The following is a 55,087-nucleotide window of genomic DNA, read 5'->3' as shown; positions in this document are numbered from 1 at the left end:
GCGCAGGAAGCCTTCCTTGTCCGCATCCAGAATGGCCACCAGCCCGCATTCGGGAATGTCGAGACCCTCGCGCAGCAGGTTGATGCCGATCAGCACGTCGAAGGCGCCAAGGCGCAGGTCGCGCAGAATTTCAATTCTTTCAATGGTATCGATGTCGGAATGCATGTAGCGCACCCGGATGCCCTGTTCGTGCATGTATTCCGTCAGATCCTCGGCCATGCGCTTGGTCAGCGTGGTGCAGAGCGTCCGGTAACCGTCGGCCGCGACCTTGCGCACCTCGTCCAGAAGATCGTCCACCTGCATCTCCACCGGGCGGATTTCCACCTGCGGGTCCAGAAGGCCGGTGGGGCGGATCACCTGTTCGGTGAAGACGCCGCCGGTCTGTTCCATCTCCCAGGCCGCGGGCGTGGCGGATACGAAGACCGACTGCGGCCGCATCGCGTTCCATTCCTCGAACTTGAGGGGGCGGTTGTCCATGCAGGACGGCAGGCGGAAACCGTGTTCGGCCAGGGTGAACTTGCGCCGGTAGTCGCCCTTGTACATGCCGCCGATCTGCGGAACCGAGACGTGGCTCTCGTCCGCGAAGACGATGGCATTGTCGGGGATGAATTCGAACAGGGTGGGCGGCGGTTCGCCGGGCGCGCGGCCCGTCAGGTAGCGCGAATAGTTCTCGATCCCGTTGCAGACGCCGGTGGCCTCCAGCATCTCGATGTCGAAATTGGTGCGCTGCTCCAGCCGCTGCGCCTCCAGCAGCTTGCCTTCGCCGACAAGCTGGTCGAGCCGCTGGCGCAGCTCTTTCTTGATCTGGATGACCGCCTGCTGCATCGTCGGCTTCGGCGTCACGTAATGGCTGTTGGCATAGACCCGGATGCGGTCGAAACTGCCGGTCTTCTCGCCGGTCAGCGGATCGAATTCGGTAATCGCCTCAAGCTCTTCCCCGAAAAAGCTCAGCTTCCACGCGCGGTCCTCGAGGTGGGCGGGAAAGATCTCGAGGCTGTCGCCGCGCACCCGGAAACTGCCGCGCTGGAAGGCCTGGTCGTTGCGGCGGTACTGCTGCGCCACGAGGTCCGCCATGACCTTGCGCTGGTCGTATTCCTGTCCAACATGCAGATCCTGCGTCATCGCGCCGTAGGTTTCCACCGACCCGATGCCGTAGATGCACGAGACCGAGGCGACGATGATCACGTCGTCGCGCTCCAGAAGCGCCCGGGTGGCCGAGTGGCGCATCCGGTCGATCTGTTCGTTGATCTGCGATTCCTTCTCGATATAGGTGTCCGACCGCGCCACGTAGGCCTCGGGCTGGTAGTAGTCGTAATAGCTGACGAAATACTCGACCGCGTTGTCGGGAAAGAACCCCTTGAATTCGCCGTAAAGCTGCGCCGCCAGCGTCTTGTTGGGGGCGAGGATGATCGCCGGGCGCTGGGTTTCCTCGATGATCTTGGCCATTGTGAAGGTCTTGCCGGTGCCTGTGGCCCCAAGCAGCACCTGGTCGCGTTCGCCGTCCAGGACGCCCTGCGCCAGCTCCTTGATCGCGGTGGGTTGGTCGCCTGCCGGTTCGAATTCGGTCGCCATGCGAAAGCGGATGCCGCCTTCGAGCTTTTCGCGGGTCTTCACGTCCGGCGCGGGCGCGTGCATCAGGACGGGCGTCGTTTCGGACTTGTCGGAATGGGCATAGGGCATGGGGCGCCTCCTTGTCCTCTTATTTGTCATGCGCGGGCCAAGATGCAAGGCGGCGCGGGCCGGTCTTGGCGATCAGCTGTCCGGGCACTGCCGCGCGTGGGCGTCGAGCACGCGCAGCGTCACCTCGCGCACCTCGTCCACACCGCCCTCGGGGTCGGCGTCGTCGACCAGGGTTTGCAGGAAATCGGCGATCGGCACCACGTCGGAGCAGCGGGTGTCGAGCCAGATCTCGTTCTGGAGGCGGACGGCCGCATACTTTTCCATCAAACCAAGGCGGACACCGTCGTCGGGATGCGTTTCCGCATGGGCCAGCGCGGCACGCAGCGCGTCGCGGGCAGCGTCCGGGTCCTGCGCCGGGCCACGGGCGAAAAGGATGCGCCCGCGCAGCAGGTCCATGTCGCCCTGCCAGATCGGCCCCATGGCGGTCTCGTCCACCGTGTTCGCCACCGCCAGCGCCGTATCGGTCTGTTGCAGGCCCAGCAGCGCCTCGGCCAGCGTGGTCTTTTCCGACCGGGTCAGCTCTTCGGGGTAGTCCTGCCAGAAGGCCACGAGGTTCTTCGTCAGCCGTTCGACCCGGCCGCGCTGCGCCTCGGTCTTGGCAAAGGCCACGCGGTCGTTGTCCTGCGCCTGCTGGATGAAGACGCCTTCGTTGAAGCTCTGCAATTCCGCCAGTTCGGCGCTGGCGATGGACAGGCGGGCCTGGCGTTCCAGCGCCTTCTGGCTGATCAGCTGTTCGTCCAGCACCGTATAGGCGCCCCAGCCCGCGGCCGGAATGCCGACGACGACCATCAGGTTCCTGAGCATCTCCCAACTCACGATCCGCTTCCACAGCGGCGGCTTGGGGGGCTTTTCGATCCGGTCCTTCAATTCGATCAGCCGGCTTTCGAGGACAAGAACCCGGTCTCTGAGGCTTTGGTCATCTGACATGGCGACACCTGCATCCGCGCAATATCCGAAAGGATGCCCGCAGCGGGCGTGTCCGCGCAAGATGATCCCGAGCTCGGTGGACGGTGGACGACCCGGCGCACGTGCGGCGCAACCGGCAGATCGGGAGCGGATGTCGAAAATCGCGGCAAATCGCACGTTGCGGGCAGGCTGCGAATTCACGATACTGCGCCGCAGAGGAAACAGGAGTCTGCTGCATGCGCGCGCGTATCTACCAACCGAGCCGAACCGCCATGTCCTCCGGGCAGGCCAAGACCCATCACTGGGTTCTGGACTTCGCCCCGGACAGCGCCCGCGAAATCGACCCGCTGATGGGCTGGACATCGTCGTCCGACACCCAAAGCCAGGTGCGGCTGCGCTTCGACACCCGCGACGCCGCGGTGGAATACGCCAAGGATCATGGCATCGACGCCCAGGTGATCGAACCGAAAAAGCGCAAGGCGAACGTGCGTCCCCGCGGCTACGCCGAGAATTTCGCCGTCGACCGCCGGGGCGCCTGGACCCATTGACCGAGGCGCCGCTGGTCCGCGCCGCCGCGCAGGATGCTGGCGTCGCGGACCTGCTGGCCGCGCATCACGCGCTGATGCGCGCACAGACCCCGCCGGACAGCTGCCACGTCAAGACCGCCGAGGAACTGACCGCCTCGGGGGCGCAGATTTTCGTGCTGCGAGACGCCGAAGGCGCAGTGCAGGCCATCGGCGCTTTCGAGACCATCGGCCCGGGGGCGGTCGAGCTGAAGAGCATGCACACGGCCGAAGCCGCACGCGGGCAGGGGCTCGGGCGGCGCCTGCTGGAGGGGCTGCTTCACGAAGCGCGGCGCGCGGGGGCTGATAGCGCCTGGCTCGAAACCGGCGCGGAGCCGGGCTTTGCCGCGGCGCGGCGGCTCTACGAAAGCGCGGGCTTCGTGCCGTGCCCGCCCTTCGCCCACTACCGCCCCGACCCGTTGAGCGTGTTCATGACGCGACGGCTGTGACCGGGGTCCGCAGGTGTCTTGCCTCGCCGGGCGAAACCGGGCAGAACCCGCAACAGCGGTCCCTTAGCTCAACTGGATAGAGCAGCTGACTTCTAATCAGCAGGTTGAGGGTTCGAGTCCTTCAGGGATCGCCAGCTTTCGGCACATCATCGTGCGGCCTCGGGTGCGCCGCGTAACTGGCGGTGCAGGGCGGCGTCCAGAGACAGGGCGCCGGCGCCGCGGATCATCAGAACCGACAGGGTGAACACCCAGAAGGCCCGCTGGTCCAGGATCACGCCGTCGGGGGCCGCGTCGAACCAGGCGCCCAGCGTTTCTGCATGGGCGATGCCGCCGTGGCCGTAGAGATCGGTGAGGCTCTGCACCGCGATGAAGCCGATCATGCCGAGCGCGCTCAGCCGGGTGAAGAGACCCAGCACGATCAGCAGCGGCAGCAGGAATTCCGCCCAGGTGCCGGCCACCGCGACGGCCCAGTGAAACACCGTCAGTTGCGAGGCATCGTAGCCCACCGCCTCGAAGGCCTTGGGGAAGATCTGCGCATAGGCGCCGGTCGAAGGCGACAGAAAGCCGAAGACGCCGTCGCCGAGCTTGGTCGCCGCGGATCTCCAGAAATAGACCAGCAGCGTGGCGGCGAAGACGCCTCGCGCCAGCAGCGGGACGAGGGCGCCGGCATGGGCCTCAACGGCGGCAAAAGCACGGTCGTGCAGGTCGAGAATGCGGTCCATGACAAGGCCTTTCAGGGTTGGATATCGGTGATCGCGCCCTGCGCCAGAAGCAGCGACAGGGCTGCGGAAAGGTCGAACCCGTTGCCTGCGGCGTCGATGGACCGGGCCAGCGGCGCGCCGGTCAGCAGCGCCGCGACGAAGGCGCCGCCACCCGGGGGCAGCAGGTGCGGTTCGGGATCGAAGGCGGGGCGGAGGATCACCACGTCCTGCGCGCCGGGGATGGGTTTCGGACTGCCGGGGCGTCTGTTGCGGGCCCAGATGGCGAAGATCGGCCAGGGCGAGCAAATCACCGACACTGCCGGGGCGAGTGACAGGCGCGCGGTGTGCAGCCGGTCTTCGCCGAGGCGGCTCAGACGCGCGGGATCGACCGGCGCGGCATCGGCGGCGTTGTAGGCGCGGCGCAGGGCCAGTTCGATCCGCGCCACGTCGCCGAGATAGGGCAGGCGGGCCAGAGGAGGGAAACTGTCGAGGAAGGCGGGAAAATCGGCGCCGAACTGCATCATCAGCGGCGAGCGGGGCGGCGCGGCGCGCAGGTGGACGCCCGCGACCATGTGGAAATTTTCCGGACCCAGCAGCTTTGCGACCACCGGAAAGCCGGTTTCCAGCGCCTCGCGCAGCGAGACCGCGACGTTGTTGCGGTAGACCGCGAAGCGGCGGCCCGCCGGCCGGCCCGCGCCGTCGGTCAGCCCGGAGGGCACATCCCGGTCCGCGTCCAGAAGCGCGGCTCGAAAGGCGGACTGGACGGTCATGCGGGCAGCGTGGCGCGGCACAGCGCCTCCTCGGCCCTGCGGGCCTCTTCGGCCAGGACCGGCCAGGCGGGCACGTCGGTGTCCCATTCGACCAGAAGCGGCCGCGGACCGGACCGCGCGAGGGTGTACTCCAGAAGCGCCCAGACCGGATCCGCCACTTCGCGTCCGTGGCTGTCGATCAAGAGCGGCGCGCCGTGGTCGTCGTGGTCGTCGTCATGGCCGCCCAGGTGGATTTCCCCGACCCGTTCCAGCGGGAAGGCGTCGATATAGTCCCGCGGCGCGTAGCCAAGGTTCGTGGCCGAGACGAAGACGTTGTTGACGTCGAGCAGCAGGCCGCAGCCGGTACGGCGCGCGACCTCGGCCAGGAATTCGGTCTCGCTCAGCGTCGACTCCGCGAAGGCGAGGTAGCTCGAGGGGTTTTCCAGCAGCATCGGCCGGCCGAGCGCCTCCTGCACCGCGTCGATGTGATCGGCGACGCGGGTCAGCGTGGCTTGCGTGTAGGGCAGCGGCAACAGGTCGTTCAGGAAGTGGCTGTCGTGGGTGGACCAGGCCAGGTGTTCGGAAAAGCTCGCCGGCTGCAGCCAGTCGCAAAGCTTTCTGAGCCGGGCGAGGTGATCGGGATCGAGGCGGCCTTCGCCGCCGATCGACAGGCCCACGCCATGCACGGAAATCGGAAAGCGCTCTGCAAGATGGCGCAGCTGCGCTAGGGGGCGTCCGCCGTCGCCCATGTAGTTCTCGGCGTGGATCTCGAGCCAGCGCACGGGCCCGGCGTCACGGGTGATCTCGGCGAAATGCTGCGCCTTGAAGCCGACGCCGGGGGCGGCGGGCAGACGGTCGGGGGCGGTCAGGTCGAACATCGGTCACCTCTTGCGGATAAGGGTGGCGGGGCGCGGCGCGAGCCGCACCCCGCCGCGCATTTCAGCCCTGCGGCAGGTCGCGGTCGAGCGCTTCAAGCGATCCCATGCGGTCCGATCCGTCGGCCATTTCCGGCAGTTCGATCTCGGTGCAGGTGCCTGCCTCGACCAGCGTCCAGGCGTTGCCCTGGTAGTCGACCTTGGAGGTGCCGGCGCAGGTGGTGCCGGGGCCCGCGGCGCAGTCGTTTTCGCCGGCAAGGCTGACGCCGAAGCACTTTTCCTGCTCCTGTGCCTGCACGCCGGTGGCGGCAAAGGACGCGGCGACGGCGCCGATGATGGCTGCGGTTTTCATGGTGTTGGACATCGGATGAGTTTCCTCTTGGGTGAATTGGATGGTCTGTCGACCCTGTCTGCCCGGGAGCATCCCGGTGACAGCGACAGATTGACCCAGGCCGGAAATCCGCACCATTCACGCCCGCGTGCATCACGCGTGCGTCAGCCCCCGTCAGGGGCGTGTGAAACACCTCTGCCAACCAGAGTTTTGATTTCACGGGAAAACCGCGCGCCTCGTGACGGGGGGCTGAAAGGTTTCGAAGGGGTCCAGCGCTGGAATGTTACAGCGGCGCGCTGGTCGCTGCGGTGCGGCACCTGGGCCACTCTCGCGAGACGTGAGCGCTGTTACACGACCCGGCTCAGACGAAATCGCGCGGTTGGCCCGGTTTCGGGCCGGGATCGTCCGGCCCCAGCATCTGCGCGCGCACGCGCGGGGCGTCCGCGCAGACCACGTCGATCACCGCGTCCAGCGTCACCAGCGCGAAATGCTGCAGCGGAAAGGGCGCGGCGTCGGCGGCGAATGTGCTGGCGGTGATGTAATCGAGATAGGCCGACCGGTCGTAGCGCCGTAGCATGGTCGAGACATCCTCGTCCGCTTCGGGCACCACGTAACTTTCGTCCCGCCAGCCATAGGCCACGCAGTTCTCGAATGTGATCTCGTAGCGCAGGCAGCCCGCGCCGGTTTCGATCGCATGCATCGGGCCGAGGATGCGGTCGACCTCCGGGTCGCCGGTGCCGGCCATTTCCTCGCGCTCCGACACCTCGGCGCCGTCGACCCAGAGCGTGACCGCATCGAAGGACGGTCCCGCCTCCAGGTCGTGGAACCGAAGGTAGCGCTCGGCAGCGAGGAGCCCGGTGGCGTCCGGCCCGATCATGCGCCGCGCAAGTCGGGCGGGGTCGCCTCCGCCGCGAGGTCGCGCACCAGCTCCTCCAGCGCCACGACGCTGGTCTGCTTTTCGCCAAGGCGGCGCAGGGTAGCGGTGCGTTCCTCGACCTCGCGTGCGCCCACGGCCAGGATCACCGGCACCTTGCCGACCGAATGTTCGCGGACCTTGTAGTTGATCTTCTCGTTGCGGACATCGGCTTCGGCGCGCACGCCCGCGGCGGTCAGCGCCGCCACGACCTCGTGTACGTAGTCATCCGCCTCCGAGATGATCGAGGCCACGACGACCTGCCGCGGCGCCAGCCAGAACGGCAGCTTGCCTTCCCAGTTCTCGATCAGGATGCCGATGAACCGCTCGAAGCTGCCCAGCGTCGCGCGGTGCAGCATGAAAGGCCGGTGCTTGGCCCCGTCGGCGGCGATGTAATTTGCGTCGAGCCGCTCGGGAAGGTTGGGGTCGACCTGGAAGGTGCCGCATTGCCAGACCCGGCCGATCGCATCGGTCAGGTAGAAGTCGAGCTTGGGGCCGTAGAAGGCGCCGTCGCCCGGCTCCAGCCTGTAGTCGCGGCCCACGGCCTTGATCGCGTTCTCGAGCGCGCCCTCGACGTAATCCCAGCTTTCCTCGGTGCCGACGCGCTTTTCGGGGCGGGTGGCAAAGGCGATCTCGAAGCTATCGAAGCCCAGTTCGCGGTAGATGTCGGCGGTGAACTCGATGAAGCGGGCGCATTCCTGCTGGATCTGCTCTTCGGTGCAGAAGATATGCGCGTCGTCCTGGGTGAAGCCGCGCACCCGCATGATGCCGTGCAGCGCGCCCGAGGGTTCGAACCGGTTGCAGGATCCGAATTCGGCCAGCCGCAGGGGCAGGTCGCGGTAGGACTTGAGGCCCTGGTTGTAGACCTGCACGTGGCAGGGACAGTTCATCGGCTTCAATGCGTTGATCCGCGTCTCGGCCTTGTTCTTGACGCTGGCGTCGTCCTCCTCGCCGTCGCGGGACTCGTCGACTTCGACGATGAACATGTGGTGCTGGTACTTGTCCCAGTGGCCGGATTTCTCCCACAGCTTGCGGTCCACGACCTGCGGCGTGTTGATCTCCTTGTACCCGCCGGCGCGCTGCTTGCGGCGCATGTAGTCCTGCAGTGTGGTGTAGATCGTCCAGCCGTTCGGGTGCCAGAAGACCTGGCCGGGCGCTTCCTCCTGCATGTGAAAGAGATCCATTTCGCGGCCCAGTTTGCGGTGGTCGCGCTTGGCGGCCTCTTCCAGCATGTGCAGATGGGCCTTGAGCTCTTCCTTGTTCGGAAAGGCCACGCCGTAGATACGCTGCAACATCGCGCGGCTGCTGTCGCCGCGCCAGTAGGCGCCGGCCACCGACATCAGCTTGAAGGCATCCGCCGGGACCTGACCGGTGTGTTGCAGGTGCGGGCCGCGGCACAGGTCCTGCCAGTCGCCGTGCCAGTACATGCGCAGCGGCTCGTCGCCCGGAATCGCCTCGATCAGCTCGACCTTGTAGGGCTCGCCGCGGTCCTCGTAATACTTGATCGCAACATCGCGCTCCCAGACCTCGGTGCGGACCGGGTCGCGCTTGTTGATGATCTCTTTCATCTTCTTTTCGATGGCGCCCAGGTCCTCGGGGGTGAAGGGTTCGGCGCGGTCGAAGTCGTAATACCAGCCGTTCTCGATCACCGGGCCGATGGTGACCTTCACGTCGGGCCAGATCTCCTGCACGGCGCGGGCCATGATATGCGCGAGGTCGTGGCGCACCAGTTCCAGCGCCGGGGCGCGGTCGGCCATGGTGTTGATGGCGATGCCGGCGTCGGCCTCGATCGGCCATTGCAGGTCCCAGTGCCGGCCATCGACGGTGGCGGAAATCGCCTTTTTCGACAGCGACCTGGAGATCGACTCGGCGACCTCGGCAGGGGTCACGCCAGCGTCGTACTCACGCGCGTTGCCATCGGGAAAAGTCAGGGAGATCTGGGCCATGTCGGCCTCCTCGTCGGTTTGGCGCCCACGGAACGCCCGGTTGCGGGTTATGATGCGCGCCCTATGTCGCAACAGCGGAACCGGCTGTCAAGCAAGGGCGTTGGCGGGGGATTCGCAGGGACAACACGAAGGGCGGCGGCCGCATGACAGATCTGAACACCGAACTTTACGGCACGCTGACCGACGACGACGGCGAGGCGACCCGGACCGAGGCGCGCAACGGCGCGCGGCACATGGTGTCGCTGTCGATGACCAAGGTGGCGGACGGTCTCATTGACCCGAAACTGGTGCTGAGCTGGCTGATGAACGGCCTTGGCGCCCCCGCCGTGCTGGTGGGCGCGCTGGTGCCGGTGCGCGAAGCCGGGGCGCTGCTGCCGCAGCTGTTCCTGGCGGGCTGGGTCGAGAGCATGCGGCATCGCAAATGGGCCTGGATCACCGGCTGCCTCGGGCAGGGCCTCGCGGCGGCCGCCATCTGTCTCTTCGCGCTGACGCTGGAAGGCTGGGCCGCGGGGCTCGCCATCGTCGCGGCGCTGGCGGTTCTCGCGGTGTCGCGGGCCTGCGCCTCGGTCAGCTACAAGGACATTCTCGGCAAGACCATCCCCAAGACCCGGCGCGGGTCGGTCAAGGGCGTGGCGGGGTCGGTGGCGTCCATCGCGGTGCTGGTCTTCGCGCTCTTGCTGATGTCGGGGCTGGTGCAGAACACGCCGGCGCTGATCGTCGCCATCGGCCTCGCGGCGGCGCTGTGGTTCTGCGCCGCGGCGGTGTTCTCGACGCTGCGGGAAAAGCCGTCGGAGCCCGAGGCGCGGGAAGGTCTGGATTTCACGCCGTTGCGCGAGGATGCGCAGTTCCGCTGGTTCATCGCGGTGCGCGGTCTGCTCACCGCCACAGCGCTGGCCCCGCCCTACCTGGTGCTGCTCGAGGGCGGCGAGGGCGCGCTGTCGCGGCTCGGCGCGCTGGTGCTGGCCTCGGCGGCGGCGGCCTTTGTCAGCTCCTATGTCTGGGGGCGGCTGTCGGACGTGTCGTCGCGCCGGGTGCTGATGCTGTCTGGCCTTTCCGGCGCAGTGGCGATGCTGGCGGCGGTTGCGGCGGCGCTTCTGGGGTGGGCCTCGGTCTACGGCGTGATCCCGGCGATTCTCTTCGTGTTGATGATCGCCTACCAGGGCGTGCGCAGCGGGCGGTCGACCTACCTTGTCGACATGGCGCCCGAGGATGCGCGGTCGACCTACGCGGCGCTGGCCAACACCGCCATCGGCGTGCTGCTGCTGGTGACCGGTCTGATCGGCGGGGCGCTGAGCTTTGTCGGGCCGGTGGCGGCGCTTCTGGGCTTCGCGGTTCTGAGTGCGGCGGGCGGGATCATGGCGCTCCGGTTGCGCGAGGTGGAGCGGGGGTGACCGCCTCCGCGGAGGCGGTACGAGAGGCGCTGCCTCTCGTGCTCTCCGGAGGTTTATCGGCAAGATGAAGGGGCGGTGGCTGTCACCGCCCCGCGTCGTTCCAGGCGGTCAGGACCGCGGCGGCGATGGCCGGGATGCAAAGCCGGCCGGCGGTGACGATCAGCGGGTGCAGCGGCATCCGGCCATGTCCGAAATCATGCCGGCCGCATGGGCCAGGCGCAGCCGGAAGGCGGCGGCGCTGGCCCAGACCGTGATCGCGTTGGTCCCGCCCGCGAGATGCGCGAAGATCACCACCACCGCGAAGGGCATCGCCTGTTCCAAGAGGTTCAGATGCTCCCGGTGCACCCAGGCCGGACAGTCGGTCAGGGGCGCGGACCGGGCGAAGGCGTCGGCGGCGGGGTGCCTGTTGACGCCGACGATGCAGGGAACCCGCAGCGACGCCGCGAGGATCGCGGTGCGGGTCAGCCAGGTGCGTTCTTGGCTCCTGCCGTCGTCTCCTCTGCAAAGCGGTGGCTCTGGCCGGTCTCCAGCCAGGTCTTGAGCCCGGCCGCCCACCGCGCCCAGCCGTCGGCGACGCCGTTGGTCGCCACCGGGTGATGCAGGCCATAGTGCTCTACGGTCAGGCGGCAGTGGTCGCCTTCGCAGGCGATCAGGAAGACCGATCGCGATGGCGGCGTATCGTCCCATTGCGGCGCGAAGGTCGCTTCGATCCGGTGCATCGGCTCGGCCCGGATCGTGCGGTTGCGGAACATCGGGCTGCCGTCCGCCGCATCCATCACCAGTGTGTCGCCGTCCCAGCGGATGTCGCGGGCGATGAAGTGGTAGGCGTTCATCTGATCGACATCGGTCAGTGCTTCCCAGAGCGCCGCTTGCGTGCAGCGGATGAAGGTCTGCAGGATGAAGTCTGGTTTCGTGCTCATCCGGCCATCTCCGGCGCAAAGCGGTGGGTTTTGCCGGTTTCCAGCCAGGTCTTGACGCCCGCCAGGAACCGCGCCCAGCCGTCGGCCACGCCGGTCTGCGTGGCGGGCAGGTCGTCATGTTCCACGGTGAGCTTCATGCCGCTGGCGGTCGCTTCCACGAGGTAGACACAGCGCGAGGGGGTCCGGTCGCCGCCCCAGCCGGGTTCGAAGGCCATTTCGATCCGCGACTTGGGGGTGATCGAGATCACCCGGTTCGACAGCATCGGCGCGCCGTGCGGATAGAGATAGGCGACGCTGTCGCCGGGGGCCTGCATGTCGCCCCGAACGGTATCACAGGCGAAATGGTATAGCGCGATCAGCTCGCCGCGGGTCAATGCCTCCCACAGGGCGTCGTGGGTGCAGTCGATGAACGTGGTCATCGTGAAATCGGGTCTGGTCATGGTCTGTCCTTCAAGGGTTGCCTTGAGGTGGCTCAGCGCCCGGGCCTGAGGCCGCAGGAAGGGGTGGACCCAGCGGTCGACCAGCTCCTGCAGTGGCAGGGCGTTGAGGTAGTGGTATTTGAACCGTCCCGCCTTGCGCGTGACGATCAACCGGGCGTCCTCGAGCATCTTGAGATGCTTCATCACCCCGAACCGTGTCATGTCCAGCTGCTCGCACAGGTCGGTGAGTGTCTGCCCGTCCGTCTGCCGGAGGCTGTCCAGCAGGGCACGGCGGGCCGGGTCGTTGAGAGCTTTGAAGATCGCGTCCATAAGGCCTTATATGTGATTCCATAGTCACGTGACAATATGGTAACTTATTTTTGTATGGAGACGCGGTGTGGGGGCGCTGCCCCCGTCGCCTTTGGCGCCTCCCCCGAGGTATTTGGAAACCGGAGAAAACGGCGGGCAACGGGGCTGGCCACCGACGCGCTGGATTGGCAGAGTGCGGGACAAGGAGGTGCGCATGGCGGAAGTTGAGTACTTGGAAGGCCCGGGCGGGCGGCGGCTGGCCTATGCCTTCACGCCCGGGCGCGGGCCGGTAATTGTGTTCCTGTCGGGCTACAAGTCCGACATGCAGGGCACCAAGGCGGTGCATCTCGAAGCCTGGGCCGAGGCGCAGGGGAGGGCCTTCCTGCGGCTCGACTATTCCGGGCACGGGGCGTCCGGAGGCGTGTTCGAGGAAGGCGCCATCGGCGACTGGGCGGCGGATGCGGAGACGGTGGTGCGCGCCGTCTGCACGGGGCCCGTGGTGCTGGTGGGGTCGTCCATGGGCGGCTGGATCGGCTGCCTGCTGGCGCGGCGCATGGGGGCGCAGGTCGCGGGCTTCGTCGGCATCGCCGCGGCGCCGGATTTCACCGAGGACGGCTTCTGGGCCGGGTTCGACGCCGCGCAGCGGTCGCGGATCATGGACGACGGCGCGGTCGAGCTGCCTTCGGATTACGGCGATCCCTACGTCGTCACCCGGCGGCTGATCGAGGACGGGCGGCAGAACCTGGTGCTGCGCGCGCCTCTGCCGATGCCGTTCCCCGTGCGGCTGATGCAGGGGACCGAGGACACGGCGGTGACTCGCGCCACCGCGCTGGCGCTTCTCGATCATATCGACGGGCCGGACGTGCGGCTGCAATTCGTGAAAGGCGCAGATCACCGGTTCTCCGACCCCGCCTGCCTGACGCTGATCGAGGCGGCGGTGCGCGAGGTCGCCCCGTGAAGATCGCGCTCTCGGCGCTGGTGCTGCTGGCGGCGGGTCTTGGGGCGCTGTGGCTTTTCGGCCCGCGCGAGCCGGTGGCGGTCGGCGTGGTGTTCGACGAAAGCCGCCTCGACGGGGGCATCGATGCCTATCTCGCCGCTCAGGAGGCGCCGGTGCCGGGCATCACCCCGGGCACGGAAAAGCGCGTGCTCTGGGCCGGGGCGCCCGAGACCCGCACCGACTGGGCCGTGGTCTACCTGCACGGGTTTTCGGCCACCTCCGAGGAAATCCGCCCGCTGCCGGACCGGGTGGCAGAGGCGTTGGGCGCGAACCTGATGTTCACGCGGTTGGCCGGGCATGGTCGCGACGGGGCGGCGCTGGCCGAGCCGCAGGTCGGCGACTGGATGGCCGACGTGGCCGAGGCGCTGGCGGTGGGCCGGGCCATCGGCGACCGCGTTCTGATCATCGCCACCTCGACCGGCGCGACGCTGGCCACCATCGCGGCGCGGGACCCGCAGATGGCACAGGGGGTGGCGGGCATGGTGTTCCTGTCGCCCAACTACCGCGTCCGCAACACGGCGGCGGTGATCCTCACCTGGCCCGCCGTGGAATGGTGGGGGCCGCTGGTCGCCGGAGAGACGCGCAGTTTCGCGCCCGAAAACGACCGGCACGCACGCTACTGGACCACCTCCTATCCGACCCGGGCGGTGTTCCCGATGGGGGCCGCAGTGGCTTATGCCCGCGAGATGGATCATGCCGCGCAGACGGTTCCGGCGCTGTTCCTGTTCTCGGACGAGGACGCGGTGGTGGACGCGTCGGCGACGCGCGCGGTGGCGGGCGCCTGGGGAGCCGAGGCCACCGTGCAGAGCGTCACCGTGGGGCCGGGCGACGACCCGTCGCACCACGTCATTGCCGGGGACATCCTGTCGCCCGGCCTGACCGATCCGCTGACGCAGCGGATTCTCGACTGGATGGAGACCCTGCCATGACCGACGCCCCCCTCGACCAACGCGTGAGCCTGATCACCCTCGGCGTGCGCGACCTGGCGCGCGCCACGGCCTTTTACGAAGCGCTGGGCTGGCGGCAGGTGGACACGCCCGACGGGATCGTGGTCTTCGACCTGCTGGGCCAGAGCCTCGGGCTGTATCCCCTGGAGGACCTTGCCCGCGACATGGGGCTGGAAGTGGCGGACCTGGGCACCGGGGCCGCGACCCTTGCCTGCAACCTGCGCGACAAGGCCGAGGTGGCCGACGTGCTGGCCAAGGCCGAAGCTGCGGGCGCGCGGGTTCTGAAACCCGCGCATGACGTGTTCTGGGGCGGGCATATCGCCTATTTCGCCGATCCCGACGGCCATGTCTGGGAACTGGCCTGGAACCCGTTTTCGCCGCTGTCGCCCGAAGGCGCGTTCCGCTGGGACGGGTACGGCGCGCCGGAGGCATGAGACGCCCGCAGAGCATGTGGAGCCTCGAGACGCTGGGCCGCGTGCGCCTGTCGACGCATTTTTACATGCGCGATTTCCTCTATTCCGAGATCGGCAATTTTCATGCGATCCGGAACATTCCCGACGACCCCGATCTCGCCATCGACCGCGGGCGGCGGTTCTGCGCCGTGCTGCTCGACCCGTTGCAGGAAACCTTCGGGCGCATCGCCATTCGGTCGGGTTATCGCTCCGCCACGCTCAACGCCTATGGCAACACACATGGGCTGAATTGCGCGCGCAACGATTATCCGCTGGAATGTCACATCTGGGACCTGCCCGACCGTCCCGTCGCCGGGGCGACGGTGGTGATCCCGTGGTTCGCGGACCGCTATGCGGCGGGCCGCGACTGGCGCGACCTGGCCTGGTGGCTGCACGATCACCTCGACTATTCCGAGGTCTGGTTCTTTCCCAAGCTCTGCGCCTTCAACCTCAGCTGGCGGCCCGCGCCGCGGCGGCGCATCGATAGCTACATCGCGCCGAAAGGCACCTTGCTGAAGGCGGGGGCAAAGCCCGCCGAGCCGCCGCAGGAGCGCGCCGCGCGCTATGCGGACTTTCCGCCGTTCCGCGGGATTCCGCATCCCTGACACCATTCGTTAACCATGTATCGCTAACGCTTTGTCCATGAACCTTACCCGGGGCGACAAAGGTGCGGGCATGAAGACTTTCGATCCCAGCTACCGGGATTTCGGCGAATTCCTCGAAGGCGTGACCGATGCGGTCTGGCAGCAGCGCGGCCTGGCGGCGGGGGTGGGGCGGTTCTACCACCCCGAAACGATCCAGCGGCGCGGCGACGGCATCAGCTTCGGCGCGGGCGAGGTGGCGGCGGTGGCGTTGGCCGACCTGGCCGCCATGCCGGACCGGATGCTGATGACCGAAGACATGGTGTGGTGCGGCGACGCGGCGCGCGGCTATCTCGGCGCGCAGCGGGTGCTGTCGCGCGCCGTGCACACCGGGCCGGGTATCTGGGGGCCGCCGACGGGCAAGCGCGTGCTCTGGCGCGAGATGGTCGAAAGCTATGCCAAGGACAGCCGGATCAGCGACGAATGGCGGATCTGTGACACCGGCGGGGTGATCCGGCAACTGGGTGGAGAGGCGCGCGACTGGGCCCGCGCGCGCCTGCCGCTCTGCGATCCGGCCAGTCAGCCGCTCCGGCCCGAAGTCGACGCGCCGGGGCCCTACACCGGGCGCGGCAACGACAACCGCTGGGGCGCGGCCTTTGCCGGCATCCTCGAGCGCATCGTCGCCGCCGACATCGCGGTTATCGCCGACCAGTACGACCGCGCCTGCCAGGTCGACTATGCCGGGGGCCGCGGCGGTCATGGCCACGGCGCGGCCGAGGCGTTCTGGATGGGGCTGCGGTCCGCCTTTCCCTCGGCCACCTTCACCCTGCATCACAGCATCGGGATCGAGGCGCCGCTGATGCCGCCGCGCGCGGCGCTACGCTGGTCGCTGGACGGGCGGCACGACGGCTGGGGCCTGTTCGGCGCGCCCTCGGGGGCCGAGGTGCATGTGATGGGCATGAGCCACGCCGAACTGGGGCCGGGCGGGGTGCGGCGCGAATGGACGCTGATTGACGAGGCGGCGGTCTGGATGCAGGTTCTGCGGGCCACAGGCTGATCCGCAGGAGGGCACCATGCCGCCACTGTCCGACACCACGAGGGACGTCTACGAGCGCGCTGCGGCGGGCTGGGACGCGCGGCGCAACCGCAGCTTCTTCGAAAGGTCCTGGATCGACCGGGCTGTGGCGGAGGTGGCGCCGGGCGGCGCGGTGCTCGACCTGGGCTGCGGCGCAGGGGAGCCGATCGCGGCCCACCTGATCGCGCGCGGCTTTGCCGTGACCGGCGCCGATTTCGCACCCGCGATGCTGGCGATCTGCCGGGCGCGGTTTCCGCAGGCGGCCTGGGTCGAGGCGGACATGCGCGCGCTGTCGCTGGGCACGGCCTTCGAGGCGATCATCGGCTGGGATTCCTTCTTTCACCTGACGCCGTCCGAACAGCGTGCGGCGCTGCCCCGCATCGCCGCGCGTCTGGCGCCCGGCGGGCGGCTGTTGCTGAGCGTCGGACCGAAGGCGGGCGAGGTGACCGGCACCGTGGAGGGCGCGCCGGTCTACCACGCGTCTCTGGACGCCGAGGACTATCGCGCGATCCTCGCCGCCGCCGGCGCGCCGGTCGAAACCTTCGTGCCCGAGGATCCGACCTGCGATTACCACTCCGTCCTGCTGGCGCGAAAACCACGCGGGCGGCCTGTTTCCGCGCAGTGAGGCCTCCGGGCTTTCCAAGGCCCATGCTTCTGATAGGCTGAGGAAAACGGCGTAAAAGCGCCTCGCGTGAAGGGCAGTACACGCAATGATGTCTGACAGGTCCGTCCCGAAACCCACACCGCCCGGCGGCGCCCGGACGCGGATCGCGGAGCCGCTGGTGCTGCTGCCGGGCCTGATGTGCGACGCACGCCTGTTCGCGCCGCAGATCGAGGCACTGTCGCGCGAAACCTCGGTCTTGGTGGCGCCCACGGCGCTGGGCGAACGGCTGGAGGAAACGGCCTCGACTTTGCTGGATCAACTGCCGTCCAAATGCGCGCTGGCGGGACACGGGCTGGGCGCGATGGTGGCGATGGAGATCCTGCGCCGCGCGCCCGAGCGGGTGACGCGGATCGCGCTGATCTCGACCCATGCGCTGGCGGATACCCCGCAGGAAGCCGCGGCGCGCGAACCGCAGATCGTCGGCGCCCGCGCCGGACGGCTGGCCGAGGTGTTGCAGGCGCTGGTGCCCGCAAGCGCGCTGGCGCCGGGGCCGCAGCGGGCACGGCTCGCGGCGCTGCTGGCGCAGATGGGACAGGACCTCGGGCCCGAGGCGCTGGTCCGCCAGGCCCGTGCGCTGCAGCGGCGGCGCGACCAGCAGGGCACGCTGCGCCGCTGCCGGGTGCCGGCGCTGGTGCTTTGCGGGGCGCAGGACACGCTGATGCCGCTCAAGCGCCATGCCTTCATGGCCGAACTGATACCCCACGCGCTGCTGCGGGTCATCGAGGACGCCGGCCATCTGCCGACGCTCGAGGCCCCCGAAGAGACGACCGGCGCCTTGCGCGATTGGCTGCGCCAGCCCTACGTCCTGCGCTGATCCGGCGGTGCGCGCCCGCAGGGCGCGCACGGGATGTCTCGTCCTTGGCCTGGCGGCCTGCGTCCTCGGGGGTGCGTTGCGGGCGTAACGCGCCGGAGCCGGTATCAAGAGAACGGCTGCGACAGGAGCCTCCGGCGGGAGTTTATAAGCAAGATTAAGCCGGATCGGAGCATTGACCGCGGCAACGGTGCGGCTTATGCGCTGGGGCGCGCGGAGGGCCGGATGGCCGCGGCGGGGATTGCGATCCTCGTCGAGGAAAGTCCGGACTCCCTGAAGCAACGGTGCCGGGTAACGCCCGGGCAGGGCAACCTGACGGACAGCGCCACAGAGAACAGACCGCCCCGGCCTTGGCCGGGGTAAGGGTGAAACGGTGGGGTAAGAGCCCACCACGGGCCTGGCAACAGGACCGGTGATGGCAAGCCCCACCGGGAGCAATGCCAAATAGGGACCCCGCGCGGGGCTGATCCCTTCGGGGATATCGCCGCAGGGCCGCTTCAGCCCGAGGGGTCCGGGTTGGCAGCTTGAGCGGCGCAGCGATGCGTCGCCCAGAGGAATGGTCATCGCCCCTATCGGGGTACAGAATCCGGCTTACAGGCCCTCCGCGCGCATGGCTTGCCGAATATCTTGACCCGGCCCGGTTGACTCGCGGCGCGGGATGCGTAAAAGCCGGGGTTCAGTGATTTCACGGGCCGATCCGCGCCCGGTGCAGGAGACGACCCATGGCGAAGCCAACCACCATCAAGATCCGCCTGAATTCGACCGCAGGCACCGGCCACTTCTACGTGACCAAGAAGAACGCTCGCACGATGACGGAAAAAATGTCGGTCAAGAAATACGACCCCGTCGTGCGCAAGCATGTCGAGTACAAGGAAGGCAAGATCAAGTAAGATCGCCTTCCGCTCGAGGGACAGTGAACGCCGTGCGGACCGCAAGGTCTGCGCGGCGTTTTTCTTTGCACGGGTCCTTCGGTATCCTGAGGGCAGGCCAGCCTCCGGCAGTAAGCTTTGGGGTCCGGCACGGTCACTCGTCACTTGATCCGCTTGCCTGGCCTGCCTGTTGCCTGACCCGCCGAATGCAAAAGGGCCGGTCGCAATGACCGGCCCCCGTCTGTGTCGTGTCGCTGCTGCGTTTATTCGCGATTGCCGAACAGTTGCAGCAGGAACATGAACATGTTGATGAAGTCGAGGTACAGACGCAGCGCGCCCATGATCGCCGACTTGCCCAGCCATTCGCTGTCGCCGTGGCGGGCGTGTTCGATGTACTCGTTCTTGATCGACTGGGTGTCATAGGCGGTGAGACCCGCGAAGATCAGCACACCCAGGATCGAGATCGCGAACATGATCGCGGGCGAGCCAAGGAAGATGTTGACGATCGACGCCACGACAAGGCCGATCACGCCCATCAGCAGGAAGGTGCCCCAGCCGCTCAGGTCCTTTTTCGTGGTGTAGCCCCAGAGGGACAGGCCGGCGAAGGCGATCGAGGTCACGAGGAACACCTGCGCGATCGAAAAGCCGGTGAAGGCCACGAAGATCCACGACAGCGACAGGCCCATGACGGCGGCGAAGACGTAAAAGAATGTCTGCGCGCCGGCCACGGACAGGCGGTTGATAGCGGCGCCGAAGGCAAAGACCATGATCAGCGGCGCGAACATCACGATCCAGCCCAGGATGTTGGGTTGCAGGGTCGCAGGATCGCGGAAGACCGCCAGCAGTTCCGGGCTGGTGCCCACGGCCCATGCCACGGCAAAGGTCAGCAGCATACCAATGGACATGGTGCTGTAGACCTTGTTCATATGTGTGCGCAGACCCTCATCGATCTGGGCGGTGCGGGCGCCTGCAGCGGTCGTCCGCATCGTGTTGTACTCAGCCATTGAAGCCTCCGAATTGAACATGTTGGCCGGTTATACGGCCTATGGGGCAGATATTGGCAGAGGGACACCGCTTTTCAAGCTTTTCCGGAGCGTTTCGGTCGGAAACGACATGTTTCCCGGACGCGCGGCAGCGAAGCCCGGAGACTCGGCGCGCGGCCCGGTCAGTCGCGCCAGGTCGTCGGGACGTCCCAGAAAGGGCGTGTCGCTTCGATCCGGGCGTCTTCGGCGCTCAGGCCGAGGTCGCGCAGCCGGCTGGCGTCGAGGGCGGCGAGCGCCCGGCGCTGGCGTGCAACTGCGCGCAACTGCCGCAGGCGCGACAGAAGGCCGAAACGGGGGGTCGGAGCGATGAGGCGGGAAATCTGCGAAAGGGTCATGCCGGTTCCTTCGGATTTTGTGATGAATGGCGTGTTTGTCATATTGTCTGTTGATATATACGTTACCGAGTTGTATTTCGGAAACGAATGATAGTGACCATCTGCATCACGGAGCGTGATGAATGCGAAATCTCGATATCACCACCCTTCGGTCTTTCCTCGCCGTCGCGCAGTCCGGCGGGGTGACCCGCGCCTCGGGCTTGCTCAATCTCACCCAGTCGGCGGTGTCGATGCAGCTCAAGCGGCTGGAGGAGTCGCTGGGTCTGCAATTGCTGGACCGCTCGGGCCGTGGCGTCACGCTGACGGCGGCGGGCGACCAGCTGCTCACCTATGCCCGCCGGATGGTCGAGATGAACGACGAGATCTACGCGCGGCTGACCGACCAGGCCTACGAAGGCGAGATTCATTTCGGCGTGCCCGAGGATATCCTGTACCCGGTGGTGCCGCGGGTGCTGCAGAAATTCCATGCCGCCTATCCGCGGATGCAGGTGCATCTCACCACGTCGAACACCATCAGGCTTTTGCAGATGTTCAACCGCGGCGAGGTCGACCTGATCCTCACCACCGAAGAGCGGAGCCATGGCGAGACGCTCGACGAAACCCCGCTGCGTTGGCACGGGGCGCCGGGCGGCACCGCCTGGAAACAGCGCCCGCTGCCCTATGCCCAGGCGCGGATCTGCGCTTTCCGCTCGACGGTGATCCGGCGGCTCGAGGCGGCGGGCGTGCCGTGGTTCCAGGTGATCGATTCCGACAGCGACCGCAGCATCGAGGCCACGGTCAGCGCCGACCTGGGCGTGGTGGCGCTGCTCGAAGGGCATGCACCGCCGCAGCTGGCGGCGATCGACGTGGGCGATGCGCTGCCCGATCTCGGGACGATGAAGATCAACCTGCACGTGGAGCCCGCCAAGGGCGAGCCGGTGCAGGCGCTGGCGGACATGGTGCGCGGCGGGTTCGCGGCGCTCTGAGCAGCGCCAGGACGCGACGCGCGGTTGCGGCCCGCCAAAAGATGATCGACGCCCGCCGGCCTCGACCCGTCCTCAGTCGATGGTGATGACCACCTTCCCGGTCGAGGCGCGGCTGCGCAGCAGTTCCAGCCCCTCGGCCGCGTCCTCGAGCGGTAGCACGTGGCTCACATGCGGCGTGATCTTGCCCGCGGCATACCACTCCAGCAGCGTGGCCAGGCTGCCGGTCAGCACCTCGGGACGGAACGACAGGTAGCCCCCCCAGTAGAGGCCCAGCACCGAGATGTTCTTGACCAGCAGGTGATTGGCCTTGATCTGCGGCACGTCGCCGCTGGCAAAGCCGATGGCCAGGTAACGCGCCTCGGGGTTGCAGGCGCGGAAGGCGGCGGTGAACTGTTCGCCGCCCACCGGGTCATAGACCACGTCGGCGCCGCCCAGATCGCGCACCGCGGCGCGGATGTCGTCGGTCTTGGCGTCGATCAGGTGATCGGCTCCGGCGGCGCGCGCCGCCTCGAGCTTGTCGGCGCCGCGGGCGCAGGCGATGACCCGCGCGCCCATGACCTTGCCGATCTCCACCGCGGTCAGGCCGACACCGCCCGCCGCCCCAAGCACCAGCAGCGTTTCGCCCTCGGCCAGCCGCGCGCGGTGGTCGAGCGCCAGGTGGCTGGTGCCATAGGCGATCTGGAACGCCGCCGCCGCCACCGCATCCATGCCCTCGGGCAGTTTGACCGCCCGCGCCGCATCGAACACGCCGAACTCCGCCAGACCGCCCTGGCCGCCAAAGACCGCGACCCGGTCGCCTGGCGCGAATCGCGTGACCTCTGCGCCGGTCTCGACCACCTCTCCGGCCACCTCCATCCCGAGGGTGAAGGGCAGGGGCGGCGTTTCCTGGTACTTACCATTCTGCATCAGCAGGTCGGCAAAGTTCAGACCGCAGGCCCTGATCCGGACCAGAACCTCGCCGGGGCCGGGGCTGGGGCGCGGCAGGTCGGCCAGGGCGGCGGGCTGGTCATGGTCTGTCACCTGGTAGGCGCGCATCGAAATCTCCTTGCGACGAATTTCACGAAAGTGCGGTTGCGCCACCGTAGCTTGACCTCGATCAGTTGCAACCTGACGCAGAGCCGTAAAGAGCGCCGCAATTTCCGAGACAAACTCGCCCTTGAAGTGCATTTTGTTAACCAACTCCAGCATCTAGAAATCAATTATCTTGCTTATGAAAAGATTTCCGATGTAACTTCGGCGCTATTACAAAGGGCTATGGGGCAGCAGGTTCGGGCTGCCACCGGGGTAATGTCCGGGCGATGCCCGGAAAAGCTGAGTAGAAGTTGAAGGATAGGTATATGACTCACCCTGTGGACGTCCATGTCGGCAAACGCATTCGTCATCGTCGTTGGCTGGTCGCAATGACCCAACAACAACTGGCGGAAAAGGTGGGCATCAAGTTCCAGCAAATCCAGAAATACGAAACCGGCGCCAACCGCGTCAGCGCCTCCCGTCTCTGGGACATTGCCGATGCGCTCGACGTGCCGGTCAGCTTTTTCTTTGAAGGGATCGAGGAAAACCCGGTTCAGGCCAATGGCAACGATGCGGTGCCCGCGGATCTGCTGGGCGACAAGGAAGCGCTGGACCTCGTGCGGTCCTACTACGCGATCCCCGAAAACCAGCGGCGGCGCCTCTTCGAACTGGCGCGCGTCCTGTCGGACGTCGCCTGATCTCCCGCACCTGACCTCTGTCGCTTGACCGCGGCGGCCGGCCTGACCTACCTGTGCCCGGCACAGCGCAGGAGCCAAGCCGCATGACCGATCTTTCCCAGGCCGAGATGCAGCATCTCGTCGCCACGGCGCAGGCCATGGCCGATGCCGCGCGCGCAGTGATCCTTCCGAAATTCCGCTCCTCCGCGCTGGCGACGGACAACAAGCAGCAGGGCGGGTTCGACCCCGTGACCGAGGCCGACCGCGCCGCCGAACGCGCCATGCGCGACGTTCTGGCGCGCGAACGGCCCCACGATTCCATCCTGGGCGAGGAATACGGCACCCGCGACGGGACCAGCGGCCTGACCTGGGTGCTGGACCCGATCGACGGCACCCGCGCCTTCATCTGCGGCACCCCCACCTGGGGTGTGCTCATCGCGGTCGCCGATGCCACCGGTCCGATACTGGGCGTGGTGGACCAGCCCTATATCGGCGAGCGGTTCATCGGCGGGCTGGGGCAGGCGGCCTGGACCGGCGCACACGGCGGCGGTACGCTGCGCACCAGCGGCGTGACGCGGCTGGATCAGGCGCGGCTCTTCACCACCTTCCCCGAGGTCGGCACGCCCGAAGACCGGGCGGCCTTCGAACGGGTGGCGGCCCAGGCGAAACTCACCCGCTATGGCCTCGATTGCTACGCCTACGCGCTGCTGTCCATCGGGCATGTCGACCTGGTGATCGAGGCCGGTCTCAACGCCTATGACATTCAGGGACCCATCGGCATTATCGAAGCCGCGGGCGGCATCGTCACCGACTGGGAAGGCGGACCCGTGCACAACGGCGGTCGCGCCGTGGCTGCCGCCACGGAATCATTGCATCAAGAGGCTCTGGCGGCGCTGAAGGGCTGACAGGCGCCGCGGAATGGGGTAGGCCTTGCCCGTCCGGTGAGTCCTTGCCCTTTTCTGTCACCGGTCCGCGTTTTCACACCGAAAAGGGGTCAAAGGTGTGAAACAGCCATGTCCGATATCCTGATCCGCAATGCCCGCAGCGTCCTGACGATGGACGACTCGTCTCGCGAACTGCAAGGCGCCGACATACTCCTGTCCGAAGGCGTGATCGCCGGGATCGGAACCCGTCTTGCCGCGCCGGGGGCCGAGGTGATCGACGCCGCCGATTGCGTCGTGACCCCCGGGCTGGTCAACACCCATCACCACCTCTACCAGAGCCTGACCAAGGCGGTGCCCGGCGCGCAGGATGCGCTGCTGTTCGGCTGGCTGCAGCGGCTCTACCCGATCTGGGCGCGGTTCGGCCCCGAAGAGATGCATGTCTCGGCTCTGACCGGGCTGTCGGAGCTGGCGCTGTCGGGCTGCACGCTGACCTCGGACCACCTGTATCTCTATCCGGGCGGCGCGCGGCTCGACGACACCATCGTCGCGGCGCAGGAGGTGGGGCTGCGGTTTCATCCGACGCGCGGATCCATGTCCATCGGCGAATCGGCCGGCGGTCTGCCGCCGGATTCGCTGGTCGAGGGCGAGGCCGCGATCTTGGACGATTGCATCCGGGTGATCGACGCCTTTCACGACACGTCGGCAGGCGCCATGGTCCGCGTCGGCGTTGCGCCCTGTTCGCCGTTTTCGGTCAGCCGGGAGCTGATGCGCGACGCGGCTCTGCTGGCGCGCGACAAGGGGGTGATGCTGCACACGCATCTAGCCGAGAACGACGAGGACGTGGCCTATTCGCTGGCGCAGTTCGGCTGCCGTCCGGGCCAGTATGCCGAGGATCTGGGCTGGACCGGCGCCGATGTCTGGCATGCGCATTGCGTGAAGCTGGATGGACAAGAGATTGACCTCTTTGCGAAAACCCGCACTGGTGTGGCGCATTGCCCATGCTCCAACTGCCGGCTCGGGTCCGGCGTGGCGCCGGTGCGGGCGATGCGCGATGCGGGCGTGCGCGTCGGGCTTGGTGTCGACGGGTCGGCCAGCAACGACACCGGCAACCTGATGGCCGAGGCGCGGCAGGCGATGTTGCTGCAACGGGTGACGCGCGGCGCCGACGCGATGTCGGCGCGCGAGGCGCTGTGGATCGCCACGCGCGGCGGGGCCGAGGTGCTGGGCCGCGACGATTGCGGGCAGATCGCGGTGGGCCGGCGCGCGGACCTCGCGCTTTGGGATGTCGGCGGAATCGAAGCGGCTGGCAGCTGGGACCCGGCGGCGCTGTTGCTGGCGGGACCGATGACGGCGCGGCACCTGCTGGTCGAAGGCCGGCAAGTGGTGCGCGACGGGCAGATGGTGACGGTCGACCTGCCGCGGGTCATCGAACGGCAGAATGTCCTGGCGCGCAAACTGGCCGAGGCGCTGTGACGCGGATGTTTCGCGGGCGAAACATCTGACCGTACGATCAAAGGGTTAAAATCGTTAACTATTCTGCGCTGCTGTTGGGCGACAGGCGCTGTCAGGCGTCGCCCTTGACCTGCCGTCCGCCAATCCAGACCGCCCGGATCGCCCGGTCGTCGCCCATCATGATGGTCGGAAAAAGCGCCTCCCACAGATCCTCCGCACGCGCCGCCCGCTGCGCGATGGCGGGGGTCGAGGCCAGATCGACCGCGACGATGTCCGCCTCCATCCCCGGCGCGAGCGTACCGATCCGGTCGCCGAGGTGCAGCGCCTCCGCAGAGCCTTGCGTCGCCAGCCACCAAAGCTCTGACGCATGCAGCGGCGTGCCGCGCAGCTGGCCGATCTCGTAGGCGGCGGCCATCGTTCGCAGCATCGAAAAGGATGACCCGCCGCCGGTATCCGTGGCCAGCCCGACCCGCTGCCCCGCCGCCCGCAGACCGGCCATGTCGAAAAGGCCCGAGCCGATGAAGGTGTTCGAGGTCGGGCAATGCACCACGGCTGCGCCGACCTCGCGCAGGCGGTCGCGTTCGCGCGGCTCCAGATGGATCGCATGGCCGTAAAGCCCGCGCGCGCCCAGGAGCCCGTGCGCTTCGTAGGTGTCGAGGTAGTCGCGGGCCTGCGGGTACAATGACGTCACCCAGGCAATCTCGTCGGTCTGTTCGCTCAGGTGAGTCTGCATCAGGCAGTCCGGATATTCGGACCAGAGCGCGCCCATCGCCTCGAGCTGTTCCGGCGTGGAGGTGGGCGAGAACCGCGGCGTGATCACGTAGGACAGCCGGTCCACCCCGTGCCAGCGCTCCAGCAGCGCGCGGCTATCGTCATAGGCCGATCGCGCCGTGTCGCGCAGGCCCTCGGGCGCGTTGCGGTCCATGCAGGTCTTGCCGGTGCAGATCCGCTGCCCGCGCGCCTGCGCCTGCGCCATCAGCGCCTCGACGCTTGCGGGATGGATCGTGGCAAAGGAACAGATCGTGGTCGTGCCATGATCGGCGGTCAGGTCGAGGTAGCGCGCGGCGATCTCGGCCGCGTAGGCGGGGTCGGCAAAGCGCATTTCCTCGGGAAAGGTGTAGGTGTTCAACCAGTCGATCAGCCGCTTGCCCCAGCTGGCGATCATCGCGGTCTGCGGGTAATGCGCATGGGCATCGACGAACCCCGCCGAGAGCAGCGCATCGCCGCAATCGACCACCGTCGCGTCGGGATGCGCGGCGCGCAGCTCGGGCCCGCCGCCGGTCGCCGCGATCATACCGCCGTGGATCAGCACGCCGCCATGGCTGTCGTGCCGGGCGCTGTCTGGCGCGCCGTCGAACGCCAGGGTCTGGCCCAGGATCAATGTCTTTTCGGGCATGGGACGCTCCGTCGCTAATCACGTTGCGATTAGCCGAGCATGGCGGAGAGGTAAATTGCCCGCAGCCCTGTTGCATGGTCCGGTGCTTCTTCTATGGTCCGCACGACGCAGCGCAAATCACGGGGGGCCGGCATGAGCGAAGACACCGAATCGCAGGTCTCCGAAGAACCGCGCGAGGACGAGGACGACGCCTATGCGCTGAATCCCAAGGCGGTGGCGGCGATCCTCTATGCCGTCGACATCAGCGACCGCGATCAGCTCGTGGAGCTGATGGAGCCGCTGCACGCCGCCGACATCGCCGACCTTCTGGAGCAGATCAACGCTTTCGACCGGATGCGGCTGATCAAGCTTTACGGCCAGGAATTCGACGGCGAGATCCTGACCGAACTCGACGAATCGATCCGCGAGGAGGTGATCAACCTCCTGAACCCCGAGGTGCTGGCCGACGCGGTGCGCGAGCTCGACAGCGACGACGTGGTCGACCTGCTCGAGGACCTCGAGGAAGACCGCCAGACCGCCATCCTCGAAGTGCTCGAAGACAGCGACCGGGTGGCGGTTCAGCAGTCGCTGACCTACCCGGAATATTCCGCCGGCCGCCTGATGCAGCGCGAGGTGGTGATGGCGCCCGAGCACTGGAACGTGGGCGAGGCCATCGACTACCTGCGCAACACCGAGGACCTGCCGGAGCAGTTCTACCACATCGTGCTGGTCGATCCGCGCCTGCGCCCGGTGGGCAACGTGCCGCTGGGCACGCTGATGTCGTCGCGCCGCGAAGTGATGCTGAAATCCATCGTGTCGGACACCTTCCATGTCATTCCTGTGACCCGCTACGAGGGCGAGGTGGCCTATGCCTTCAACCAGTACCACCTGATCTCGGCCCCGGTCGTGGACGAGAACGAACGGCTGGTGGGCGTCATCACCATCGACGACGCCATGGCGGTGCTGGACGAGGAACACGAGGAAGACATCCTGCGCCTCGCCGGGGTGGGCGAGGAAAGCTCGCTGTCGGATTCGGTTCTGGAGACAACGAAACAGCGCTTTCCCTGGCTCGCCGTGAACCTCGTGACGGCGGTCCTGGCCTCGCTGGTCATCGCGCAGTTCGAAGAGGCGATCGCGACCGTGGTGGCGCTGGCGGTGCTGATGCCGATCGTGGCGTCGATGGGGGGCAACGCCGGCACCCAAAGCCTCACCGTGGCGGTGCGGGCGCTGGCCACCAAGGACCTTACCGGGTCGAACGTCTGGCGGGTGATCCGGCGCGAGGTCATGGTGGGGCTGATCAACGGGCTCGCCTTCGCGGTGGTCATGGGGCTGGTGGGGCTCGTGTGGTTCGGCTCGCCCGCCCTGGGCTACGTGATCGCCGCGGCCATGGTCATCAACCTTGTGATCGCGGGGCTCGCGGGCACGGTGATCCCGGTGCTGCTGGAAAAGGTCGGCGTCGATCCGGCACTGGCCTCGGGCGCCTTCGTGACCACGGTCACGGACGTGGTGGGCTTCTTCGCCTTCCTCGGCCTTGCCGTGCTGGTGCTGCTGTGATCGGTCCGCAGCTCCTCGAGCCCTTGCGGCCTCTCTTCGCGGGCGGCCGGCAATGAGCCTGGACGCGGAAAAGGCCGCAGCGCGCAAGGCCGCCTTCGTCCGGCGCAAGGCCGCGTTCGACGCTGATCCGGGCACCGGCGCGGGCCTGTTGTCGAGCGTTCTGGCAGGCTACCGCGGCGTTCCGGTCTCGGGCTACCTGCCGATCCGCACCGAGATCGACCCGCGTCCGGCCATGGCCGAGGCCGCTGCTCACGGACCCGTGGCGGTTCCGGTGATCGAAGGCGCGGGCCTGCCACTGAAATTCGCGCTTTGGCAGCCCGGCATGACGCTGGTCGACGGTCCCTTCGGCGCGCAGATCCCCGCCGCCCCCGAATTCATCGAACCCGAGATCCTGATCGTCCCGCTGGTGGCCTTCACCGCTGCGGGCGGCCGGCTCGGCTACGGCGGCGGTTTCTACGACCGTACGCTCGAACGGCTCCGCGCCAAACGTCCGACGCTCGCCGTGGGCTTCGCCTATGCCGCGCAAGAGGCCGAAACGCTGCCGATGGAGCCCACCGACCAACCGCTCGACATGATCGTGACCGAAGCCGGTATCCTCGAGCCGCCCGGCCCGCTCTAGCGCAAGGGCGTCCCTTCATCTTGCCAATAAMCCTCCGGGGGGTTKGGGGGGCTGGCCCCCCAATGAACCCTGCGGTTTGGGGGGCCAGCCCCCACTGTCCGGACGCAGAAGGTCGAATACCGCTCTGATCCCGAAAACCGCTTTGCTTTCCGCCTGTGTCCCTCTACCCCTGAGCGCATGAGAACGCTTTTCCTCGGCGACGTGATGGGCCGTGCCGGACGCGCCGCGATCACCGACCACCTTCCCCGGCTGCGCGCCGAGTGGAAGCTCGATTTCGTCGTGGTCAACGGCGAGAACGCGTCGAACGGCGCGGGGCTGAGCGCCGATCACGCGAAGCTGTTGCTCGCGGCCGGGGCCGATTGCCTGACGCTGGGCGATCATGCCTTCGACCAGAAGGACATGATGGGCTTCATCGACAGCGAACCGCGCATCCTGCGGCCGCTGAACTTCGCCAAGCAGGCGCCGGGGCGGGGGCATCGGCTGTTTACCGATGCGCGGGGCCGCAAGGTGCTGGTGCTGCAGGTGCTGGGGCAGGTGTTCATGAAGCGCGCCTTCGACGACCCGTTCTCGGCCGCGGACGCGGTGCTGCGCGCGCATCCGCTGGGCGGGCAGGCGCAGATGATCCTGCTGGACATGCATTGCGAGGCGACCAGCGAAAAGATGGGCATGGGCCATTTCTGCGACGGCCGTGCGAGCCTCGTGGTCGGCACCCATACCCACGTGCCCACGGGCGATGCGCAGATCCTGCCGGGCGGCACCGGCTACCTCACCGACGCGGGCATGTGCGGCGATTACAACTCGGTCATCGGCATGGACAAGGAAGAGCCGATGCGTCGGTTCGTCACCGGCATGGGCAAGACCCGGTTCCAGCCGGCGCTGGGCGAGGCGACGCTGTCGGGCGTGCTGGTCGAAACCGACGACCGCACCGGCAAGGCGCAGAGCATCCGCATGATCCGCCAGGGCGGACGGCTGGAGCCCGCCGGCCCATGATCCGCAGCCTCGCGGTGCCTGTGCTGGCGCTGGTCCTGATCGGTGCCGCCTGGGGCGCCACGCAGCCGCTGGCCAAGGTCGCGGTCAGCGAGGGCTACCGCCATTTCGGCCTGATCTTCTGGCAACTGGTGATCGGCGCGCTGATCCTGGGTGCGGTGACGCTGCTGCGCGGACGGCGGCTGCCGCTGGGGGCGCGGCACCTGCGGCTCTACCTCGTGATCGCGCTGATCGGCACGGTGCTGCCGGGCCTCGCCTCCTATTCCGCCGCCGTTCACCTGCCTGCGGGCATCCTGTCGATTCTGCTGAGCTCGGTGCCGATCCTCGCCTTTCCCGTCGCGCTGGCCCTGGGCATCGACAGCTTTCGCTGGCGCCGGCTGGCGGGGCTGCTGCTGGGCCTTCTGGGCGTGGCGCTTCTGGTGTTGCCCGACAGCGCGCTGCCCGACCGGGCGCAGGCGGTGTGGATCCCGGTCGCCTTGCTGTCGTCGCTCTGCTACGCGCTCGAGGGCAACTACGTGGCGCGCTTCGGCACCGAGGGGCTGGGGCCGATCGAGACCCTCTTCGGCGCCTCGGTCGTGGGCGTGTTCATCGCCTGGCCCGGCGCGCTGGCCACCGGTCAGTTCATCGACCCGCGCGGGCCCTGGGGCGCGCCGGAGCTGGCGCTGATCGTGTCGTCGGTCCTGCATGCGCTGGCCTATTCGGGCTATGTCTGGCTGGTGGGCCAGGCCGGGGCGGTCTTTGCGGTGCAGGTCAGCTATTTCGTCACGCTCTTCGGGGTCTGCTGGGCGATGATCTTCCTGAACGAGGCCTATGCGCCGCTGATCTGGGCGGCGCTGGCGCTGATGCTGGCCGGGATGGCGCTGGTCCAGCCGCGTCCGCGGACACCGCTTGTGGAGGCCGGGACGCTCGGTCAGAATGCGCAAGGCTCATAGCAGGCAAGGCACCGCAGCATTATGGACTTATTCGACTTTTCGCAGACGACCGAGGCTTTCGTCACCATCGCGGTGGTGGCCGGAATGTTCGTCCTGTTCGTGCGCGAAACCTACCCGACCGAGGTCGTGGCCATCGCGGGGGCGGCGGTGCTGCTGCTGCTGGGGGTGCTGCCTTACGACGCGGCGCTCGAGGTGCTGTCGAACCCGGCGCCCTGGACCATCGCGGCGATGTTCATCGTCATGGGGGCTATGGTGCGCACCGGCGCGCTCGATGCCTTCACCACCGTCGCACAGACCCAGGTCCAGAAACGCCCCGTTCTGGCCATGGCCGGCATCCTCGGGGTGGTGGTGCTGGCCTCGGCCTTCATGAACAACACGCCGGTGGTCGTGGTGATGCTGCCGGTCTTCGTGCAGCTCGCCAAGGTGCTGGGCGTGGCGCCCTCCAAGCTGCTGATCCCGCTCAGCTATGCGGCGATCCTGGGGGGGACGACGACGCTGATCGGTACATCGACCAACCTGCTGGTGGACGGGGTGGCGCGCGGCGCCGGGCTCGACCCCTTCACGATCTTCGAGGTCACGCCGCTGGCGCTGATCCTTGTGGCGGGGGGGATGCTCTACCTTGGCTTCGCGGGCCGGTTCCTGCTGCCGGACCGGACAAGCATGGCAGGGATGCTCTCGGACCGCAGTCGGATGAAGTTCTTCACCGAGGCGGTGATCCCGCCGGACAGCAACCTCATCGGCCGCGAGGTGCTGAGCGTGCAGCTTTTCAAACGCGAGGGCGTGCGGCTGATCGACGTGATCCGCGGCGACGAATCGCTGCGCCGCAACCTCAAGGACGTGACGCTGCAACTGGGCGACCGGGTGGTGCTGCGCACCCAGATGACCGAACTGCTGAGCCTGCAGAGCAACAAGCAGCTCAAGCGCGTCGACCAGGTGAGCGCGGTCGAGACCTCGACCGTGGAGGTGCTGATCACCCCGGGCTGCAAGATGGTCGGGCGCCGGCTGGGCGCGCTGCGGCTGCGGCGGCGGTTCGGCGTCTACCCGCTGGCGGTGCACCGGCGCAACCAGAACATCGGCCGGCAGCTGGACGAGCTGGTGGTGCGGGTGGGCGACACGCTGCTGCTCGAAGGCGCGCCCGACGACATCAAGCGGCTGGCGGACGAGATGGCGCTCGTGGACGTGTCGCATCCCTCGGCACGCGCCTTCCGGCGTGGCCATGCGCCCATCGCGCTGGCGGCGCTGGCGGGGATCGTGCTGCTGGCGGCGTTCAACGTGGCGCCGATCCTGGCGCTGGCGGTGATCGCCGTGGCGGTGGTTCTGCTCACCCGCTGCATCGACGCGGACGAGGCGTTTTCCTTCATCGAGGGCCAGCTTCTGGCGCTGATCTTCGCCATGCTGGCCATCGGCGCGGCGCTGGAGGCCTCAGGCGCGGTCGAGTTGATCGTGCAGGCCATTGCACCCTACCTCGCGACGCTGCCGCATGTGCTGCTGGTGGCGGCGGTGTTCATGCTCACCTCGACCCTGACCGAGCTGGTGTCGAACAACGCCGTGGCGGTGGTGGTGACCCCCATCGCCATCGGGCTGGGGCAGGCGCTGGGGGTCGATCCGCGCCCGCTGGTGGTCGCGGTGATGGTCGCGGCGTCGTGCAGTTTCGCGACGCCCATCGGCTACCAGACCAACACCATGGTCTACGGCCCCGGTGGCTACCGGTTCAGCGACTTCCTACGGGTGGGCATTCCGATGAACCTGGTGATCGGGGTTCTGGCCTCGGTCGCGATTCCGCTGATATGGCCGCTTTAGCCACGCCGATTTTCTCGAGAAAATCGGACCGGAAATCTCGATATTTCCGGGGCTTGGAAGGCGATCCTCAGGTTTCGGGCGGGCGCGATTTTCTTTAGAAAATCGGAACGGATTTCTCGAGAAATCCGGTGCCTAGCCGTAGCGTTGCACGAAATTGGCAAGGATGCGCTGCGGCACCTCGACCGAGCTTGCGCGGCACATCTCGATCAGCGCCTCCGCCTCGGACGGGTCGAAATAGCCGCGGTCCTTGTAGATGCGGATGCGGGTGGCAAAGCCGCTCGCGTCGGCCTCGGGGTGGAATTGCGTGGCATAGACGTTTTCACCGTAGCGGATCATCTGCATCGGGCAGGGGTCCGAGGCCAGCAGGTGGACGCAGCCGGGCGGCAGGCTTTGCAGCGCTTCCTTGTGGCCCACGAAGGCGTCGAACCGGCGGGGCAGGTCGGCCAGCAGCGGATCGGTCGCGGCGGCGGGCTGCGCGGTGCAGGTCACGGACCCCACCGGTTCGCCATAGCGCGCCTTGGAGACCTTGGCGCCCAGGTGGTGGCCGAGGATGCCGATGCCGTAGCAGCAGCCCATGAAGGGCACGTCGTCCCCGGTGATGCGGGGCATGAGCGACAGGATCTGCGCCTCGATCCGCGCCTCGACCGGGTCCTTGGTGGCCGCATCGTCGCTGACGCAGCCCGGCCCGCCGCCGACAATCACCCCGGCATAGTCGCGCGGGTCGAGGTCCGCGGGCAGGTCCTCCTGGTCGAGCCGGATGCGGTGTGTCCGCTCCGCCCGCAGCCCGCCCTTGGCGAGGAAGGCCGCGTATTCATCGTCCGACGCGGCGGTTTCGGGACGCAGTTGCAGGATCAGGAAAGTGCTCATGCCTAGCGCATAGCCAAGGATGCGGGGCAGGGGAAGAGCCTTGGCTCAGAACGGCCAGAACACGAGGATCGCGGGCACCGAGGCGGCGACCACGATGACCTCGAGCGGCAGGCCCATGCGCCAGTAGTCGCCGAAGCGATAACCGCCGGGGCCGAGGATCAGCGTGTTGTTCTTGTGCCCGATGGGCGTGAGGAAGGCCGAGGAGGCCGCGACCGCCACCGCCATCAGGAACGGGTCGGGCGAGACGTCGAGCCGGTTCGCCATCTCGATCGCCACGGGGGCGGCGACGATCGTGGTCGCCGTGTTGTTGAGCACGTCCGACAGGGTCATGGTCACCACCATCAGCGCCGTCAGGATCATCCAGGCGGGCAGGCCGTCGGTCAGCGCCACCAGCCCGTCGGCAATGAGCGCCGTGCCGCCCGCCTCGTCCAGCGCCGCGCCGAGCGGGATCATCGACCCCAGAAGCACGACCACCGGCCATTCGATGTGATCGTAGATCTCTGCCACCGGCAGGATCTGCACGAGCACGTAGGCCACCACCACGAGCCCGAGCGCCACCGGCAGGCCGACGAGGCCGAAACTGGCCGCCGCCACCGCCGCGCCAAACAGGCCGATGGCAAGCCAGGTCTTGGTATTTTGCGTCACGGTCAGGCCGCGGTCCGCGAGCGGCAGGCAGCCCAGCTGTTCCGCGACCTCCCACGACGTTTCCTTGGGCGTCAGCAGCAGCAGGATGTCGCCGGCCTCGACCCGGGTCGAACGCATGGCGTTGCGGACCGGGCGGCCCTTGCGCGAGATGCCCAGCAGGACCGAGCGCAGCCGCCAGGTGATGCCGAAGCCCGACGCGGTGCGCCCGACGATCCGCGCGCCTTCGGGCACCACAACTTCGGACAGGGTCAGGCCGGCGGTGTCGGCGGTCAGCAGCTCCTTGCGCTGGCTGTCGGTGAAATCGAGCGACAGTGCCGTCCGGAATTCGTCCAGCGCGTCCGGCGTCGCCTCGAGCACCAGCGCATCCCCGGCGTGCAGCAGCGTGTCGAGCGCGCGGCCATAGCGCCGCTCGCCGTCACGGATCAGGCCGAGGATCGCGACCTCGGCGCTTTCGGCCTCGGGCAGCAGGTCGCGCAGCGGCTTGCCGATATGGTCGGAGTCCTCGGGCACGGTCAGTTCTGCGAGGTAAGGTTCCAGCTCTGCCGCCGGCGTCGTCCCGTCGCCGCGCTGCGGGATCAGGCGCCAGCCGACCAGCGCCACGAAGGCCAGCCCCGCGAGTGCCGCCGCGCCGCCCACCGGGGCGAAGTCGAACATCGAGAACGGCGCGCCCAGGGCGTCGCTGCGGTATTGCGCAATGATGATGTTGGGCGGCGTCCCGATCAGCGTGACCATGCCGCCGAGAATGGTGGCGAAACTCAGCGGCATCAGCGACAGGCTGGCCATGCGGCCGGCCTTGCGGGCGGTCTGGATGTCCACCGGCATCAGCAGTGCCAGTGCCGCCACGTTGTTCATGAAGCCCGACAGCACCCCGCCGATGGTGCCCATGATGGCGATATGGCTGCCCAGCGAGCGCGAACTGTCCACCAGCGTCCGGGTGATGAGATAGACCGCGCCGGACCGCACCAGCCCGGCCGACACCACCAGCACCAGCGCCACGATGATCGTTGCCGGGTGGCCGAAACCGCTGAAGGCCTGATCCACCGGCACGAGCCCCAGCACCACCGCCACCAGCAGCGCCGAGAAGGCCACCAGGTCATAGCGGAATCGCCCCCAGATCAGCAGCGCGAAAACCAGGCCGAAAAGCGTGAAAAGGGTGATCTGGTCCAGCGTCATGGACGCACCCTAGGCGCAAGTTCCGGCACGCGCCAGAGCCTGCCTGCGGGCTTGCGGACCGGGCGGGCCATGGCCTATAAGCCCGGGCAATTCAGACATCCTGACATCCGAAGAGGGCAGAGCCATGGCCGGGCATTCCAAATGGGCGAACATCCAGCATCGCAAGGGGCGGCAGGACGCCGTGCGGGCCAAGCTGTTCTCCAAGCTGTCCAAGGAAATCACCGTCGCCGCCAAGATGGGCGATCCCGACCCCGACAAGAACCCGCGCCTGCGGCTGGCGGTCAAGGAAGCCAAGTCGAACTCTGTCCCCAAGGACGTGATCGACCGCGCCATCAAGAAGGCCATCGGCGGCGATGCCGAGAATTACGACGAGATCCGCTATGAAGGCTACGGCCCCAACGGCGTCGCGGTGATCGTCGAGGCGATGACCGACAACCGCAACCGCACCGCGTCGACCGTGCGCTCGACCTTCACCAAGAACGGCGGCAACCTCGGCGAAACCGGATCGGTCGCCTTCATGTTCGAACGCAAGGGCGAGGTGACGTACCCGGCCAGCGTCGGCGATGCCGACGACGTGATGATGGCCGCCATCGAGGCCGGGGCGGAGGATGTCGAAAGCTCCGAGGACGGGCACGTGATCTGGTGCGCGGATACCGACCTGAACGACGTCTCCACCGCGCTGGAAGAGGCTTTGGGCGAATCCGAGTCGACCAAGCTGGTGTGGCGCCCGACCACCACGACCGAGCTCGATCTCGACGGGATGCAGACGCTGATGAAGCTGGTCGAAGCGCTGGAGGACGACGACGACGTGCAGCGCGTGACGACGAATTTCGAAGCCTCCGACGAGGTCATGGCGCAGCTCTGAGCGCGCTCTTCTTGCCAGGTCGATCGGTCCGCCCGCCCCCGTCGATCTGCTTCGGCGGTGGGAACGGTGGGTTGAAAACCCACCCTACATGCGGTTGAAACGGCCGTCTGCCTGAAACGGAGTCTGACGTGGATCACGAGTCGCTTCTGGCAGGCTTCGGCCTTGGCTTTTCGCTGATCCTCGCGATTGGGGCGCAGAATGCCTTCGTGCTGCGGCAGGGTCTGGCACGGAGCCATGTGTTCGCGGTGTGCCTGACCTGCGCGTTGTCCGATGCAATCCTGATCGCCGCCGGGGTCGCGGGGTTCGGCGTGCTCACCCAGGCGGTGCCGGGGCTGGAATGGGGGATGCGGCTTTTCGGGGCGGCGTTCCTGATCTGGTACGGCGCGCGGTCGCTGCTGGCGGCCTGGCGCGGCGGGCAGGCGTTGCAAGCGGGCCACGGGCAGCAGAGTCTGCGCGGGGCGCTGGCGACCTGCCTGGCGCTGACCTGGCTCAACCCGCATGTCTACCTCGATACCGTGGTGCTGCTTGGGGCCGTCGCGGCGCAATACGACGACCGGCTGCTCTTTGGCCTTGGCGCCGTGACGGCGTCCTTCGTCTTTTTCTTCAGCCTCGGCTACGGCGCGCGGCTGCTGGCGCCGGTCTTTGCCCGGCCCGGCGCCTGGCGGGTGCTGGAGCTGGGGGTGGGGCTGGTGATGTGGGCCATCGCGGCCTCGCTGCTGCTGGGCGGCTGAGCCGGGTTGCAAACCGCCGCGCGCGGGTGTTCAAGGACGCATGGACAGCAAGGCATCACGCCCCGTCGCGGGCATCGCGTGGATGGTGGTGACGGGGCTTTGCTTTGTCATGGTCACCGCGCTGGTCAAGCTGCTGGGCGGCCGCATCCCCGCCGCCGAAAGCGCCTTTCTGCGGTATCTTCTGGGGCTGGTGTTCCTGCTGCCGGTGTGGCGGCAGCTGGCGGCGACGCGGCTTACGCGCCGGCAATGGCGGCTGTTCGGCATGCGCGGCGCGGTGCACACGGTGGGGGTGATGCTGTGGTTCTACGCCATGACCCGCATCCCCATCGCCGAGGTGACGGCGATGAACTACCTCACCCCGGTCTACGTGACGATCCTTGCCGTGCTGGTGCTGAACGAGCGGCTGGCGCTGCGGCGCATCCTTGCGGTGGTGGCGGCGCTGGCGGGGGCCGTGCTGATCCTGCGGCCGGGGTTCCGGGAGCTCGATCCGGGGCATCTTGCAATGCTCGGCACGGCGGCGCTCTTCTCGGGCTCCTACCTCACCGCCAAGATCCTGTCGGACGAGCTGTCGGCCACGGTGGTCGTGGCGATGCTGTCGGTGACGGTGACCATCGGCCTCGCGCCTTTTGCCGCGCTTCACTGGGTGACGCCGACGCTTTATGATCTGGGCGTGCTCTTCGGTGTCGCCTGTTTCGCCACCGCCGGGCATTTCACCATGACGCTGGCCTTTGCCGCTGCCCCGGTGACGGTGACCCAGCCGGTGACCTTTCTGCAGCTTGTCTGGTCGGTGATCATCGGCGCGGTGTTCTTTGCCGAACCTGCGGACCCCTGGGTCATCGCCGGCGGGTCGGTGATCATCCTGGCGGTCAGTTTCATCACCTGGCGCGAGGCGCAGCTGAAGCGGAAGCACATCACCCCGCCGACCCCGGCAACAAAGGTCTGAGCCGCGTCGCGATTGTTGCGGAACTCGAAATCTTACCGCTTCACCGACGCATTTCCGCCCCATTCGCCGCGTTTACTCCACGTCATGACACGGATGGAGAGTACCATGTTCGCCGAAAACCAACTGACCGAGAATTTCGACCAGATCACCGCCTTCCTGCTGAAAGAGCGGCAGAAGGTCCTGTCGGAAACCGAATGGAAGTTCCGCATGCGCGGCTACGGCTACAACCTGCGCCGCACCGATACCGGGGTGGAGATCGCCCGCCTGCCGCAGAATCGGGTGCTGGGAACGCTGGCTGTCTGAGCCCGTGATGCCTGGTTTGCAGGTGTCCACGACGGCTATCCGGCGCAAGGTCGGATGGTAACATCCTTTGCCGGATGAATAAAAATTATTAATTGACTGATCAGTCAATGAACGGCAGCCTATCTCTAATGGGGATCGGCATGGCACGTATCGGAAAAGAACCGCAGCGTCGCGCCGCATTGGTGGCGGCGACCATATCAGAGGTGGGGGCGGCGGGATCGCTCGATGTCACGGTGGGGCAGATCGCCCGCCGGGCGGGGGTCTCCAGCGCGCTGGCCCATCATTACTTCGGCGGCAAGACGGATATCTTCTTGGCTGCCATGCGCCATATCCTCACGGAATACTCCGCCGAGGTGCGCGCCGCGCTCAAGCGCACGACGGTGCCCGAGGCGCGCCTGCGGGCGCTGGTCGCCGCAAATTTTGCCCAGAGCTTCTTCGAGCCGGCGACTGTGGCCGCCTGGCTCAATTTCTACGTCCTGGCGCAGCGCGACCCGCAGGCGGCGCGTCTCTTGCGCATCTACAAGCGGCGGCTGCGGTCGAACCTGATCGCGGCGCTGCGTCTGCACGCCAGTGACCCGGCGCCGGTGGCGGACACGCTGGGCGCGCTGATCGACGGGCTTTACCTGCGCGCGGCCCTGGGCGGCACGGCGATGGGGGCAGAGGCCACGGAACAGGTAATGGATTGCGCCGAGGCGCTAACACGGGGGAGGACATGAGCGGAAATATCCTGATCATCATGGTGGACCAGCTGAACGGGACGCTGTTCCCCGATGGCCCGGCGGAGTGGCTGCACGCCCCCAATCTGAAGCGGCTGGCGGCACGCTCGACGCGGTTCCGCAACGCCTATACCGCTTCGCCGCTTTGCGCGCCGGGGCGGGCGGCGTTCATGTCCGGGCAACTGCCCAGCGGCACCGGGGTCTATGACAACGCGGCGGAATTCCAGTCGTCCATCCCCACCTATGCGCATCACCTGCGGCGCGCCGGGTACTACACCTGCCTTTCCGGCAAGATGCATTTCGTCGGGCCCGACCAGCTTCACGGGTTCGAGGATCGGCTGACCACCGACATCTACCCGGCCGATTTCGGCTGGACCCCGGATTACCGCAAGCCCGGCGAGCGCATCGACTGGTGGTATCATAACATGGGGTCGGTGACCGGCGCGGGCGTGGCCGAGACGTCCAACCAGATGGAATACGACGACGAGGTCGCTTTCAACGCCTGTGCCAAGCTCTACGATCTGGCGCGAGGTGGCGACGACCGGCCCTGGTGCCTGACGGCGAGCTTTACCCATCCGCACGACCCTTACGTGGCGCGGCGCAAGTACTGGGACCTTTACGAGAACTGCGAGCACCTGCTGCCGCAGGTTCCGGCGATGGCCTATGACGACCACGATCCGCATTCCAAGCGCATCTTCGACGTCAACGACTGGCGCTCCTTCGACATCACAGAAGACCAGATCCGCCGGGCGCGCCGTGCCTATTTCGCCAATATCTCCTACCTCGACGACAAGGTGGGCGAGATCCTCGACGTGTTGGAACGTACCCGGCAGGAAGCGACGATCCTTTTCGTCAGCGATCACGGCGACATGCTGGGCGAGCGCGGGCTGTGGTTCAAGATGTCCTTCTTCGACGGCTCGGCGCGGGTGCCGATCATGATCGCGGCGCCGCAGATGACGCCGGGCCGGGTCGACGCACCGGTGAGCAATATCGACATCTGTCCGACGCTTTGCGAACTCGCCGGGGTCAGCATGGACGAGGTGATGCCCTGGACCATCGGTGAAAGCCTTGTGCCGCTGGGGCAGGGCAAGCCGCGGCAGAGCCCGGTGATGATGGAATACGCCGCCGAAGCCTCTTATTCGCCGCTGGTCTGCCTGCGCGAGGGGCGCTGGAAATACACCAACTGCGCGCTCGATCCCGAGCAGCTGTTCGACATGGAGGCCGATCCGCAGGAGCTGACCGACCTCGCCGAGGACCCGGACCATGCGGAAACGCTGGAGCGGTTCCGGGTCATGGCGGCGGCGCGCTGGGACCTCGAAGCCTTCGACGCCGACGTGCGCCAGAGCCAGGCCCGCCGCTGGGTGGTCTACGAAGCGTTGCGCCAGGGCGGCTACTACCCCTGGGATTACCAGCCGCTGCAGAAGGCGTCCGAGCGGTACATGCGCAACCATATGGACCTGAACGTGCTCGAAGAGAACAAACGGTTCCCGCGCGGCGAGTGACGCTGGACCCCGGAAACGACCCCGCCGCCCGAGGGCCAGGGCGGCGGGGCAAAAAAACAGGCCTTAGGAAACAACAACAGGGAACAGTTATATGCCGGAAATCAAACCTCCGTTGACCGACCTGCCGATCAAGACGGCCACGTCCGGGTTCTACAACGGCTTCAGCCTTGACGTGACGGTCACCTCCAAGCTTGCCGTGGGCGGGCTGGTGCTTTGGGCCGTGGCCTTTCCCGCGCAGGCCGGGGCGGTGCTCTCGGGGCTCAACACTTTCATCCTGGCGAACTTTGCCGCCTGGTACATCTACGTCATGGCCGCCTTCGTGCTGGTCTGCATCGCGCTGGCGATCTGGCCGACCGCCGGGCGGCTGAAGATGGGCGGCCCGGACGACGTGCCGGAGTTCTCGAATTTCTCGTGGTTTTCCATGATGTTCGGCGCGGGCATCGGGGTCGGGATGCTGACTTGGGCGGTGGCTGAGCCGATCTATCACTTCAACAACAACCCGGAGGTGATCCAGGGGCTGGCCACGGCGCGCGGCGAGGACAATTTCCTCAACGCCTACCAGTGGAGCTACCTGCACTGGGGCTTTTCCGCCTGGTCGTCCTATGCCATCGCGGGTCTGGCGCTGGGGTATTTCACCTATCGCCGCGGCCTGCCACTGACCATCCGCAGCTCGCTCACACCCCTGTTCGGCAAGGCGCTGTCTGGGCCGCTGGGCCATGTGATCGACATCGTGGCGGTGATCGCGACGATCCTCGGCGTGGCGCAGACGCTGGGCTTTGGCGTCGAGCAGTTCGTCGCGGGCATGAGCCGCATCGGCATCGGCGACTGGCTGCTGAACGACGAGGGCACGGCGTCGACCGTGGGCATCCTCTTTGCCATTTTCATCATCATGGGTGCCTCGACCCTCTCGGCCCTGTCGGGCGTGGGCAAGGGCATCAAGTGGCTCTCGAACATCAACATGGGGCTGTCGATCTTCCTGCTGGCCTTCCTGATGATCTTCGGCGCCACCTGGTTCGGCATCCAGGCGCTGTTCCTCGGCATGTGGGAATATGTGATCAGCCTTCCGGCGATGATCTTCACGGTCTATCGCGGCGACGGCGGCGAGGTGTCCCAGGCGCTGGAAAACTGGCAGGGCGCCTGGACAGTGTTCTACTGGGCCTGGTGGGTCGCCTTCGCGCCCTTCGTCGGGCTGTTCCTTGCCCGCATCTCCAAGGGCCGGACGATCCGCGAATTCGTGCTGGGTGCCGTGTTTGTCCCGGCGGTCATGTGTTTCGTCTGGTTCTCCTTCGCCGGCGGCACGGCGATCGAGCTGGAACTCTCGGGCGTGGCCGAGGGTCAGATCTTCGGCGCCACCGACGGCGACAAGATCTTCGCCATGACCGGCATCATGCTGGGCGAGACGCTGGGCTGGATCATGGCGGTGATCATCGTGATCCTGCTGATGACCTATCTCGTGACATCCGCGGACTCCGCCGTCCTGATCGTGAACACGATCAACGCCGCCGGGGACGAAGGCCCCAAGGCGCGGCCGCACATCATCTTCTGGGGCGTGGCCCTCGGGCTGGTGGTGGCCGCACTCCTGCTGGTGGGCGGGCTGACCGCGATCCAGACCGCCATGGTGATCGGCGCGCTGCCCTTCAGCCTGGTGATGGTGCTGATGTGCCTGGGCCTCTTCAAGGCAATCTACAACGACGGCATCCGCGAAAAGAACGGCGTGCCGTCGATCTATCCGGCGGCGGCGGACCCCGCCGAATAAGGCTCAGAGAATGCGCGCGGGCGGGGGCAGAAAAGTTCCCGCCCGGTGCCGGACACGGCGGGTTCCTGCCGAAAGAGCGGAACAATAGAGGTCTTGGCCTGTTGTCATATGACATACCGTTCGGCGCCAAGCCGGATGCAAGAAGTATAATCGGGGACAAAGCAATGACTTATCTGATTTCCTTCGGAATCCTGCTGGCCTTCGGGCTGGTGATCTTCGTGACGATCAAATGGTGGAACCTGCGCCTGATCGGACGCGACCCGGTGCCGATGTTCGTGTTCATCGCCATCCTCTTCACCTCGGGGCTCGATGTGGGGCTGATCATGTTCCCGCTGGCCTTCGACTTCCCGCTCTATGCCGACACCGAGGCCAACCCGGCCTATGCCTTCACCAACCCGCTGGCGCTGGAATTCGGGTTCTGGGGTTTCCTGATCTGGGCCTTCTACTTTCTCACGGCTTTCTATTTCTGTGCCATCGAGCCGCGGGTGAAGTTCTTTGAAAAGCCCATCGTGCGGCTGGTGAACAACGTGGTCATCGTCACCACCTGCGCCTTTACCGGGTCGCTCTTCCTGATCTACCTGCCGTATTACCTGCCCAGCATCGGCGACGGAGAGTCCGTGGTCACGACCTTCTACGTGATCGTCTTCGCGGTGATCCTCGCGGCCTCCTACAGCTCCACCGACATCAAGTTCGTCAAGGTGCTGTCGGTGGGGTCGACCGTGCTGTTCCTGCTGCTGATCCTCGGCCTCTGGCTTCACGCGGGTATCGGCCTTGGAGAATTCGGCGCGACGATCAGCAATATCGGCGGCTATTTCGGCAATATCCACCGCTTCGTGCTGCCGCTGACGGAATATCACGAGTTCTACCTTTTCTGGTGGTTCGCCTGGTCGGTGATGATCGGCCAGTTCACCTCGCGCTTCGTCGGCGGGATGAAGGTGCAGCATATGCTGGCGGCGCTGATGATCATCCCGTCGATCCCGCTCGCCGTGTGGTTCGCGGTGCTGTACTACTATTACCTCAACAGCATCCCGACCGACGGGCTGATCAACTGGGCGATGGTGATCGTCGGGACGACCTTCGTGATCAACTCGCTCGACAGCCTGATCCGGCTTTATACCGACAACCTGAACCTGACGACCGAGCGGTTCGGCAAATGGACCTATGTTGCCGCCAACACGGCCGTCCTCTTCAGCCTGACGCTGCTCTTCAAGAGCCAGTGGCTGCAGATCGAATGGATCGGCGGCATCGTCATCGCGCTCTATGTCGGCGTGCTGGTCTGGATCGCCATGCGCCACCGCGACGTCGTGCAGGACGTGAAGGGCACCTACAAGAAACCCGTGCTCGACTGAACTGGTGGTCCCGGCCCGCGGGCCGGGACCGTCGCAGACGAAGACAATGCAAGGAGGGCCATATGGCCTATGACACGCAACCCGAGGCCAGCCACTTCATCGACGGCGCCTATGTGGAGGATACCGAGGGCGAGCTGATCGAGGTGGTCTACCCGGCCACCGGTGAGGTGATCGCCAGGGTCCATGCCGCGACGCCGGCTGTGATCGAGAAGGCCATCGCCTCCGGGAGGCGGGCGCAGAAGGACTGGGCACTGATGACCGGGCGCGAGCGTGGCCGCATCCTGACGCGGGCGGCGGCGATCATGCGCGAGCGCAACCACGATCTGTCGGTGCTCGAGACCTGGGACACCGGCAAGCCCTACCAGGAAACCAGTGTCGCCGATGCCACCAGCGGCGCCGATGCGCTGGAGTATTTCGGCGGTCTGGCCGCCACGCTGACCGGCGAGCATATCCAGCTGGGCGAAGACTGGGCCTATACCCGCCGCGAACCGCTGGGGCTGTGCGTGGGCATCGGCGCCTGGAACTATCCCACGCAGATCGCCTGCTGGAAGGGCGCGCCGGCGCTGGCCTGCGGCAATGCGATGATCTTCAAACCCTCCGAAACGACTCCGCTGTCGGCGCTGAAGGTGGCCGAGATCCTGGTCGAGGCGGGTCTGCCCGCCGGCATCTTCAACGTGGTGCAGGGCATGGGCGCCGTGGGCGGCGCGCTGGTGACCGATGCCCGCGTCGACAAGGTGTCGCTGACCGGATCGGTGCCGACGGGGCGCAAGGTCTATGCCTCGGCGGCGGACGGGCTCAAGCACGTGACGATGGAGCTGGGCGGCAAGTCGCCGCTGGTGATCTTCGACGATGCCGATCTCGAGGACGCGGTGGGTGGCGCGATCATGGCCAACTTCTATTCCTCCGGGCAGGTGTGCAGCAACGGCACGCGGGTCTTCGTGCAGAAGGGCATCCGCGAGCGGTTCGTCGCGCGCCTGGCCGAGCGGCTGGGCAATGCGGTGATCGGCGATCCGATGGACCCCGAGACCAGCTTCGGCCCGCTGGTCAGTGCCCGGCAGATGGAGATAGTGCAGGGCTATATCGCCAAGGGCGTCGAGGAGGGGGCGACACTGGTGACGGGCGGCGAACGACTGGACAAGCCGGGGTTCTGGCTGACCCCGGCGATCTTCGACGGCGTCACCGACGACATGACCATCGCGCGGGAAGAGATTTTTGGCCCCGTGCTGTCGGTGCTGGAATTCGAAAACGAGGACGAGGTGATCGCGCGGGCGAACGACACCGAATTCGGCCTGTCGGCGGGGGTCTTCACGCAGGATTTCGCCCGCGCGCACCGGGTGATCGCACAGCTGGAGGCCGGGACCTGCTTTATAAACTCCTACAACGACGCGCCGGTGGAGGCGCCGTTCGGAGGCGTGAAGATGTCCGGGGTCGGACGCGAGAATTCGAAGGCGGCGGTGGAGCATTATTCGCAGCTCAAGACCGTCTTCGTGCGCATGGGGCATATGGAGGCGCCGTTCTAGGCGGCGTCTCCTCCGCCCTGGCGGGCGTCCTCGCCATCGGGGACGAAAAGAATTTGCTGAGAGGCGGTTCAGGGGCGTTCGGCGGGAAAACGGGTCAAAGGATCGTTTTCTTGTCCGCCTCACCCTTGAACGCGCCAGATCGAGTGTAAGAGGCGAGTCCGCAGAGCCTCAAGGACCCTGGCGCGCCGCCTTCGGCGGTCGCCCGCAGCGCTCCTTGATCCTCTGCGGCCTCACCGGACGGAGTGAGAGATGGACGCGGATTATGTGATCGTGGGGGCCGGATCGGCAGGCTGTGCCATGGCCTATCGGCTGGCCGAGGCAGGCAAGGACGTGCTGGTGATCGAGCATGGAGGATGGGACGGCGGACCGTTCATCCAGATGCCGGGGGCGCTGAGCTACCCGATGAACATGAAGATCTACGACTGGGGGTACGAGACCGAGCCCGAGCCGCACCTGGGCGGCCGCAGGCTGGCCTGTCCGCGCGGCAAGGTGCTGGGCGGGTCGTCTTCGATCAACGGCATGGTCTACGTGCGGGGTCACGCGATGGATTTCGACCACTGGCGCGACAGCGGCGCCGATGGCTGGGGCTATGCCGACGTGCTTCCGTATTTCAAGCGCATGGAGCATTGGAACGGCGGCCGGTCGGACTGGCGCGGCAGCGACGGTCCGCTTCACATCAGCCGCGGCACCCGCGAGAACCCGCTGGTCAGGGCCTTCGTCGAGGCCGGGGTGCAGGCGGGCTACGAGGCGACCGAGGATTACAACGGCGAAAAGCAGGAGGGTTTCGGCCCGATGGAGGCGACGATCCGCAAGGGTCAGCGCTGGTCGGCCGCCAATGCCTACCTGCGGCCGGCGCAGAAGAAGGGCGCCAAGGTCGTGCGCGCGCTGGCGCGGCGGGTGGTGATCCGCGATGGCCGCGCCGTGGGCGTCGAGGTCAAGCGGGGCGGCCAGGTCGAGGTGATCGGCGCACGGGCCGAGGTGATCCTCGCGGCCTCGTCGCTCAACTCGCCGAAGCTGCTGATGCTGTCGGGGATCGGCCCCGCCGCGCATCTGGCCGAGCACGGGATCGAGGTCGTCGCGGATCGGCCCGGCGTGGGGCAGAACCTGCAGGATCATCTGGAGCTATACCTTCAGATGGCGGCGACGCAGCCGGTGAGCCTGTTCAAATACTGGAACCTCTTGGGCAAGGCCTATGTGGGCGCCCGGTGGTTGTTGCGAAAGGACGGGCCGGGGGCGTCGAACCAGTTCGAAAGCTGTGCCTTCATCCGCAGCCAGGCGGGCGTGCCCTATCCGGACATCCAGTACCATTTCCTGCCGCTTGCGGTGCGCTACGACGGCAAGGTCGCGGCCGAAGGGCATGGCTTTCAGGCCCATGTGGGCCCAATGCGTTCGCCGTCGCGGGGCGAGGTGACCTTGCGGTCGGCCGATCCCGAGGATGCGCCGCGGATCCTCTTCAACTACATGAGCACCGAGCAGGACTGGGAGGATTTCCGCCGCTGCATCCGGCTGACGCGCGAGATCTTCGCGCAGGACGCCTTTGCGCCCTATCGCGGCAAGGAAATCCAGCCCGGGGCCGAGGTGCAGACGGATGACGAGCTCGACGATTTCATCCGCGAGCATGTGGAAAGCGCCTATCACCCCTGTGGCACCTGCAAGATGGGCCGCCTCGACGATCCGATGGCGGTGGTGGACCCGGAGGCGCGGGTGATCGGCGTCGACGGCCTGCGCTTGGCGGACAGTTCGATCTTTCCGCAGATCACCAACGGCAATCTTAACGGGCCGTCGATCATGGTCGGCGAAAAGGCGGCGGATCATATCCTGGGGCGGACCTTGGCGCCGGTGAACGACGCGCCCTGGGTCCATCCGGAGTGGAAGACGGCGCAGCGTTAAGGACGATGCGCGAAATCGGTTGATCCCGCCGGCTTTGCCGGCGAGATTAACCAAATGTTAAGACTTTGTTCCCTGTTTGTATTGCTGTGCGCGACCTCGGCCTGGGCCGGGCCGTCGGGGCCGGTCCGCGTGATTGACGGCGATACGATCGACGTGGGCGGCACGCGGGTGCGGCTGCACGCGGTGGATGCGCCGGAAATGGACCAGATGTGCGGCGGGCAGGGCGCGCCGGCCTGGGCATGTGGCGCCTGGGTGCGGCAGGAACTGCGCGCCCGGATCGAGGGGCGGCAGGCGGTCTGCGCAGCCGTCGACACGGATCGCTATGGCCGCGTTGTGGCGAAATGCACGGTTGCGGGCCGCGACCTGGGCGAGATGCTGGTTTCTGACGGGCTGGCCTTTGCCTATCGCACCTATGGCTGGGATTACGACCTGCAGGAAAAGCAGGCGGCGGTGGCGGGGGCCGGGCTGCATGCGACCGGCGTGACCTCTCCGGCGGCGTTCCGGCGTCTGGGGCGGGCTGTTCCGGCGCAGGAAGCTTCGGGCGAGTGCCGGATCAAGGGCAACATTAGCCGCGACGGCAAGCGCATCTATCACGTGCCGGGACAGGCCTGGTACGACAAGACGCGGATCGACGGGGGCAAAGGCGAACGCTGGTTCTGCACAGAGGCCGAGGCGCGGGCCGCCGGGTGGCGCCGGGCGAAGCGGTAGATCGGTCTGCGGTCTCGCGTCGGCCAAAGTGTGCGGGAAACAGAATGCGCGGGCAACCGCAGGGCAGTCCGATCGGCGGATTGCGCGGTCCCGGCACCGTTCAGCTGCGACCTGCCAGCATCTCTTCGACCGGGCCGGTGATGGCGGGGGAGTCGGGCCCGACGGTCGAGCCGTAGGTGCCCGCAATGCTGCCGTCCGGGGCGATCAGGATCTTGTTGAAGTTCCAGCCGGGTTCAAATCCGGCGGTGTCGGCCACCCATTCGTAGAAGGGATGCGCGTCGGGCCCGCGCACATGGGTGATGTCGGTCATCGGCAGGGTCAGGTTGAAATTGACCTCGCAGAATTCCTTCACCTCTTCGGCCGAGGACAGCTCTTGCCGGAAATCGTCGGACGGCACGGCCAGCACCACGAGGCCCGCGTCCTTGTAGCGGTCGTGCAGCGCCTGAAGCCCGTCGTATTGCGGGGTGAAGCCGCAGCGCGAGGCGGTGTTGACCACCAGCACCGGCTTGCCGGCCCAGTCGGCGCTGTCGATCTGGCCGCCGTCGATGCTGTTGAAGGTGAACCGCTCCAGCGCCTGCGCGGGCAGGGCGGTGAGACAGGTCAGGGCGATGGCAAGCAGGGTGCGGGTCATGGCATGAGCCTCCTTGCCGGATGAATTAGCGCGGGCGGACGGGTGTCAAGGCCTGCCGAAGGGGCTGGATCGTACCGCGCGGCAAGCCTATCTTCGGTAGAGGAGGAACGCTCATGGCAGGCGGATGGTCCCGCGACGGCGCGGTGAACGAACAGATCGAAGCCTCGATCCAGGACGAACTGGCGCGGCTCAAGGCCCGGCGCGGGCCGCAGGGCGAGAGCGCGGCATTCTGCGTGGATTGCGAAGAGCCGATTCCCGAAAAGCGCCGCCAGGCGCTTCCCGGGGTGAAGCTCTGCATCGACTGCCAGCAGGAGCGCGACGGCAGCTACAAGGCGCGCGGCGGGATCAACCGGCGCGGCTCCAAGGATTCGCAGCTCAAGTAGGGCCGCGCAGCGGAGAGAGGAAGCCGATGATCCGCGCGTGTCTCTCCGCCTTGTTGCTCGTGCCGCTGCCGGCCGTGGCCGAGACTTTGGGGAAGATCACCGCCTTTATCGGCGCCGACCGCCGGAGCTGGTACACGATCACCATGGAGCAGGGCGGCCGCACGGTGCCGACGGCGAGCCTGCGCCAGGGTCAGCGCCTGTCCGAGATGCTGGTGCAGGGGCATCCGGAGCCGGAATTCTCGACCCGCGGCATGTTCAGCGTCGATGCGCGGTTCCTGGGCAGCATCGCGCCCGGCGTGGTGCCGCTTTCGGTCGATGTGGTGCACATGCCCGAGGGTATGGGCGGACCGTTCTGGACCAGCCGGGGCGCCGCGCAGCGGCCCGTTGTCGAGATCGTCGAACTGGAGCTCTGGGGACGCGTCGGGCAGCTGACCGCGACCTTCGAGGCAGAGCTGTGTCGCAAGGACAAGCTGAGCCGGCCCACCGATCTGGCCGATTGCCGGTCCGTCACCGGCGCGATCGAGACGGACTTCTTTGCAAACTAGGCCCGCCGGGTGACGCGCGCCTGCGGCGACGCCCCACCCGCCGTCCCGATACGCGTCAGTCTTCCATCGCCTCGAGCTCGTCGATGAAGCCCGAAATCATCGACAGGCCCTTGTCCCAGAATTTCGGATCGCTCGCGTCCAGGCCGAAGGGCGCCAGCAAAGCCTTGTGGTGCTTCGACCCGCCCGCCTTGAGCATGTCGAAATACTTCTCCTGGAACCCCTCGGGCTGTTCCTGGTAGGCGGCATAAAGCGCGTTCACCAGCCCGTCGCCGAAGGCATAGGCGTAGACGTAGAAGGGCGAGTGCACGAAATGCGGGATATAGGCCCAGAAAGTCTCGTAGCCCGGCATGAATTCGAAGGCATCGCCCAGCGATTCAGCCTGCACCGACATCCAGAGCGCGTTGATGTCGTCGGGGGTAAGCTCCCCGCCGCGCCGCGCGGCGTGCAGCTTGCATTCGAAGTCGTAGAAGGCGATCTGGCGCACGACCGTGTTGATCATGTCCTCGACCTTGCCCGCGAGCAGCACCTTCTTTTCGGTGTCGGTCTGCGCGTTATCGAGCATCCGGCGGAAGGTCAGCATCTCGCCGAAGACCGACGCGGTTTCCGCCAGCGTCAGGGGTGTCGAGGACAGCATCTCGCCCTGTCCCGCGGCCAGCACCTGGTGCACGCCGTGACCCAGCTCGTGCGCGAGGGTCATCACGTCGCGCGGTTTGCCGAGGTAGTTGAGCATCACGTAGGGGTGTACGTCCGTCACCGTGGGATGCGCGAAGGCGCCCGGCGCCTTGCCCGGCTTCACCGCCGCGTCGATCCAACCCTTGTCGAAGAAGGGCTGCGCGATCTCGGCCATGCGGGGGTCGAATTCGGCGTAGGCGTTCATCACCGTGGCGCGGGCGTCGTCCCAGGTCACGGTCTTGGGGTCCTCGAGCGGCAGCGGCGCGTTGCGGTCCCAGACCTGCATCACGTCGAGCCCCAGCCACTTTCGCTTGAGGTTGTAGTACCGGTGCGAGAGCTTGGGATAGGCGGCGACCACCGCGTCGCGCAGCGCCTCGACCACCTCGGGCTCCACGTCGTTGGAAAGGTGCCGGCCGGTCTGGGCGGTGGGCATGCCGCGCCAGCGGTCCATGATCTCCTTTTCCTTCACGGCGGTGTTGTGCACGCGGGCGAAGGTGCGGATGTTGGCGGCAAAGACGCGCGCCAGTTCCTCGGCGGCGGCCTGGCGTGTCGGGCGGTCGGGATCGGTGAGCAGGTTCAGCGTGCCCTCAATGGTCAGCGCATCGCCCTGCACCTCGAATTCAAGTCCCGCAATGGTTTCGTCGAACAAACGTTCCCAGGCGTCGCCGACGACGCTGAGGTCGTGCAGGAACTTCTCCATCTCGTCCGAAAGCTGGTAGGGCTTCATCGCGCGGATGCGGTCGAAGGCGGGTTTGTAGCGGGCAAGGTCGTCATTCGCGGCGAAATGGCCATCCAGCACCGCGTCGTCGAGCCGGTTCAGCTCGAGCGTGAAGAAGACCAGCGGCGTGGTGTAGGTGGTGATCTTTTCCTGCGTGTCGCTGAGGAACTTGGTGCGCGCGGAATCGGTGGTCAGCTGGTAGTAGCGCAGACCCGCGAAAGACATGATGCGTCCGGCGATGTTCTCGATCTTCTCGTGCCGGTGCACGGCGTCGAGGAACCCGGCGGCATCCAGATCGGCCAGCTTTCCCTCGTAATCGACCGCGAAAGAGGCGCATGCCTGCTCAAGCCAGTCGAGGTCGCGCTTGAGCTCGGGCGCGTCGGGTGACGGGTAGAGATCGGTGAGGTCCCATTCCGGCAGATCGCCGAGGTTTTTGCCCCCGGCAGAGGCATTGGCATCGAAGAACGGGCGGATCGGCATGGGGCACTCCTTTGTCGGCGTCCCGAGCGGGACGCGCGGTTGTCTCGGGTTCAGAGGTAGGCGCCCGCCGCCGCAGTCTCAAGCAGAAACCGGCGCCGCGGCGGGTGGATCAGGCCGCGTCGCTTTTGGTGTCGATGGCGGTGAGCAGCGCGGTTTCGAGGTCTTTCTCCAGCTCGCGGGCGCGGGCGATATAGGCTTCGTTCTGCGCGGTGGGGATCTTGGGATCCCAGAGCGCGGCCAGTTCGCGGACCGTGTGGCGGTCGTGATGAAAGAACGTCTCCTGCGCCACCGCGGCCTCGTATTCCGACAGGCCGATGTTTTCCAGCACGTAGCGCCCGGCGCGCAGGGAGCTGTCGAACAGTTCGCGCACGATATCGTCGGCCTTTGCCTGGTAAAGCGCGTAGACATGGGTGCGGTCGCGGGCGCGGGCGACCACGTGCAGTTCCGGGCGCAGCTGCTTGGCCAGCGCCACCAGCTTGGTGGTGGCGGCGGGATCGTCCAGCGCCACAACCAGCACCTTGGCGTCGTCGATGCCCGCGGCATGCAGCAATTCCGGCCGGGTCGGATCGCCGAAGAAACCCTTGAAGCCGAACTGCCGCATCAGCTGAATGGTTTTCAGGTCGTTGTCGATCACCACGGTCTTGAAGCCCGCCGATTGCACCATGCGGTTGACGATCTGGCCGAAGCGGCCGATCCCGGCGATGAGCACGGTGCCCTTCTCATCGATCTCGTCATCCTCGGGCGTGTCGTCCGGTTCGGCGGCCAGCCGCGCCGACAGCCATTCGTAGAGGATGAAGAGCAGCGGCGTGATCAGCATCGACAGCGCCACCACCAGCAGCAGGCGCTGGCCCAGCGTTCCGGTCAGCACCCCCTGTTGCAGCGAGAACGAGATCAGCACGAAGCCGAATTCGCCCGCCTGTGCGAGGCTGAGGGTGAAGAGCCATTGCTGCCGTCCGCGCAGGCCGAAGAGCCAGCCCAGCACGAAGAGTATCGTGCCTTTCAGAAGGATCACACCCAGCGTCATGGCCAGGATCACGAAGGGCGCGGTCAGGAAGGCGCCGAAGTTGATGCCGGCGCCGACGGTGATGAAGAAGAGCCCCAGCAGCAGGCCCTTGAACGGCTCCACGTCCGACTCGAGCTGGTGGCGGAATTCGGAGTTGGCCAGCACCACCCCGGCCAGGAAGGTGCCGAGCGCGGGCGAAAGGCCCACGAGCATCATCAGGAACCCGATGCCGACGACGATGAGCAGGGCGACGGCGGTGAACATTTCGGGCAGGCGCGAGGCGTTGATGAAGCGGAAGAGCGGCCGAGCGCCGTAGACGCCGCCGAGGATGATGAGCGCCACGGCGCCCAGGGTCACCAGCGCGACGCCCCAGCCGGGCAGCCCCTCGACCAGGCTCATGCTGGCGCCGTGGCCCGCGCCGTGATCGTCGCCGCCGCGCAGGATCGACCCGTCGGCGTTCAGCGTCGGCTCGAACCCGTGGGCGAGCAGCGGCAGCAGGATCAGCATCGGGATGACGGCGATGTCCTGGGTCAGCAGCACTGAAAAGGCCGACCGTCCGCCGCCGGTCTGCATCAGCCCCTTTTCCGAAAGGGTCTGGAGCACGATGGCGGTAGACGACAGGGCAAAGATCATGCCCACCGCGAGCCCGGTCGCCCAGTCGAGCCCCAGCGCCATGGACGCTGCCATGATCGCCAGCGTCGTCAGCGTGACCTGAAGTCCGCCCAGCCCGATCAGCCGGTGCCGCATGTCCCAGAGCGCCCGCGGCTCGAGTTCGAGCCCGATCAGGAACAGCATCATCACCACGCCGAATTCGGCGAAATGCTGCAGGTCTTCGGTGGCGGCGACGATGCCAAGCACCGGCCCGATGATCAGCCCGGCAACAAGGTAGCCCAGCACCGATCCCAGCCCAAGCCGCGCCGCAACCGGCACGGCGATGACCGCAGCCAGAAGGTAGATCGTCGCCTGGAAAAGAAAGGTGTCCATGAAAAGTCCTTGTCAGTATGCGCGAACGATGCGCGCGCGCTCCGGGTGAAAGCAACCGGAATGGGCTGCGCACTCACCCAAAGGCCCGAATCGGCGCAGGGTCTGTGCAGCTTTCGTGCAGATGTCGGTATGGTAGCGGGCCGGGCGGGCAGGGCAATATGCGCAGCCGCGATCCCTTGGCCGGCGGGCCTACCGCGGCGAAAGAGGTTACGGCATGCTGAGCGTCGCGCTGCGGCCGCCCTTGGTGTAGCGCAAGTCGGAATCGCCGATCGCCGCGACCCGGCCGCCGTCGATCCGGTCGCCGACCTGGACCTTCTGATACCGGCCGTTGGGCAGCCGCACGAGCGCGCGCCGTGCCGCCGGCTTGCCGTAGACGCCGATCAGGCTGATCCGCCGCATGTCGAGCGCGCCCCGCACCGTCGCCCGCTGCGCCACGTTCGCGGTCGAGGGGATCGACGGCTGCACCGCGCGCGGCGCGACGGCGGCGGCCGAGGCGACCTGCACCTCGGGCTCCGGTTCGGGGGTGCTGGCGGCGCGGGCGCGGGCTTCGGCGACGATCCGCTCGATGTCACGCGGACGGCGCAACGGCTTGGGCGAGGTGTCGATGGCCTGTGCCGTGGCGGTGACGTCGGCCTCTTCCGCGAGCTTGGCGACCTCGGGGCGGATGGTCGGGCGCAGTTGCGCCAGTTCGGCCCGCGACACGCCCTGCAGCAGCGACCGTTCGTTGCGCTCCACGATGCCGTCGGGCCGGGCGGCGGGGCGGAAGCCCTGCAGCCGGTCCTGCTCGGCGCGGGTTTCCTCGGTCACCGGCGCATCGGGGCTGCCCGGCACGGGGCGGCCCGGCGGCACGGCGGGGGGCAGGCCCGCGTAGATCAGCACTCCGTCGGCGTTCAGCGCGCCGGTGGCCACGGCGCGCACCAGGCCGCGGTCGTCGATGTCGAAGACCGTGCCGGCGGGCGCGGGCACCGGCGGAGAGACGTAGGACGGATCGCCGCTGCGCGCGGCTTCGGGCAGGGCCACGGCGTCGAACTGCTGCACCTCGGTGTCGATCGAGGCCACGTAAAGATCGTCGAGACCGCCCTGCGCAGGCTCCGACGGCGCGCCGGGGGCGCGTTGCCAGATGCCGGTCGCGGCATAGGTCGCCTCGGCTTCCTCGGGCGACAGCGCACGCGGGCGTTCGGGCTCTGCCAGCGGTTCGGCGGGGTCGGGCACAGCGGTCTCGGGTGCCGGATCCAGCGCCGCGAGTTCCACGGGCGGCTCTTCGGGCGCGGCCTCGGGCGTCGGATCGGGGCTCGGCAGCGCCTCTTCGGCGACCTGGACGTCGGGCGAGGTGTCGGGGCGGAAGAACCGCGCCAGCCCGTCATCGAGGAAGACCGAGGCCCAGGCCGCGACGCCCGCGAGGAAGATCAGCAGCACTGCGGTCAGCATCAGGCCCAGGAACCGCGGCTTGCCGCCGACGCGCGCCTGGCTCTGCCGCGCGCCGAACACGGTCATGCGCTCGCGTTCCATGTCCTCGGGCGACGGACCCGCTGCGGCGGCAGCGCGACTGCGTCCGCCGCCCAGACGGGCCAGCGCCGAGGTCAGCACCGGTTTCGGCGGCGAGGTGTCGGTGCTGTCGGCGCGCGCCTTGATCCGCGTGCTGGCGGCGACGGCGGGCTTGGGCGTCTCGGCCACGGGCTCGGACACCGGCGCCGCGATCGGTGGCGGTTCATGGCGTGGCTTGCGGCGGCTGAAGAAACCGCCCAGCACCGATGGCTTGGCCGCGGTTGCGGTCTCCTGCCGGTGCGCCTGGGTTTTCCGGTGATCGTCGGCGCGGCGCTCGAAGGAGGCCGTGGCCTCGCTGCGGGAGGCCGCGATGTCGGCGGGCTTGGCCGTGTCCGCGGCGGCGGCGGTGCTGCCGTCCCCGTCCGCCTTGGTGCCAAGGCCCTGCGGCGTCAGCCGGCCGACGGAGGGCAGGGCGTCGCGTCCCGGCGCGCGCAGCGTGGGCGTGGTCGACGGGCCATCGTCGCTGCGCGAGGCGCGGATGCTGGTGAAGGCCGGGGGCGGGGTCTTGTCCTCGGCATGCGGCGCGATGCTGGGCGCGGCAACGGCGCCCGCCTCGGCAGAGGTCGGCACGGCCAGGCGCGCAGGGGCCGGGCGCGGGGAGTCCGTCTCCTGTTGTGTCCCGGACCCGGTGTCGGCGGCGCCGGGGCGCAGGGCGGCGGCGTCCTCGGTATCGGCATGGGTCGTCTCGAGCGCCGGCTTTGGCGCAGGGGCCGGGGCGGGCGTTTCGGACGGCGGCGTGTCAGCCGCTTCGGGCGCGCCGGTCTCGGGCTCGGCAGCGTCGGAACCGGCGGCGTGCGGTCTCTTGGCCTTCGCTTCGGGCGCTGCCGGCGCAGGTGCCGGTGCGGAAGGTTCAGATGCGGAGGACACAGGCGCGGGGGTGTCCGGCGCGGACGCTTTCGGGGGCGCCGCGGACGCGGGGGCGGCCGCCGGGATCGGGTCGGGCTCGGGCGTCGCTGTCGCCGCGACCGGGGGCGCC

54 protein-coding genes, 1 tRNA gene and 1 other RNA gene (1 of these 56 cut by a window edge) are annotated in these 55,087 nt (G+C 67.4%); 35 read left to right on the top strand and 21 right to left on the bottom strand.

Annotation, left to right across the window (positions count from 1 at the left end):
• Window positions 1–1,680, bottom strand: the 5' portion of a protein-coding gene (gene uvrB, locus DU478_RS19880) for an excinuclease ABC subunit UvrB (RefSeq protein WP_114512632.1). It extends 528 nt beyond the left edge of the window; the window shows 1,680 of its 2,208 coding nt (coding positions 1–1,680); it begins with the start codon at window positions 1,678–1,680; its stop codon lies beyond the left edge, outside the window.
• A gap of 72 nt (window positions 1,681–1,752) precedes the next feature.
• A complete protein-coding gene (locus DU478_RS19875) occupies window positions 1,753–2,607 on the bottom strand; it encodes a hypothetical protein (RefSeq protein ID WP_114512631.1) in 855 nt (284 codons plus the stop codon).
• 215 nt (window positions 2,608–2,822) lie between these two features.
• Between DU478_RS19875 and DU478_RS19870 the strand changes: the two genes are divergently transcribed.
• The 3 genes from DU478_RS19870 to DU478_RS19860 all read left to right on the top strand — a co-directional run bounded on the left by DU478_RS19870 (window position 2,823) and on the right by DU478_RS19860 (window position 3,732).
• Entirely contained in the window at window positions 2,823–3,134 is a 312-nt protein-coding gene (locus DU478_RS19870) for an ETC complex I subunit (RefSeq protein ID WP_114512630.1), read from the top strand.
• The gene (locus tag DU478_RS19865) at window positions 3,131–3,598 is read left to right on the top strand and encodes a GNAT family N-acetyltransferase (protein ID WP_233501466.1); all 468 of its coding nucleotides are present in this window, start codon (window positions 3,131–3,133) and stop codon (window positions 3,596–3,598) included. Before DU478_RS19870 ends, DU478_RS19865 begins: the two co-directional genes overlap by 4 nt.
• 57 nt (window positions 3,599–3,655) lie before the next feature.
• A tRNA-Arg gene (locus DU478_RS19860) sits at window positions 3,656–3,732 on the top strand.
• Between the two features lie 12 nt (window positions 3,733–3,744).
• Here DU478_RS19860 and DU478_RS19855 read toward each other — a convergent pair.
• From DU478_RS19855 to thrS, 6 genes are all read right to left on the bottom strand, one after another.
• Entirely contained in the window at window positions 3,745–4,320 is a 576-nt protein-coding gene (locus DU478_RS19855) for a DoxX family membrane protein (RefSeq protein WP_114512629.1), read from the bottom strand.
• Between the two features lie 11 nt (window positions 4,321–4,331).
• On the bottom strand, window positions 4,332–5,069 hold the full coding sequence (locus DU478_RS19850) for an HvfC/BufC N-terminal domain-containing protein (protein ID WP_114512628.1): 738 nt from the start codon (window positions 5,067–5,069) through the stop codon (window positions 4,332–4,334).
• Window positions 5,066–5,926: an MNIO family bufferin maturase gene (gene bufB / locus DU478_RS19845; RefSeq protein ID WP_114512627.1), complete on the bottom strand. Its 861-nt coding sequence runs from the start codon at window positions 5,924–5,926 to the stop codon at window positions 5,066–5,068. Before bufB ends, DU478_RS19850 begins: the two co-directional genes overlap by 4 nt.
• Window positions 5,927–5,987: 61 nt before the next feature.
• Entirely contained in the window at window positions 5,988–6,287 is a 300-nt protein-coding gene (locus DU478_RS19840; RefSeq protein ID WP_114512626.1) for a BufA1 family periplasmic bufferin-type metallophore, read from the bottom strand.
• Between the two features lie 328 nt (window positions 6,288–6,615).
• Complete coding sequence (locus DU478_RS19835; RefSeq protein WP_114512625.1) at window positions 6,616–7,131, bottom strand: hypothetical protein; 516 nt, start codon at window positions 7,129–7,131, stop codon at window positions 6,616–6,618.
• Window positions 7,128–9,113: a threonine--tRNA ligase gene (thrS, locus tag DU478_RS19830; protein ID WP_114512624.1), complete on the bottom strand. Its 1,986-nt coding sequence runs from the start codon at window positions 9,111–9,113 to the stop codon at window positions 7,128–7,130. The genes DU478_RS19835 and thrS overlap by 4 nt, the downstream gene beginning before the upstream one ends.
• A gap of 143 nt (window positions 9,114–9,256) precedes the next feature.
• Between thrS and DU478_RS19825 the strand changes: the two genes are divergently transcribed.
• Window positions 9,257–10,504: an MFS transporter gene (locus tag DU478_RS19825; RefSeq protein WP_114512623.1), complete on the top strand. Its 1,248-nt coding sequence runs from the start codon at window positions 9,257–9,259 to the stop codon at window positions 10,502–10,504.
• 159 nt (window positions 10,505–10,663) lie between these two features.
• On the opposite strand, the gene DU478_RS19820 is transcribed toward DU478_RS19825, so the two are convergent.
• Genes DU478_RS19820 through DU478_RS19810 form a run of 3 tightly spaced genes read right to left on the bottom strand, consistent with a single transcriptional unit; the run spans window position 10,664 to window position 12,173 of the window.
• Window positions 10,664–11,059: an MAPEG family protein gene (locus tag DU478_RS19820; RefSeq protein WP_233501464.1), complete on the bottom strand. Its 396-nt coding sequence runs from the start codon at window positions 11,057–11,059 to the stop codon at window positions 10,664–10,666.
• Entirely contained in the window at window positions 10,966–11,424 is a 459-nt protein-coding gene (locus tag DU478_RS19815; RefSeq protein WP_114512622.1) for an SRPBCC domain-containing protein, read from the bottom strand. The genes DU478_RS19820 and DU478_RS19815 overlap by 94 nt, the downstream gene beginning before the upstream one ends.
• Window positions 11,421–12,173, bottom strand: coding sequence for an ArsR/SmtB family transcription factor (locus DU478_RS19810; RefSeq protein ID WP_114512621.1), 753 nt, complete (start codon window positions 12,171–12,173; stop codon window positions 11,421–11,423). The genes DU478_RS19815 and DU478_RS19810 overlap by 4 nt, the downstream gene beginning before the upstream one ends.
• Window positions 12,174–12,366: 193 nt before the next feature.
• Here DU478_RS19810 and DU478_RS19805 point away from each other — a divergent pair, with 193 nt between their 5' ends.
• From DU478_RS19805 to rpmG, 9 genes are all read left to right on the top strand, one after another.
• Window positions 12,367–13,110, top strand: coding sequence for an alpha/beta fold hydrolase (locus tag DU478_RS19805; RefSeq protein ID WP_114512620.1), 744 nt, complete (start codon window positions 12,367–12,369; stop codon window positions 13,108–13,110).
• Window positions 13,107–14,078 carry an alpha/beta hydrolase gene (locus DU478_RS19800; protein WP_233501462.1) on the top strand — a complete coding sequence of 324 codons (972 nt, stop codon included), beginning with the start codon at window positions 13,107–13,109 and terminating at the stop codon, window positions 14,076–14,078. Before DU478_RS19805 ends, DU478_RS19800 begins: the two co-directional genes overlap by 4 nt.
• Complete coding sequence (locus DU478_RS19795; RefSeq protein ID WP_114512618.1) at window positions 14,075–14,530, top strand: VOC family protein; 456 nt, start codon at window positions 14,075–14,077, stop codon at window positions 14,528–14,530. Before DU478_RS19800 ends, DU478_RS19795 begins: the two co-directional genes overlap by 4 nt.
• Window positions 14,531–14,544: 14 nt before the next feature.
• Window positions 14,545–15,153 (top strand): hypothetical protein, encoded by a 609-nt coding sequence (locus DU478_RS19790; protein ID WP_114512617.1) that lies wholly within the window; start codon window positions 14,545–14,547, stop codon window positions 15,151–15,153.
• 70 nt (window positions 15,154–15,223) lie between these two features.
• On the top strand, window positions 15,224–16,186 hold the full coding sequence (locus DU478_RS19785; RefSeq protein ID WP_114512616.1) for an ester cyclase: 963 nt from the start codon (window positions 15,224–15,226) through the stop codon (window positions 16,184–16,186).
• Between the two features lie 16 nt (window positions 16,187–16,202).
• Window positions 16,203–16,829 (top strand): class I SAM-dependent methyltransferase, encoded by a 627-nt coding sequence (locus DU478_RS19780; RefSeq protein ID WP_114512615.1) that lies wholly within the window; start codon window positions 16,203–16,205, stop codon window positions 16,827–16,829.
• 88 nt (window positions 16,830–16,917) lie between these two features.
• Complete coding sequence (locus DU478_RS19775) at window positions 16,918–17,682, top strand: alpha/beta fold hydrolase (protein WP_233501459.1); 765 nt, start codon at window positions 16,918–16,920, stop codon at window positions 17,680–17,682.
• A 210-nt stretch (window positions 17,683–17,892) separates the two neighbouring features.
• Window positions 17,893–18,289, top strand: an RNA gene (gene rnpB, locus DU478_RS19770) — RNase P RNA component class A.
• A gap of 112 nt (window positions 18,290–18,401) precedes the next feature.
• Window positions 18,402–18,569 carry a 50S ribosomal protein L33 gene (rpmG, locus tag DU478_RS19765; RefSeq protein WP_114512614.1) on the top strand — a complete coding sequence of 56 codons (168 nt, stop codon included), beginning with the start codon at window positions 18,402–18,404 and terminating at the stop codon, window positions 18,567–18,569.
• A 242-nt stretch (window positions 18,570–18,811) separates the two neighbouring features.
• Here rpmG and DU478_RS19760 read toward each other — a convergent pair whose 3' ends face one another.
• Both DU478_RS19760 and DU478_RS19755 read right to left on the bottom strand, forming a co-directional pair.
• The gene (locus DU478_RS19760; RefSeq protein WP_114512613.1) at window positions 18,812–19,552 is read right to left on the bottom strand and encodes a Bax inhibitor-1/YccA family protein; all 741 of its coding nucleotides are present in this window, start codon (window positions 19,550–19,552) and stop codon (window positions 18,812–18,814) included.
• A 161-nt stretch (window positions 19,553–19,713) separates the two neighbouring features.
• On the bottom strand, window positions 19,714–19,926 hold the full coding sequence (locus tag DU478_RS19755) for a DUF1127 domain-containing protein (protein ID WP_114512612.1): 213 nt from the start codon (window positions 19,924–19,926) through the stop codon (window positions 19,714–19,716).
• Window positions 19,927–20,048: 122 nt separating this feature from the next.
• Between DU478_RS19755 and DU478_RS19750 the strand changes: the two genes are divergently transcribed.
• Window positions 20,049–20,891 (top strand): LysR family transcriptional regulator, encoded by an 843-nt coding sequence (locus DU478_RS19750; protein ID WP_114512611.1) that lies wholly within the window; start codon window positions 20,049–20,051, stop codon window positions 20,889–20,891.
• Window positions 20,892–20,963: 72 nt separating this feature from the next.
• On the opposite strand, the gene DU478_RS19745 is transcribed toward DU478_RS19750, so the two are convergent.
• A complete protein-coding gene (locus DU478_RS19745; RefSeq protein ID WP_114512610.1) occupies window positions 20,964–21,926 on the bottom strand; it encodes an NADPH:quinone oxidoreductase family protein in 963 nt (320 codons plus the stop codon).
• A gap of 302 nt (window positions 21,927–22,228) precedes the next feature.
• On the opposite strand from DU478_RS19745, the gene DU478_RS19740 reads away from it, so the two are divergent.
• From DU478_RS19740 to DU478_RS19730, 3 genes are all read left to right on the top strand, one after another.
• Window positions 22,229–22,600 carry a helix-turn-helix domain-containing protein gene (locus tag DU478_RS19740; protein WP_114512609.1) on the top strand — a complete coding sequence of 124 codons (372 nt, stop codon included), beginning with the start codon at window positions 22,229–22,231 and terminating at the stop codon, window positions 22,598–22,600.
• Window positions 22,601–22,683: 83 nt separating this feature from the next.
• Window positions 22,684–23,484 (top strand): histidinol-phosphatase, encoded by an 801-nt coding sequence (gene hisN / locus DU478_RS19735; protein ID WP_233501458.1) that lies wholly within the window; start codon window positions 22,684–22,686, stop codon window positions 23,482–23,484.
• A gap of 108 nt (window positions 23,485–23,592) precedes the next feature.
• A complete protein-coding gene (locus DU478_RS19730) occupies window positions 23,593–24,936 on the top strand; it encodes an 8-oxoguanine deaminase (RefSeq protein WP_114512608.1) in 1,344 nt (447 codons plus the stop codon).
• 91 nt (window positions 24,937–25,027) lie between these two features.
• On the opposite strand, the gene guaD is transcribed toward DU478_RS19730, so the two are convergent.
• Window positions 25,028–26,311: a guanine deaminase gene (gene guaD, locus DU478_RS19725; protein ID WP_114512607.1), complete on the bottom strand. Its 1,284-nt coding sequence runs from the start codon at window positions 26,309–26,311 to the stop codon at window positions 25,028–25,030.
• A 132-nt stretch (window positions 26,312–26,443) separates the two neighbouring features.
• Between guaD and mgtE the strand changes: the two genes are divergently transcribed.
• The 5 genes from mgtE (at window position 26,444) to DU478_RS19700 (ending at window position 32,182) form a co-directional block, all read left to right on the top strand.
• Window positions 26,444–27,844: a magnesium transporter gene (gene mgtE, locus DU478_RS19720; RefSeq protein WP_114512606.1), complete on the top strand. Its 1,401-nt coding sequence runs from the start codon at window positions 26,444–26,446 to the stop codon at window positions 27,842–27,844.
• 52 nt (window positions 27,845–27,896) lie between these two features.
• On the top strand, window positions 27,897–28,463 hold the full coding sequence (locus tag DU478_RS19715; RefSeq protein ID WP_114512605.1) for a 5-formyltetrahydrofolate cyclo-ligase: 567 nt from the start codon (window positions 27,897–27,899) through the stop codon (window positions 28,461–28,463).
• Window positions 28,464–28,640: 177 nt separating this feature from the next.
• Window positions 28,641–29,453: a TIGR00282 family metallophosphoesterase gene (locus DU478_RS19710; RefSeq protein WP_114512604.1), complete on the top strand. Its 813-nt coding sequence runs from the start codon at window positions 28,641–28,643 to the stop codon at window positions 29,451–29,453.
• On the top strand, window positions 29,450–30,382 hold the full coding sequence (locus DU478_RS19705) for a DMT family transporter (RefSeq protein WP_114512603.1): 933 nt from the start codon (window positions 29,450–29,452) through the stop codon (window positions 30,380–30,382). Before DU478_RS19710 ends, DU478_RS19705 begins: the two co-directional genes overlap by 4 nt.
• A 21-nt stretch (window positions 30,383–30,403) precedes the next feature.
• Window positions 30,404–32,182, top strand: coding sequence for an SLC13 family permease (locus tag DU478_RS19700; protein WP_114512602.1), 1,779 nt, complete (start codon window positions 30,404–30,406; stop codon window positions 32,180–32,182).
• A gap of 132 nt (window positions 32,183–32,314) precedes the next feature.
• Here DU478_RS19700 and DU478_RS19695 read toward each other — a convergent pair whose 3' ends face one another.
• Together DU478_RS19695 and DU478_RS19690 are read right to left on the bottom strand one after the other, a co-directional pair.
• Window positions 32,315–33,049, bottom strand: coding sequence for a glutamine amidotransferase (locus DU478_RS19695; protein ID WP_114512601.1), 735 nt, complete (start codon window positions 33,047–33,049; stop codon window positions 32,315–32,317).
• Window positions 33,050–33,094: 45 nt separating this feature from the next.
• Window positions 33,095–34,867: an SLC13 family permease gene (locus DU478_RS19690; protein ID WP_114512600.1), complete on the bottom strand. Its 1,773-nt coding sequence runs from the start codon at window positions 34,865–34,867 to the stop codon at window positions 33,095–33,097.
• Window positions 34,868–34,991: 124 nt separating this feature from the next.
• Between DU478_RS19690 and DU478_RS19685 the strand changes: the two genes are divergently transcribed.
• The 11 genes from DU478_RS19685 (at window position 34,992) to DU478_RS19635 (ending at window position 47,150) form a co-directional block, all read left to right on the top strand.
• A complete protein-coding gene (locus DU478_RS19685; RefSeq protein ID WP_114512599.1) occupies window positions 34,992–35,732 on the top strand; it encodes a YebC/PmpR family DNA-binding transcriptional regulator in 741 nt (246 codons plus the stop codon).
• A gap of 128 nt (window positions 35,733–35,860) precedes the next feature.
• Complete coding sequence (locus DU478_RS19680) at window positions 35,861–36,463, top strand: LysE/ArgO family amino acid transporter (protein ID WP_114512598.1); 603 nt, start codon at window positions 35,861–35,863, stop codon at window positions 36,461–36,463.
• Between the two features lie 40 nt (window positions 36,464–36,503).
• Window positions 36,504–37,406 carry a DMT family transporter gene (locus DU478_RS19675; protein ID WP_233501455.1) on the top strand — a complete coding sequence of 301 codons (903 nt, stop codon included), beginning with the start codon at window positions 36,504–36,506 and terminating at the stop codon, window positions 37,404–37,406.
• 105 nt (window positions 37,407–37,511) lie between these two features.
• On the top strand, window positions 37,512–37,709 hold the full coding sequence (locus DU478_RS19670; protein ID WP_114512597.1) for a hypothetical protein: 198 nt from the start codon (window positions 37,512–37,514) through the stop codon (window positions 37,707–37,709).
• A gap of 140 nt (window positions 37,710–37,849) precedes the next feature.
• Entirely contained in the window at window positions 37,850–38,425 is a 576-nt protein-coding gene (gene betI / locus DU478_RS19665) for a choline-binding transcriptional repressor BetI (protein WP_114512654.1), read from the top strand.
• Window positions 38,422–39,927: a choline-sulfatase gene (gene betC / locus DU478_RS19660; RefSeq protein WP_114512596.1), complete on the top strand. Its 1,506-nt coding sequence runs from the start codon at window positions 38,422–38,424 to the stop codon at window positions 39,925–39,927. The genes betI and betC overlap by 4 nt, the downstream gene beginning before the upstream one ends.
• 91 nt (window positions 39,928–40,018) lie before the next feature.
• On the top strand, window positions 40,019–41,683 hold the full coding sequence (locus tag DU478_RS19655; protein ID WP_114512595.1) for a BCCT family transporter: 1,665 nt from the start codon (window positions 40,019–40,021) through the stop codon (window positions 41,681–41,683).
• Window positions 41,684–41,847: 164 nt separating this feature from the next.
• Window positions 41,848–43,032: a BCCT family transporter gene (locus DU478_RS19650; protein WP_114512594.1), complete on the top strand. Its 1,185-nt coding sequence runs from the start codon at window positions 41,848–41,850 to the stop codon at window positions 43,030–43,032.
• Between the two features lie 62 nt (window positions 43,033–43,094).
• Window positions 43,095–44,552 (top strand): betaine-aldehyde dehydrogenase, encoded by a 1,458-nt coding sequence (gene betB / locus DU478_RS19645; protein WP_114512593.1) that lies wholly within the window; start codon window positions 43,095–43,097, stop codon window positions 44,550–44,552.
• Window positions 44,553–44,801: 249 nt separating this feature from the next.
• Window positions 44,802–46,442, top strand: coding sequence for a choline dehydrogenase (betA, locus tag DU478_RS19640; RefSeq protein ID WP_114512592.1), 1,641 nt, complete (start codon window positions 44,802–44,804; stop codon window positions 46,440–46,442).
• Between the two features lie 54 nt (window positions 46,443–46,496).
• Window positions 46,497–47,150: a thermonuclease family protein gene (locus DU478_RS19635; RefSeq protein ID WP_114512591.1), complete on the top strand. Its 654-nt coding sequence runs from the start codon at window positions 46,497–46,499 to the stop codon at window positions 47,148–47,150.
• Window positions 47,151–47,250: 100 nt separating this feature from the next.
• On the opposite strand, the gene DU478_RS19630 is transcribed toward DU478_RS19635, so the two are convergent.
• Window positions 47,251–47,781, bottom strand: coding sequence for a glutathione peroxidase (locus DU478_RS19630; RefSeq protein ID WP_114512590.1), 531 nt, complete (start codon window positions 47,779–47,781; stop codon window positions 47,251–47,253).
• 113 nt (window positions 47,782–47,894) lie between these two features.
• Between DU478_RS19630 and DU478_RS19625 the strand changes: the two genes are divergently transcribed.
• Both DU478_RS19625 and DU478_RS19620 read left to right on the top strand, forming a co-directional pair.
• The gene (locus DU478_RS19625) at window positions 47,895–48,164 is read left to right on the top strand and encodes a DksA/TraR family C4-type zinc finger protein (protein WP_114512589.1); all 270 of its coding nucleotides are present in this window, start codon (window positions 47,895–47,897) and stop codon (window positions 48,162–48,164) included.
• Window positions 48,165–48,190: 26 nt separating this feature from the next.
• A complete protein-coding gene (locus DU478_RS19620; protein WP_114512588.1) occupies window positions 48,191–48,709 on the top strand; it encodes a hypothetical protein in 519 nt (172 codons plus the stop codon).
• Window positions 48,710–48,764: 55 nt separating this feature from the next.
• On the opposite strand, the gene DU478_RS19615 is transcribed toward DU478_RS19620, so the two are convergent.
• From DU478_RS19615 to DU478_RS19605, 3 genes are all read right to left on the bottom strand, one after another.
• Window positions 48,765–50,579: a M3 family oligoendopeptidase gene (locus DU478_RS19615; protein ID WP_114512587.1), complete on the bottom strand. Its 1,815-nt coding sequence runs from the start codon at window positions 50,577–50,579 to the stop codon at window positions 48,765–48,767.
• A 109-nt stretch (window positions 50,580–50,688) separates the two neighbouring features.
• Window positions 50,689–52,566 (bottom strand): monovalent cation:proton antiporter-2 (CPA2) family protein, encoded by a 1,878-nt coding sequence (locus DU478_RS19610; protein ID WP_114512586.1) that lies wholly within the window; start codon window positions 52,564–52,566, stop codon window positions 50,689–50,691.
• 207 nt (window positions 52,567–52,773) lie between these two features.
• Window positions 52,774–55,087, bottom strand: a 2,314-nt coding sequence (locus DU478_RS19605; protein ID WP_233501454.1) for a hypothetical protein, incomplete at its 5' end; no start/stop codon positions are given.

Source organism: Thalassococcus profundi, assembly GCF_003344785.1.
Taxonomy (GTDB): Bacteria; Pseudomonadota; Alphaproteobacteria; order Rhodobacterales; family Rhodobacteraceae; genus Puniceibacterium; species Puniceibacterium profundi.
Note: the sequence above shows the minus strand (reverse complement) of the source record. Positions and strands in the feature narration are given on the sequence as shown.

Excerpts from the sequence above, each read along its gene's own strand:
- DU478_RS19875 (WP_114512631.1), bottom strand. The coding sequence starts at position 2,607 with ATGTCAGATGACCAAAGCCTCAGAGACCGGGTTCTTGTCCTCGAAAGC.
- DU478_RS19870 (WP_114512630.1), top strand. The coding sequence starts at position 2,823 with ATGCGCGCGCGTATCTACCAACCGAGCCGAACCGCCATGTCCTCCGGG.
- DU478_RS19855 (WP_114512629.1), bottom strand. The coding sequence starts at position 4,320 with ATGGACCGCATTCTCGACCTGCACGACCGTGCTTTTGCCGCCGTTGAG.
- DU478_RS19850 (WP_114512628.1), bottom strand. The coding sequence starts at position 5,069 with ATGACCGTCCAGTCCGCCTTTCGAGCCGCGCTTCTGGACGCGGACCGG.
- bufB (WP_114512627.1), bottom strand. The coding sequence starts at position 5,926 with ATGTTCGACCTGACCGCCCCCGACCGTCTGCCCGCCGCCCCCGGCGTC.
- DU478_RS19840 (WP_114512626.1), bottom strand. The coding sequence starts at position 6,287 with ATGTCCAACACCATGAAAACCGCAGCCATCATCGGCGCCGTCGCCGCG.
- DU478_RS19835 (WP_114512625.1), bottom strand. The coding sequence starts at position 7,131 with ATGATCGGGCCGGACGCCACCGGGCTCCTCGCTGCCGAGCGCTACCTT.
- thrS (WP_114512624.1), bottom strand. The coding sequence starts at position 9,113 with ATGGCCCAGATCTCCCTGACTTTTCCCGATGGCAACGCGCGTGAGTAC.
- DU478_RS19825 (WP_114512623.1), top strand. The coding sequence starts at position 9,257 with ATGACAGATCTGAACACCGAACTTTACGGCACGCTGACCGACGACGAC.
- DU478_RS19815 (WP_114512622.1), bottom strand. The coding sequence starts at position 11,424 with ATGAGCACGAAACCAGACTTCATCCTGCAGACCTTCATCCGCTGCACG.
- DU478_RS19810 (WP_114512621.1), bottom strand. The coding sequence starts at position 12,173 with ATGGACGCGATCTTCAAAGCTCTCAACGACCCGGCCCGCCGTGCCCTG.
- DU478_RS19805 (WP_114512620.1), top strand. The coding sequence starts at position 12,367 with ATGGCGGAAGTTGAGTACTTGGAAGGCCCGGGCGGGCGGCGGCTGGCC.
- DU478_RS19795 (WP_114512618.1), top strand. The coding sequence starts at position 14,075 with ATGACCGACGCCCCCCTCGACCAACGCGTGAGCCTGATCACCCTCGGC.
- DU478_RS19790 (WP_114512617.1), top strand. The coding sequence starts at position 14,545 with ATGTGGAGCCTCGAGACGCTGGGCCGCGTGCGCCTGTCGACGCATTTT.
- DU478_RS19785 (WP_114512616.1), top strand. The coding sequence starts at position 15,224 with ATGAAGACTTTCGATCCCAGCTACCGGGATTTCGGCGAATTCCTCGAA.
- DU478_RS19780 (WP_114512615.1), top strand. The coding sequence starts at position 16,203 with ATGCCGCCACTGTCCGACACCACGAGGGACGTCTACGAGCGCGCTGCG.
- DU478_RS19775 (WP_233501459.1), top strand. The coding sequence starts at position 16,918 with ATGTCTGACAGGTCCGTCCCGAAACCCACACCGCCCGGCGGCGCCCGG.
- rpmG (WP_114512614.1), top strand. The coding sequence starts at position 18,402 with ATGGCGAAGCCAACCACCATCAAGATCCGCCTGAATTCGACCGCAGGC.
- DU478_RS19760 (WP_114512613.1), bottom strand. The coding sequence starts at position 19,552 with ATGGCTGAGTACAACACGATGCGGACGACCGCTGCAGGCGCCCGCACC.
- DU478_RS19755 (WP_114512612.1), bottom strand. The coding sequence starts at position 19,926 with ATGACCCTTTCGCAGATTTCCCGCCTCATCGCTCCGACCCCCCGTTTC.
- DU478_RS19750 (WP_114512611.1), top strand. The coding sequence starts at position 20,049 with ATGCGAAATCTCGATATCACCACCCTTCGGTCTTTCCTCGCCGTCGCG.
- DU478_RS19745 (WP_114512610.1), bottom strand. The coding sequence starts at position 21,926 with ATGCGCGCCTACCAGGTGACAGACCATGACCAGCCCGCCGCCCTGGCC.
- DU478_RS19740 (WP_114512609.1), top strand. The coding sequence starts at position 22,229 with ATGACTCACCCTGTGGACGTCCATGTCGGCAAACGCATTCGTCATCGT.
- hisN (WP_233501458.1), top strand. The coding sequence starts at position 22,684 with ATGACCGATCTTTCCCAGGCCGAGATGCAGCATCTCGTCGCCACGGCG.
- DU478_RS19730 (WP_114512608.1), top strand. The coding sequence starts at position 23,593 with ATGTCCGATATCCTGATCCGCAATGCCCGCAGCGTCCTGACGATGGAC.
- guaD (WP_114512607.1), bottom strand. The coding sequence starts at position 26,311 with ATGCCCGAAAAGACATTGATCCTGGGCCAGACCCTGGCGTTCGACGGC.
- mgtE (WP_114512606.1), top strand. The coding sequence starts at position 26,444 with ATGAGCGAAGACACCGAATCGCAGGTCTCCGAAGAACCGCGCGAGGAC.
- DU478_RS19715 (WP_114512605.1), top strand. The coding sequence starts at position 27,897 with ATGAGCCTGGACGCGGAAAAGGCCGCAGCGCGCAAGGCCGCCTTCGTC.
- DU478_RS19710 (WP_114512604.1), top strand. The coding sequence starts at position 28,641 with ATGAGAACGCTTTTCCTCGGCGACGTGATGGGCCGTGCCGGACGCGCC.
- DU478_RS19705 (WP_114512603.1), top strand. The coding sequence starts at position 29,450 with ATGATCCGCAGCCTCGCGGTGCCTGTGCTGGCGCTGGTCCTGATCGGT.
- DU478_RS19700 (WP_114512602.1), top strand. The coding sequence starts at position 30,404 with ATGGACTTATTCGACTTTTCGCAGACGACCGAGGCTTTCGTCACCATC.
- DU478_RS19695 (WP_114512601.1), bottom strand. The coding sequence starts at position 33,049 with ATGAGCACTTTCCTGATCCTGCAACTGCGTCCCGAAACCGCCGCGTCG.
- DU478_RS19690 (WP_114512600.1), bottom strand. The coding sequence starts at position 34,867 with ATGACGCTGGACCAGATCACCCTTTTCACGCTTTTCGGCCTGGTTTTC.
- DU478_RS19685 (WP_114512599.1), top strand. The coding sequence starts at position 34,992 with ATGGCCGGGCATTCCAAATGGGCGAACATCCAGCATCGCAAGGGGCGG.
- DU478_RS19675 (WP_233501455.1), top strand. The coding sequence starts at position 36,504 with ATGGACAGCAAGGCATCACGCCCCGTCGCGGGCATCGCGTGGATGGTG.
- DU478_RS19670 (WP_114512597.1), top strand. The coding sequence starts at position 37,512 with ATGTTCGCCGAAAACCAACTGACCGAGAATTTCGACCAGATCACCGCC.
- betI (WP_114512654.1), top strand. The coding sequence starts at position 37,850 with ATGGCACGTATCGGAAAAGAACCGCAGCGTCGCGCCGCATTGGTGGCG.
- betC (WP_114512596.1), top strand. The coding sequence starts at position 38,422 with ATGAGCGGAAATATCCTGATCATCATGGTGGACCAGCTGAACGGGACG.
- DU478_RS19655 (WP_114512595.1), top strand. The coding sequence starts at position 40,019 with ATGCCGGAAATCAAACCTCCGTTGACCGACCTGCCGATCAAGACGGCC.
- DU478_RS19650 (WP_114512594.1), top strand. The coding sequence starts at position 41,848 with ATGACTTATCTGATTTCCTTCGGAATCCTGCTGGCCTTCGGGCTGGTG.
- betB (WP_114512593.1), top strand. The coding sequence starts at position 43,095 with ATGGCCTATGACACGCAACCCGAGGCCAGCCACTTCATCGACGGCGCC.
- betA (WP_114512592.1), top strand. The coding sequence starts at position 44,802 with ATGGACGCGGATTATGTGATCGTGGGGGCCGGATCGGCAGGCTGTGCC.
- DU478_RS19635 (WP_114512591.1), top strand. The coding sequence starts at position 46,497 with ATGTTAAGACTTTGTTCCCTGTTTGTATTGCTGTGCGCGACCTCGGCC.
- DU478_RS19630 (WP_114512590.1), bottom strand. The coding sequence starts at position 47,781 with ATGACCCGCACCCTGCTTGCCATCGCCCTGACCTGTCTCACCGCCCTG.
- DU478_RS19625 (WP_114512589.1), top strand. The coding sequence starts at position 47,895 with ATGGCAGGCGGATGGTCCCGCGACGGCGCGGTGAACGAACAGATCGAA.
- DU478_RS19620 (WP_114512588.1), top strand. The coding sequence starts at position 48,191 with ATGATCCGCGCGTGTCTCTCCGCCTTGTTGCTCGTGCCGCTGCCGGCC.
- DU478_RS19615 (WP_114512587.1), bottom strand. The coding sequence starts at position 50,579 with ATGCCGATCCGCCCGTTCTTCGATGCCAATGCCTCTGCCGGGGGCAAA.
- DU478_RS19610 (WP_114512586.1), bottom strand. The coding sequence starts at position 52,566 with ATGGACACCTTTCTTTTCCAGGCGACGATCTACCTTCTGGCTGCGGTC.